Origin of the sequence: Ruania rhizosphaerae, from assembly GCF_009805705.1 — a bacterium.
Lineage (GTDB): Bacteria > Actinomycetota > Actinomycetes > Actinomycetales > Beutenbergiaceae > Ruania > Ruania rhizosphaerae.
Window position 1 is genome coordinate 1 of the sequence record NZ_VSMB01000008.1, and the last position, 57,341, is coordinate 57,341.

At 69.3% G+C, this 57,341-nt stretch carries 57 protein-coding genes (1 of these 57 running past the window's edge); 53 read left to right on the top strand and 4 right to left on the bottom strand.

Annotated features, from left to right (window positions below; all coding sequences use genetic code 11):
• The first annotated feature begins 165 nt into the window (after nt 1-165).
• From FV560_RS11915 to FV560_RS11945, 7 genes are all read left to right on the top strand, one after another.
• Nucleotides 166-759 carry a TetR/AcrR family transcriptional regulator gene (locus FV560_RS11915; RefSeq protein ID WP_235020090.1) on the top strand — a complete coding sequence of 198 codons (594 nt, stop codon included), beginning with the start codon at nt 166-168 and terminating at the stop codon, nt 757-759.
• 106 nt (nt 760-865) lie between these two features.
• On the top strand, nt 866-2,593 hold the full coding sequence (locus FV560_RS11920) for an MDR family MFS transporter (protein WP_159621771.1): 1,728 nt from the start codon (nt 866-868) through the stop codon (nt 2,591-2,593).
• Nucleotides 2,590-3,009 (top strand): DUF4233 domain-containing protein, encoded by a 420-nt coding sequence (locus tag FV560_RS11925; protein WP_159621772.1) that lies wholly within the window; start codon nt 2,590-2,592, stop codon nt 3,007-3,009. Before FV560_RS11920 ends, FV560_RS11925 begins: the two co-directional genes overlap by 4 nt.
• 19 nt (nt 3,010-3,028) lie before the next feature.
• The gene (ndk, locus tag FV560_RS11930; RefSeq protein ID WP_159621773.1) at nt 3,029-3,457 is read left to right on the top strand and encodes a nucleoside-diphosphate kinase; all 429 of its coding nucleotides are present in this window, start codon (nt 3,029-3,031) and stop codon (nt 3,455-3,457) included.
• Nucleotides 3,458-3,651: 194 nt separating this feature from the next.
• On the top strand, nt 3,652-5,163 hold the full coding sequence (locus FV560_RS11935; protein ID WP_200837656.1) for a CoA-acylating methylmalonate-semialdehyde dehydrogenase: 1,512 nt from the start codon (nt 3,652-3,654) through the stop codon (nt 5,161-5,163).
• On the top strand, nt 5,160-6,080 hold the full coding sequence (locus FV560_RS11940) for a TIM barrel protein (protein ID WP_159621774.1): 921 nt from the start codon (nt 5,160-5,162) through the stop codon (nt 6,078-6,080). The genes FV560_RS11935 and FV560_RS11940 overlap by 4 nt, the downstream gene beginning before the upstream one ends.
• Nucleotides 6,077-7,219: a Gfo/Idh/MocA family protein gene (locus FV560_RS11945; RefSeq protein WP_159621775.1), complete on the top strand. Its 1,143-nt coding sequence runs from the start codon at nt 6,077-6,079 to the stop codon at nt 7,217-7,219. Before FV560_RS11940 ends, FV560_RS11945 begins: the two co-directional genes overlap by 4 nt.
• Before the next feature lie 100 nt (nt 7,220-7,319).
• Here the strand turns inward: FV560_RS11945 and FV560_RS11950 are convergent, their stop codons facing one another.
• Nucleotides 7,320-8,171: a formate/nitrite transporter family protein gene (locus FV560_RS11950; RefSeq protein ID WP_159621936.1), complete on the bottom strand. Its 852-nt coding sequence runs from the start codon at nt 8,169-8,171 to the stop codon at nt 7,320-7,322.
• 196 nt (nt 8,172-8,367) lie between these two features.
• On the opposite strand from FV560_RS11950, the gene FV560_RS11955 reads away from it, so the two are divergent.
• The 27 genes from FV560_RS11955 (at nt 8,368) to FV560_RS12085 (ending at nt 34,747) form a co-directional block, all read left to right on the top strand.
• Entirely contained in the window at nt 8,368-9,231 is an 864-nt protein-coding gene (locus FV560_RS11955) for a prephenate dehydratase (protein WP_200837641.1), read from the top strand.
• 113 nt (nt 9,232-9,344) lie between these two features.
• The gene (locus FV560_RS11960) at nt 9,345-9,602 is read left to right on the top strand and encodes a hypothetical protein (protein WP_159621777.1); all 258 of its coding nucleotides are present in this window, start codon (nt 9,345-9,347) and stop codon (nt 9,600-9,602) included.
• 36 nt (nt 9,603-9,638) lie between these two features.
• Nucleotides 9,639-13,241 (top strand): chromosome segregation protein SMC, encoded by a 3,603-nt coding sequence (gene smc, locus FV560_RS11965; RefSeq protein ID WP_159621778.1) that lies wholly within the window; start codon nt 9,639-9,641, stop codon nt 13,239-13,241.
• Nucleotides 13,242-13,327: 86 nt separating this feature from the next.
• Entirely contained in the window at nt 13,328-13,603 is a 276-nt protein-coding gene (locus tag FV560_RS11970; protein WP_159621779.1) for a hypothetical protein, read from the top strand.
• A 55-nt stretch (nt 13,604-13,658) separates the two neighbouring features.
• Nucleotides 13,659-14,882 (top strand): signal recognition particle-docking protein FtsY, encoded by a 1,224-nt coding sequence (ftsY, locus tag FV560_RS11975; RefSeq protein WP_420853369.1) that lies wholly within the window; start codon nt 13,659-13,661, stop codon nt 14,880-14,882.
• Between the two features lie 192 nt (nt 14,883-15,074).
• On the top strand, nt 15,075-16,328 hold the full coding sequence (locus FV560_RS11980; protein ID WP_159621780.1) for an ammonium transporter: 1,254 nt from the start codon (nt 15,075-15,077) through the stop codon (nt 16,326-16,328).
• Nucleotides 16,325-16,663 (top strand): P-II family nitrogen regulator, encoded by a 339-nt coding sequence (locus tag FV560_RS11985; RefSeq protein ID WP_159621781.1) that lies wholly within the window; start codon nt 16,325-16,327, stop codon nt 16,661-16,663. Before FV560_RS11980 ends, FV560_RS11985 begins: the two co-directional genes overlap by 4 nt.
• Nucleotides 16,664-16,667: 4 nt before the next feature.
• Nucleotides 16,668-18,425, top strand: a complete 1,758-nt coding sequence (locus FV560_RS11990; RefSeq protein WP_159621782.1) for a [protein-PII] uridylyltransferase — start codon at nt 16,668-16,670, stop codon at nt 18,423-18,425.
• Between the two features lie 61 nt (nt 18,426-18,486).
• Complete coding sequence (ffh, locus tag FV560_RS11995; protein ID WP_159621783.1) at nt 18,487-20,079, top strand: signal recognition particle protein; 1,593 nt, start codon at nt 18,487-18,489, stop codon at nt 20,077-20,079.
• A gap of 4 nt (nt 20,080-20,083) precedes the next feature.
• Nucleotides 20,084-21,232, top strand: coding sequence for an amidohydrolase family protein (locus FV560_RS12000; protein ID WP_159621784.1), 1,149 nt, complete (start codon nt 20,084-20,086; stop codon nt 21,230-21,232).
• 285 nt (nt 21,233-21,517) lie between these two features.
• Nucleotides 21,518-21,928 (top strand): GntR family transcriptional regulator, encoded by a 411-nt coding sequence (locus FV560_RS12005; RefSeq protein ID WP_159621785.1) that lies wholly within the window; start codon nt 21,518-21,520, stop codon nt 21,926-21,928.
• On the top strand, nt 21,925-22,806 hold the full coding sequence (locus FV560_RS12010) for an ATP-binding cassette domain-containing protein (protein WP_159621786.1): 882 nt from the start codon (nt 21,925-21,927) through the stop codon (nt 22,804-22,806). Before FV560_RS12005 ends, FV560_RS12010 begins: the two co-directional genes overlap by 4 nt.
• Nucleotides 22,803-23,489 (top strand): hypothetical protein, encoded by a 687-nt coding sequence (locus tag FV560_RS12015; RefSeq protein ID WP_159621787.1) that lies wholly within the window; start codon nt 22,803-22,805, stop codon nt 23,487-23,489. The genes FV560_RS12010 and FV560_RS12015 overlap by 4 nt, the downstream gene beginning before the upstream one ends.
• Before the next feature lie 11 nt (nt 23,490-23,500).
• Nucleotides 23,501-24,436 carry an ABC transporter ATP-binding protein gene (locus FV560_RS12020; RefSeq protein ID WP_159621788.1) on the top strand — a complete coding sequence of 312 codons (936 nt, stop codon included), beginning with the start codon at nt 23,501-23,503 and terminating at the stop codon, nt 24,434-24,436.
• Entirely contained in the window at nt 24,433-25,224 is a 792-nt protein-coding gene (locus FV560_RS12025; protein WP_159621789.1) for an ABC transporter permease, read from the top strand. Before FV560_RS12020 ends, FV560_RS12025 begins: the two co-directional genes overlap by 4 nt.
• 236 nt (nt 25,225-25,460) lie before the next feature.
• Entirely contained in the window at nt 25,461-25,940 is a 480-nt protein-coding gene (gene rpsP / locus FV560_RS12030) for a 30S ribosomal protein S16 (protein ID WP_159621938.1), read from the top strand.
• 2 nt (nt 25,941-25,942) lie between these two features.
• Nucleotides 25,943-26,182: an RNA-binding protein gene (locus tag FV560_RS12035; protein ID WP_159621790.1), complete on the top strand. Its 240-nt coding sequence runs from the start codon at nt 25,943-25,945 to the stop codon at nt 26,180-26,182.
• Nucleotides 26,183-26,293: 111 nt separating this feature from the next.
• On the top strand, nt 26,294-26,830 hold the full coding sequence (gene rimM, locus FV560_RS12040) for a ribosome maturation factor RimM (protein ID WP_235020091.1): 537 nt from the start codon (nt 26,294-26,296) through the stop codon (nt 26,828-26,830).
• The gene (gene trmD / locus FV560_RS20720; protein WP_159621791.1) at nt 26,827-28,080 is read left to right on the top strand and encodes a tRNA (guanosine(37)-N1)-methyltransferase TrmD; all 1,254 of its coding nucleotides are present in this window, start codon (nt 26,827-26,829) and stop codon (nt 28,078-28,080) included. Before rimM ends, trmD begins: the two co-directional genes overlap by 4 nt.
• A 193-nt stretch (nt 28,081-28,273) precedes the next feature.
• Nucleotides 28,274-28,630 carry a 50S ribosomal protein L19 gene (gene rplS / locus FV560_RS12050; RefSeq protein WP_159621792.1) on the top strand — a complete coding sequence of 119 codons (357 nt, stop codon included), beginning with the start codon at nt 28,274-28,276 and terminating at the stop codon, nt 28,628-28,630.
• Nucleotides 28,631-28,704: 74 nt separating this feature from the next.
• Nucleotides 28,705-29,478: a signal peptidase I gene (gene lepB / locus FV560_RS12055; protein ID WP_159621793.1), complete on the top strand. Its 774-nt coding sequence runs from the start codon at nt 28,705-28,707 to the stop codon at nt 29,476-29,478.
• Complete coding sequence (locus FV560_RS12060; RefSeq protein ID WP_420853370.1) at nt 29,475-30,239, top strand: ribonuclease HII; 765 nt, start codon at nt 29,475-29,477, stop codon at nt 30,237-30,239. The genes lepB and FV560_RS12060 overlap by 4 nt, the downstream gene beginning before the upstream one ends.
• Before the next feature lie 7 nt (nt 30,240-30,246).
• Complete coding sequence (locus tag FV560_RS12065; RefSeq protein ID WP_159621795.1) at nt 30,247-30,552, top strand: DUF2469 domain-containing protein; 306 nt, start codon at nt 30,247-30,249, stop codon at nt 30,550-30,552.
• A gap of 81 nt (nt 30,553-30,633) precedes the next feature.
• Nucleotides 30,634-30,999, top strand: coding sequence for a YraN family protein (locus FV560_RS12070; RefSeq protein ID WP_200837643.1), 366 nt, complete (start codon nt 30,634-30,636; stop codon nt 30,997-30,999).
• Nucleotides 30,999-32,537: a YifB family Mg chelatase-like AAA ATPase gene (locus FV560_RS12075; protein ID WP_159621797.1), complete on the top strand. Its 1,539-nt coding sequence runs from the start codon at nt 30,999-31,001 to the stop codon at nt 32,535-32,537. Before FV560_RS12070 ends, FV560_RS12075 begins: the two co-directional genes overlap by 1 nt.
• Nucleotides 32,530-33,708, top strand: coding sequence for a DNA-processing protein DprA (gene dprA, locus FV560_RS12080; RefSeq protein ID WP_159621798.1), 1,179 nt, complete (start codon nt 32,530-32,532; stop codon nt 33,706-33,708). The genes FV560_RS12075 and dprA overlap by 8 nt, the downstream gene beginning before the upstream one ends.
• A 70-nt stretch (nt 33,709-33,778) precedes the next feature.
• Complete coding sequence (locus FV560_RS12085) at nt 33,779-34,747, top strand: tyrosine-type recombinase/integrase (protein WP_159621799.1); 969 nt, start codon at nt 33,779-33,781, stop codon at nt 34,745-34,747.
• A 6-nt stretch (nt 34,748-34,753) separates the two neighbouring features.
• On the opposite strand, the gene FV560_RS12090 is transcribed toward FV560_RS12085, so the two are convergent.
• The gene (locus tag FV560_RS12090; RefSeq protein WP_200837644.1) at nt 34,754-35,434 is read right to left on the bottom strand and encodes a M23 family metallopeptidase; all 681 of its coding nucleotides are present in this window, start codon (nt 35,432-35,434) and stop codon (nt 34,754-34,756) included.
• Nucleotides 35,435-35,781: 347 nt separating this feature from the next.
• Between FV560_RS12090 and rpsB the strand changes: the two genes are divergently transcribed.
• The 11 genes from rpsB (at nt 35,782) to FV560_RS12145 (ending at nt 46,786) form a co-directional block, all read left to right on the top strand.
• Entirely contained in the window at nt 35,782-36,843 is a 1,062-nt protein-coding gene (gene rpsB / locus FV560_RS12095; protein WP_159621800.1) for a 30S ribosomal protein S2, read from the top strand.
• 32 nt (nt 36,844-36,875) lie between these two features.
• The gene (gene tsf, locus FV560_RS12100; protein ID WP_159621801.1) at nt 36,876-37,715 is read left to right on the top strand and encodes a translation elongation factor Ts; all 840 of its coding nucleotides are present in this window, start codon (nt 36,876-36,878) and stop codon (nt 37,713-37,715) included.
• 143 nt (nt 37,716-37,858) lie between these two features.
• Nucleotides 37,859-38,626, top strand: a complete 768-nt coding sequence (gene pyrH, locus FV560_RS12105) for a UMP kinase (RefSeq protein WP_159621802.1) — start codon at nt 37,859-37,861, stop codon at nt 38,624-38,626.
• Nucleotides 38,627-38,628: 2 nt separating this feature from the next.
• On the top strand, nt 38,629-39,186 hold the full coding sequence (frr, locus tag FV560_RS12110; RefSeq protein WP_159621803.1) for a ribosome recycling factor: 558 nt from the start codon (nt 38,629-38,631) through the stop codon (nt 39,184-39,186).
• Between the two features lie 3 nt (nt 39,187-39,189).
• Nucleotides 39,190-40,251 (top strand): phosphatidate cytidylyltransferase, encoded by a 1,062-nt coding sequence (locus FV560_RS12115; protein WP_338049704.1) that lies wholly within the window; start codon nt 39,190-39,192, stop codon nt 40,249-40,251.
• Nucleotides 40,252-40,297: 46 nt separating this feature from the next.
• A complete protein-coding gene (gene rlmN / locus FV560_RS12120; protein ID WP_159621804.1) occupies nt 40,298-41,455 on the top strand; it encodes a dual-specificity RNA methyltransferase RlmN in 1,158 nt (385 codons plus the stop codon).
• Between the two features lie 25 nt (nt 41,456-41,480).
• A complete protein-coding gene (locus tag FV560_RS12125; RefSeq protein WP_159621805.1) occupies nt 41,481-42,029 on the top strand; it encodes a DivIVA domain-containing protein in 549 nt (182 codons plus the stop codon).
• A complete protein-coding gene (gene dxr, locus FV560_RS12130; RefSeq protein WP_159621806.1) occupies nt 42,026-43,204 on the top strand; it encodes a 1-deoxy-D-xylulose-5-phosphate reductoisomerase in 1,179 nt (392 codons plus the stop codon). The genes FV560_RS12125 and dxr overlap by 4 nt, the downstream gene beginning before the upstream one ends.
• 40 nt (nt 43,205-43,244) lie before the next feature.
• On the top strand, nt 43,245-44,603 hold the full coding sequence (locus FV560_RS12135; RefSeq protein WP_159621807.1) for a M50 family metallopeptidase: 1,359 nt from the start codon (nt 43,245-43,247) through the stop codon (nt 44,601-44,603).
• A 105-nt stretch (nt 44,604-44,708) separates the two neighbouring features.
• Complete coding sequence (ispG, locus tag FV560_RS12140; protein WP_159621808.1) at nt 44,709-45,872, top strand: flavodoxin-dependent (E)-4-hydroxy-3-methylbut-2-enyl-diphosphate synthase; 1,164 nt, start codon at nt 44,709-44,711, stop codon at nt 45,870-45,872.
• Between the two features lie 5 nt (nt 45,873-45,877).
• Nucleotides 45,878-46,786: a GNAT family N-acetyltransferase gene (locus tag FV560_RS12145; RefSeq protein WP_235020092.1), complete on the top strand. Its 909-nt coding sequence runs from the start codon at nt 45,878-45,880 to the stop codon at nt 46,784-46,786.
• 55 nt (nt 46,787-46,841) lie between these two features.
• Here FV560_RS12145 and FV560_RS12150 read toward each other — a convergent pair whose 3' ends face one another.
• Nucleotides 46,842-47,750 carry a DNA-formamidopyrimidine glycosylase family protein gene (locus tag FV560_RS12150; RefSeq protein WP_159621809.1) on the bottom strand — a complete coding sequence of 303 codons (909 nt, stop codon included), beginning with the start codon at nt 47,748-47,750 and terminating at the stop codon, nt 46,842-46,844.
• An 88-nt stretch (nt 47,751-47,838) separates the two neighbouring features.
• Here FV560_RS12150 and FV560_RS12155 point away from each other — a divergent pair, with 88 nt between their 5' ends.
• A complete protein-coding gene (locus tag FV560_RS12155; RefSeq protein WP_159621810.1) occupies nt 47,839-49,650 on the top strand; it encodes a proline--tRNA ligase in 1,812 nt (603 codons plus the stop codon).
• Nucleotides 49,651-49,660: 10 nt separating this feature from the next.
• Here FV560_RS12155 and FV560_RS12160 read toward each other — a convergent pair whose 3' ends face one another.
• On the bottom strand, nt 49,661-50,602 hold the full coding sequence (locus FV560_RS12160; protein WP_159621811.1) for a hypothetical protein: 942 nt from the start codon (nt 50,600-50,602) through the stop codon (nt 49,661-49,663).
• Nucleotides 50,603-50,683: 81 nt separating this feature from the next.
• On the opposite strand from FV560_RS12160, the gene FV560_RS12165 reads away from it, so the two are divergent.
• From FV560_RS12165 to FV560_RS12195, 7 genes are all read left to right on the top strand, one after another.
• Entirely contained in the window at nt 50,684-51,178 is a 495-nt protein-coding gene (locus tag FV560_RS12165; RefSeq protein ID WP_159621812.1) for a ribosome maturation factor RimP, read from the top strand.
• An 11-nt stretch (nt 51,179-51,189) separates the two neighbouring features.
• Entirely contained in the window at nt 51,190-52,272 is a 1,083-nt protein-coding gene (gene nusA / locus FV560_RS12170) for a transcription termination factor NusA (RefSeq protein WP_159621813.1), read from the top strand.
• 91 nt (nt 52,273-52,363) lie between these two features.
• A complete protein-coding gene (locus FV560_RS12175) occupies nt 52,364-52,711 on the top strand; it encodes a YlxR family protein (protein WP_159621814.1) in 348 nt (115 codons plus the stop codon).
• Nucleotides 52,712-52,770: 59 nt separating this feature from the next.
• Nucleotides 52,771-55,701, top strand: coding sequence for a translation initiation factor IF-2 (infB, locus tag FV560_RS12180; RefSeq protein WP_159621815.1), 2,931 nt, complete (start codon nt 52,771-52,773; stop codon nt 55,699-55,701).
• A gap of 108 nt (nt 55,702-55,809) precedes the next feature.
• Nucleotides 55,810-56,310 carry a 30S ribosome-binding factor RbfA gene (gene rbfA, locus FV560_RS12185; protein ID WP_159621816.1) on the top strand — a complete coding sequence of 167 codons (501 nt, stop codon included), beginning with the start codon at nt 55,810-55,812 and terminating at the stop codon, nt 56,308-56,310.
• Entirely contained in the window at nt 56,307-57,203 is an 897-nt protein-coding gene (gene truB / locus FV560_RS12190) for a tRNA pseudouridine(55) synthase TruB (RefSeq protein WP_159621817.1), read from the top strand. The genes rbfA and truB overlap by 4 nt, the downstream gene beginning before the upstream one ends.
• Nucleotides 57,204-57,244: 41 nt before the next feature.
• Nucleotides 57,245-57,341, top strand: partial view of an aldo/keto reductase gene (locus FV560_RS12195; protein ID WP_159621818.1) — the 5' portion only. The gene runs 857 nt beyond the window's last position; only the first 97 of its 954 coding nucleotides appear in the window; the start codon lies at nt 57,245-57,247; the stop codon falls past the right edge of the window.

Below are 57,341 nucleotides of genomic sequence, written 5' to 3' on the forward strand. Positions count from 1 at the left end.
CCCGCCCAAGCCCTCAACCAACTCCTCACTGTCGCAACGACCACTTGACATTGGGATGCAGATCGCGACACTGAGGCCACCCTCGTGTGTCCGTGACGCAGATCACCGATCACCGGACTGCTTCCCCCTGGATCAAAGATTGCACGTCATGCAAAAATGCATGACATGCAGAACGAGCTCGGCTTGCGCGAACGCAAGAAGATCGCGCGCCGCGACGCGCTGATCGACGCCACCCATGAACTCGTCCGTGAGCAGGGACTCGAGAACGTCACCGTTGAGGCGATCTGCGAGCGGGTGGGAGTCTCTGTGCGCACGTTCTTCAACTACTTCGAGTCCAAGCTCCATGCGGCTGTCGGCGCCACACCGCTCGCCCTGGACGATGACGTCGCCGTGACCTATGCACAGGGCGGCCCCAGTGGCGACTTCGCCGCCGATACTCGCACGCTGCTGGAGCAGATCCTCGAACTTCCCGCGCTCTCGAAGGAGCGGATGGCCGCCGTGATCGAGATCGTGAAGGCCGAGCCGACGCTCCTGACGCGGCACATGTCGATCTTCGAGTCTGCGTTGCATCAGGTGCAGGACCTCATCCGGCAACGGCTGGGCGCCGACGAGTCCGACTCGCGGCCCGAACTGTACGCGATGACACTCTTCCATCTCGCCCGTTGGGCCACGTCGCGGTGGCACGAGGCCGGGGGAGCGGGACACCCGCGCGATTACGTGGACGCCACCTACGGCGAGCTCCGCGAGCTCATCACCTGAGCCCCGCCGACCTGGCCGCGGCCACGGCCGACCATCGACGCCACTCCACCGCCGCGCGGGCCGCAAACCCCGCGTACTCGACCGACTCACGCAAAGGAAACCACTCATGGCAACCACCGCACCGGCGGCGGACCAGCCCAAGGTCGTGCTCAACAAGCGAACCGTCTGGCTGATCTTCGCCGCCCTCATGGCCGGGATGTTCATGGCATCGCTCGACCAGTCCATCCTGGGCACAGCGATGCCGACCATCGTCGGCGAGCTCAATGGCGTCGAGCACCAAGGCTGGCTCATCACCTCCTATATCCTCGCCGTCGCGATCGCGATGCCGTTGTACGGCAAGTTCGGCGATGTGTGGGGTCGCCGATGGCCTTTCCTGATCTCGATCGGACTGTTCACCGTGGCCTCCATCGGCGCCGGTTTCTCCCCGAGCTTCGGTTGGCTCGTGTTCTGGCGCGGCGTCCAGGGCCTCGGCGGCGGCGGGCTGATGATCCTGTCCCAGGCGATCATCGCCGACATTGTCCCGGCCCGCGAGCGCGGCAAGTACATGGGCCCGATGGGTGCGCTGTTCGGGATCTCCGCTGTTCTCGGACCGCTCCTGGGTGGCCTGTTCACCGACCACGCCGACTGGCGCTGGTGCTTCTGGCTCAACATCCCGATCGGGATCGCTGCCTTGATCATCGGCTGGTTCACCATGCGCTTGCCCAGCCACCGCGCCACTAAGCGCATCGACGTGGCCGGGATCGTGCTGCTCAGCCTGGGAACATCCGGCATCGTGCTGGCCACCAGCTGGGACTCCTGGAGCGGCAGCGATGGTTACGACTGGTCCGACCCCGGCCTGCTCGCCCTCGTGCTCGGCACATTGCTCGCGATCGGCCTGTTCATCGTGGCCGAGCAGCGCGCGCAGGACCCGCTGCTGCCGTTGCACCTGTTCAAGAACCGGACCTTCGCGATCGCCAGTGGTGTCGGCCTGGTGATCGGGATGAGCATGTTCGCCGCCCTCGGCTTCCTGCCGACGTTCCTCCAGATGGCCACCGGCTCCGGGGTGACGCAGTCCGGTATGCAGATGCTTCCGATGATGGTGGGTGTGATGCTGACCTCCATCGCGTCCGGTCTGGCGATCGTGCGGCTCGGCAGGTACCGCATCTTCCCGATCGTCGGGATGGCGGTGGTCACACTCGGCGTGATGTGGCTGACACGCCTCACCGGGGACATCTCCATCGCCTTGTTCTCGCTGATGATCTTCGTGCTCGGCGCCGGTCTCGGCCTGGTGATGCAGACGATCGTGCTCGCCGTGCAGAACTCGGTGGACCCGCGCGAGATCGGCACCGCCACCAGTGCGAACAATTTCATCCGGGAGATCGGCGCCGCTGTGGGTACCGCACTGTTCAGCACGATCTTCACCTCCCGGTTGGTGGACAACCTGACCGAAGGTTTCGCCGGCGCTGGAATCGACCCGGCGGCTGCGGGGGCGGGCGTGGATTCGCTGACGCCGCAGGCCGTGGACGCGATGCCTGCCGGGATGAAGCAGATCGTCGTCGACTCCTACGCCGATGCCCTCGCCCCCTCCTTCTGGTATCTGGTGCCGCTGCTGGCGGTGGGATTCCTGCTCACGCTGCTGCTGCGGGAGGTCCGCCTCTCCGACACGGCCGGGATGGTCGCCCGCGGCGAGGCCGTGGTTGAGAGTCCCGACGGCGTCGCCTCGGTCGCGCACGAGGGCGCCGCCGGCCCGAGTGGAGACCAGGCCGACGACGCGGCCCCCGAGTCGGCGTCCCCGGAGGCCGGGACCGCCAGAGAGGTGGAGCCCGTTCAGGCGGGCACTACCCTGGAGCGGTGACTTCGACCTCGGCGACTCCGGGTGCGGCGGCTGCCAAGCCTCCGCGCCCGGCGCGTCCCTTGTTCTGCACCAGCGTCCTCTGGCTGGAGGTGCTGCTGGTCTTCTTCGCGGTACTCGCGGCCTACGGGCTGCGGGTGGCCGAGCCCTGGGCGATCGGTCTCGTCGGTGGGGTGCTCATCGTCTGGTGCGCCGTGGCCGCGCGACTGCAGCGCACGCGATGGCTCGGACTGGTGCTCGGCTCGATCGTGCAGGTACTGATCGTCCTCGGCGGGTTGGTGATACCGGCGCTGTGGTTCATGGGCGGGGTATTCGTGCTGGTGTGGATCACGGCGATCTGGCTCGGTGCGAAGATCGATCGTGAGCGTGCTGAGCGCCGGTCGACCGGGAGCGCGCAGACGTCCTCACCCGCCACCTGAGGCCGATACGCTCGCTGGTATGAGCGAGAACATCGAACGCACCCTGGTCCTCATCAAGCCCGACGGCGTCCGTCGTGGTCTGACCGGCGAAATCCTGCGGCGGATCGAGGCCAAGGGATACGCACTGACGGCGCTGACCCTGCGCTCGGCCGACGACGAACTGCTGGCCGCCCACTACGCCGAGCACGAGGGCAAGCCCTTCTACGCGCCACTGGTCGAGTTCATGAAGTCCGGACCGGTCGTGGCGGCCGTCGTGGAGGGCCACCGGGTGATCGAAGGCTTCCGGTCACTGGCCGGCGCGACCGATCCGACCGGTGCGCTTCCAGGGACCATTCGCGGCGATCTGGGCCGTGACTGGGGCCTGAAGGTCCAGCAGAATCTGGTGCACGGCTCCGACTCCCCGGAGAGCGCGGCACGGGAGATCGGGCTCTGGTTCCCAGGTTCGTGACGCCATAGCCGCGAAGGGCGCCACAGGGCCACCTCGACTCCCTCCTCCGCACGATGTGTCCTGACCAATGATCTCCGGCACAGGCCGTTTGTCCTAACAAAGTTTGACAAGAACCCGTCATGCAGTGGGACGATAGGCGAGGGCCACCGGTCATCCGGCCGGTTGCCGTCGTCGAGGTCGGTACGGGAGGCACCATGGGCATGCGCAGCGTGGAACACGTCATCAACGGGGAGCGTCGTAGCAGCGACGGACCTGTCATCGAGATCACCGATCCCGCGACCGGTGACGTGATCGCGATTGCGAGCACTGCCGGTCAGGCCGAGCTCGACCAGACCGTCACGGCCGCCACTGCCGCCTACGAGACCTGGTCTCAGATGTCGGTCTCGAAGAGGTCTGCCGTGCTGTTCTCGTTCCGTCATCTGGTGGCCACCCGCCGCGACGAGCTCGCACGGATCGTCGCTCTCGAACACGGTAAGACCGTCGAGGACGCTCAGGGCGAGATCACGCGCGGGCTGGAGAACATCGACTTCGCGTGCGGTCTGCCGCAGCTGGCGCAGGGCTCCTACACCGATCAGCTCTCCACCGGGGTCGACGTCTATTCCTACCGGGAGGCCCTCGGCGTGGTGGCCGGCATCACCCCGTTCAACTTCCCCGTGATGGTCCCGCTGTGGATGGCGCCGATCGCGATCGCCGCCGGCAATGCCTTCATCCTCAAGCCCTCCGAGCGGGACCCCTCCGCGGCCCTGCTCATCGCCGACCTGTGGCACGAGGCTGGGCTACCGGCCGGCGTCTTCAACGTGCTGCACGGCGGCCCGGACCTCGTCAACGGCATCCTCGACCATGACGGCATCGAAGCCGTCTCCTTCGTGGGATCGACCCCGATCGCCCAGCACGTCTACCAGCGGGCCAGCGCCGCTGGTAAGCGCGTGCAGGCGCTCGGGGGAGCCAAGAACCATGCGGTTGTCATGCCCGACGCCGATATCGCCGAAACTGCCGACCATCTCGTGGCTGCCGGGTTCGGATCGGCCGGCCAACGCTGCATGGCGATCTCCGTCGTCGTCGCGGTCGGAACCAAGGACGAGACCTCCGCCCTCGTCGACGCCGTCGCCGAACGCGGCCGCTCCGTCGTCGTGGGACCGTCCTCGGACGAGAAGTCCGAGATGGGACCAGTGATCACCCCGCAGTCCCGCGAGCGCATCCGCTCGCTGGTCGGCAAGGCCGAGACAGAGGGGGCCCGGGTGGTGCTCGATGGCCGCGAGCTGACGGTCCCCGGCCACGAAGGCGGGTACTTCGTCGGCCCCACCCTGCTCGACGAGGTGCCGGTCACCTCCAGTGCCTACACCGAGGAGATCTTCGGCCCGGTGCTCGTGGTGGTCCACGCCACCGACCTTGACGAGGCCCTCGCCATCGTCAACGCCAACCCCTACGGCAACGGTGCGGCGATCTTCACGTCCTCGGGTGCGGCCGCCCGGACGTTCCAGCGCGGTGTGCAGGCCGGGATGGTCGGGATCAACGTCCCGATCCCGGTGCCCGCCGGCTCGTTCTCCTTCGGGGGGCGTAAGGACTCCCTCTTCGGCGACACGCACATCTACGGCCGCGAGGGCCTGAACTTCTACACCCGCGCCAAGGCCATCACCAGCCGCTGGCCCCAGCGCGGGGTGCGCCACGCCGCCAGCTTCGCCTTCCCCTCGGAGTCCCACGCATGATCACCCTCGCCAACGCCCCCGTCTCCTACGGAGTCTTCGAACTCGATGCCGAGGAGGGTGTCGAGCTGCCCGGGCCCGAGGAGATCGCCGCCATGATCTCGGCCGCGGGCTACGCCGGGATCGACTCCGGTCCGATCGGAATGCTCGGTCGCGGTGCCGAACTCCGGGACCGGCTCGCCCGCCACAGTCTCGCTCTCGCCGGTGGCTGGGTGGACATGCCGTTCACCGACGACGACGCCTTCGCCGCCGCGTTGCCCGGGTACCGCGACGCGATGGCGTTCTTCGCCGAGGGTGCCGAACTGCACCCGGACACCCCGCCGCGCCCCACGCTCGCCGACAGCGGCTCCGCCGCCCGCCGCGCCAACCCGGGCGGCGGACCGGGTCTGAGCCTGGACCCGCGCGGATGGGACACTCTCGCCCGCAACGTGAGCTCCGCCGCCCGGATCGCGGGCGAGTACGGCCTGCGGCCGACCTTCCACCACCACGCGTGCACGCACGTGGAGACCCCGGAGGAGATCGACGAGCTGCTCGCCCGCACCGACGTCGGCCTGACGTTCGACACCGGACACCTCATCATCGGCGGCGGCGACCCGCTCGAGGGTCTGCGTCGCTGGGAGAAGCGGATCGACCACCTGCACCTCAAGGACGTGCAGACGGCCGTGCTGCGGGACGTCGTCGCCCGGAAGGCGGGCATGCGGCAGGTCTGGACCGAGCGCGCCTTCGTGCCGCTCGGGGACGGCGACCTGGACCTGGACGCCACGATGGAGCAGATCCTCGGCAGCGGCTACTCCGGCTGGCTCGTGATCGAGCAGGATGTGATCCCCCAGGCCGGCGACGATTCCGGCCAGCCGCAGGCGCATCAGCGGCGCAACCGTGACGCCCTCACCCCCTGGTTCCCGAAGGGAGACCTCGCATGACTCGTGTTCGGATCGGCGTGCTCGGCCTCGGGGCCGTCACCCAGAGTGTGCACCTGCCGCTGCTCGCCCGGCGCTGGGACCTGTTCGAGATCGCTGCCGTGGCCGACCTCTCGGCCGAACGCACCACGACCGTCGCCGATCGGTACGGAGTGGCGGGCCGGTTCACCTCCCGTGCCGACCTGGTGGCCGCGCACACTGAGGGCACCTGCCCGCTGGACGCCGTGCTGGTGGCCACGACCGGCACCCATGGCGCTGACGTGATCGCGCTCACCGACGCCGGGCTGGCCGTGCTGGCGGAGAAGCCACTCGCCCTTGCCGAGGCCGAGATCGATGCCATCGATGCCGCCGTGGCAGGCGGCGGGCGCGTGCAGCTCGGCTACATGAAGGAGTACGACCCCGCCACCGCGGGAGCCGCGCGGGCGCTGGCCGGACGTCAGGTACGGGCGGTGACCGTGGAGATCCTGCACCCCACCTCCACCGCGCAGTTGCAGTTCGCCCGGCTCCTGCCCCCTGCCGGGGACGTCGACCCTGATGCCCTGGCTACCGCCGTCGCGCCCACCGCCACGGCTCTGGACCAGGCCCTCGGCGGAGACCTGGAGCAGAGGTGGCGCGGTCTCTACGAGGGCGTGATCATCGGCTCGATCGTGCACGACATCTCGCTGCTGCGGCACCTCGGTCACCCGATCACCGGGGTGGAGTCGGCAGCGACCTGGGGCGCCTCGGACGCTGGTCCGGGATCGGTGGAGGTGCTCGGTGAACTGGCCTCCGGTGCCCGGCTGCACCTGGGCTGGCACTTCCTGCCGGACTACCCCGACTACCGCGAGACCGTCACCTTTCACCACGACGGCGGAAGCGTGAGCCTGGTCTTCTCGGTTCCCTACCTGCTCAACGCGCCGACCGTCCTGACCGTCGTCAGCCGGGGTGAGGACGGTGCGGAGATCCGCAGCGAGCACCGCTCCTCCCAGCAGGAGGCGTTCGAGAACGAACTGACGGCGTTCCATGCCCTGGTCACGAGCGGTGAGCAGCCGTTCTCCGGGCCGGTCGAGGGCCGGGCCGATCTCGTGGTGGCCCAGCAGATCCTCGCGCGTCTCGGTCAGCGGCACGGTTTCACCCCGGGCGGGGAGTCAGCCGCCCACTGAACGCAGGTGCCAGGGCATGCCATCGAGGTGCCAGTCGTGGCCTGTTCTCCGCACTGCGGACGGGCCGCAACTGGCGCCTCGATGGCGTGTGTGTGCCTCGTCAGGCCGGCTGGTCGATCTCGTCGCGTGTCGCGGTGGGCCGGGTGGGCAGCGAGCGGCGCGCCGCCGTCCGGGCGTGGGTGGCGTACAGCGGCAGGGCGGTGAACACCAGCCCTCCCACCAGGTTGCCCAGCACTGTCGGGATCTCGTTCCAGACCAGGTAGTCCATCACCGTGAACTCGCCCCCGAGCATGATGCCCGAGGGGAACAGGAACATGTTCACGATCGAGTGCTCGAAGCCCATGAAGAAGAACAGCATGATCGGCATCCACATCGCGATGGCCTTACCGGGCACATCCTTGGCGATCATCGCACCGGCCACGCCGGTGGAGACCATCCAGTTGCACAGCATCCCGCGCACGAACAGCGTGAGCATCCCGGCGGCGCCGTGCTCGGCATACCCGAGGGTGCGTCCCTCACCGATGTGTCCGATCGCCTCGCCCACCTCGTTCGGTGCGGTGTCGAATCCGAAGGTCACCACCACGGCCATCATCGCCGCCACGGTGAAGGCGCCGATGAAGTTGCCCACGAACACCAGTCCCCAGTTGCGCAGCACGCCGCGCACGGTCACGCCGGGCCGCTTGTCCAGCCACGCCAGGGGAGCGAGGACGAACACCCCGGTGAGCAGGTCGTAGCCCAGCAGGTACAGCATGATGAACCCGACCGGGAACAGCACCGCGCCGAGGAGGGCGATCCCGGTGGTGACGCTGACGGTGACGGCGAACGCGGCGGCCAGGGCGAGCAGGGCACCCCCCATCGAGGCACGTACGAGCGTGTCCCGGGTGGACATGAAGATCTTCGACTCCCCGGCGTCGATCATCGTGGTGACCAGGTCGTTCGGCTTGACGTACATGGCAGTCCCTTCCTCGAGGCTGCCTGACACGCTAGAGATGCGGTGTTTCGCGCCGTGTCCGCTGCGGTGACCGCGACGTGACGGTTTTCGCTCAGTGCGTGCACTGCCACTGTGAGAACCATCCGAACCGCCTGAGACTCGCTCGGTGCGGGCGGACGCCTGGCCCACACCCGGCACATCGCGCGATCGTGGGAGGATGTCGGCCGTGACTCAGCGACGTATCGCCTACCAGGGAGAACCCGGAGCGAACTCCGACATCCTGTGCCGTCAGTACTATCCCGATGCTCAGCCCGTGCCGTGCGCCTCCTTCGAGGACGTCTTCGCCGCGGTCGAGACGCGGGACGCTGATCTGGCACTCATTCCGATCGACAACTCCCTGGCCGGACGGGTGGCCGACATTCACCACTTCCTGCCGACCTCGGGTCTGCACATCATCGCCGAGCACTTCCTGCGGATCCGGTTCATGCTGATGGCGGTGCCAGGTGCGACCCTGGAGACCATCCGGACGGTGCACTCGCACGTGCACGCGCTCGGTCAGTGCCGCGACATCATCCGCTCCCACAGCCTGGAGCCGATTGTCTCCGGGGACACCGCCGGCGCGGCGCGTGAGGTAGCCGAGGCCGCCGACCTGACGCAGGCGGCGATCGCGCCGCCGCTCGCTGCCGAGATCTATGGGTTGGAGATCCTCGCCTCCGACGTCGAGGACGCCGATCACAACACCACCAGGTTCATCGCGCTGGCACCCGATCCCGCGCAGGTCGCGCCAGGGAACGGGCCCACGGTCACCACCTTCGTGTTCCGGGTACGCAACCTGCCCGCCGCCCTGTACAAGGCGCTCGGAGGGTTCGCGACCAACGGCGTGAACATGACCAAGCTGGAGAGCTACATGGTGGGCGGGGAATTCGTCGCCACCCAGTTCCTCGCCGAGATCGATGGCCACCCGGACGACCTGCCCGTACGTCGCGCTCTGGAGGAACTGTCCTTCTTCACCCGCGAGGTCACGATCCTCGGGGTGTACCCGGCCGACCCCTATCGGCAGCAGGTCAGTGTCACGACCTGAGGCCCGGGCCGGCGGGTGCACGGTTCAGGTGGCGCCGGGGCACAGATCGGGTTCACGATAGGCAGGACCGGAAACTCGAGCGAGACGCCTCGGCGTCAGAGCAGGAGGAACCGATGAGCACTGCACCTGGAGCCCACGCCTGGCGTGACGCCGGACTGATCGACCCGAACACGGGCGAGCCGAGCACCGACGAGCCGGTCAACCTCGTCCACGAAGCCGACGAGGATGCGGCCGGGGCCGCAGCGGGTGTCGGTGAGGACTACCACCCGCACACCCCCCGACCCGACCGGGACGGGCTCGCCGACGAGGCTGACGTGGCAGACCAGGCCGTGGTGGTACCGGCGGAGGATCCGGACGAGGGCGAGTACTGACCGCCCTGCCGAGTCCCACCCTCTAGGCTGTCAGGCGTGCACCTCAAGACGCTGACGCTGCGGGGATTCAAGTCCTTCGCGTCTGCGACCACGCTCTCGCTGGAGCCGGGCATCACGTGTGTCGTAGGGCCGAACGGTTCCGGCAAGTCCAACGTGGTGGACGCTCTGTCGTGGGTGATGGGAGAGCAGGGTGCCAAATCGCTGCGCGGTGGAGCGATGGCAGATGTGATTTTCGCCGGCACCTCCTCCCGCCCACCGCTCGGCCGGGCCGAAGTCTCGTTGACCATCGACAATGCTGACGGCGCCCTGCCGATCGAGTACAGCGAGGTGACGATCTCCCGCACGCTCTTCCGCAACGGCGGTTCGGAGTACGCGATCAATGGCAGCTCGTGCCGGCTGCTCGACATCCAGGATCTGCTCTCCGACTCCGGACTCGGCCGGGAGATGCACGTGATCGTCGGCCAAGGCCGGCTCGACGCCGTGCTGCAGGCCACGCCGGAGGAGCGTCGAGGATTCATCGAAGAGGCCGCCGGCGTGCTCAAGCACCGCAAGCGCAAGGACAAAGCGCTGCGCAAGCTGGAGGCGATGGCTGCCAATCTCGCGCGGGTCAGCGACCTCACCGGTGAGATACGCCGTCAACTCGGCCCCCTGGCCAAACAGGCGGACGTGGCACGCCGGGCGCAGGTCGTCCAGATCGACCTGCGCGACGCCAAGGCCCGGATACTTGCCGACGACCTGGTGCAGCTCACCTCCTCCCTCGCCCAGGAGATCGCCGACGAGACCGCGCTACGGCAGGAACGGGACGCCGTCGAGAACGCACAGCAGCAGGCGAGAGCGGAGCTGACGCGCCTGGAGGGAGAGGCAGCGGCCGCCGCACCGGCCCTGAGCGAGGCCACCGAGATGTGGTACCGGCTGTCCTCGCTGCGGGAGCGGCTCCGTGGAACCGAGACTCTCGCAGCCGAGCGGTGCCGCCTGCTCGGCAGCCCGGCAACCACCGAGGAGAATCGCCGCGACCCGGACGATCTGGACGCCCAGGCGGCCCGAGCCCGGGAGGCCGAGGCCGAACTCGGGACCGAGGCGCAGAAGGCGCGCGACGATCTCGAGGCCGCTGTCACCGAACGTGCCCACGCCGAGCAGAAGAGCGCCGAAGCCGAGAAGGCGCTCGCCGCTGTTCACCGGGGCGTGGCCGACCGGCGCGAAGGCCTCGCTCGCCTCACCGGGCAGGTGGCCGCGACACGCGGCAAGGTCGAGGCTGCGGAAGCCGAGCTGGAACGGCTGCGTCGCGACCTCGCCGCAGCAACCGAGCGCGCGCAGCAGGCGAGCCGGGAGTTCACCGCCCTCGAGCAGCAGGCTGTCGGTCAGGCCGAGGGCGAAGAAGATCTCGATGATGCTCACGAACAGGCCCGCGAGTCGCTTGAACGCGCACAGGAGCGGGTGCGTGAACTCGCCGAGGCCGAGCGGGAGGCAGACGGTGCCAGGGCCACCTGGACCGCGCGGCGGGACGCGCTCGAACTCTCCCTCACCCGCAAGGACGCCACCGGGACGGTGCTCGAGGCCGAGGACCTCCCAGGCGTGCTGGGTCCGGTCGCCGACCTGCTGACCGTTGAGCCCGGATACGAGACAGCTGTCACAGCCGCCCTCGGGCCGCTGGCCGATGCGGCCGCGCTGGAATCGGTCGATGTCGCCGTCGACGCGTTGCGCTACGTTCGCGAGAAGGACGCCGGACAAGCCCGGCTGTTGCTCGCCCACGAGCAGGGCGCTCCGCCTCGCGCAGGACCAGCACCCGGTGGCGGACGTTGGGCCCGGGACGTAGTCGAGGCGGCGGAGTCCGTGCGCGGAGCCGTCGACTGGCTGCTCGACGGTGTCGTTGTGGTGGAGGACCTCGCCATCGCCCGGCAGGTGCGTCTCGCACATGCTGCGGGTAGCGGCGACCAGCGCCACGGTGAGGACGGTCCTGCCCTGGTGGCCGTGACCCGTGACGGCGATGTGCTGGGGCCGGCACATGCTCGCGGAGGTAGCACCGCCGGTCCGAGTGTGCTGGAGCTGCACGCAGCACGTGAAGAGGCGGCGAAGCAGATCGGGGACGCAGCCGCACGTGCGGAGCAGGCACGGTTCGCTCTGGGTCCGGCGCGCGAGGCGGTTGAGGCTGCGCAGGCGGAGGTCGACCGCACTCTGGCGGCGCTGCACGACTCCGATGCCCAGCTGGCCGCCGTCGCCGAGCGCCTCGGTCAGCATGGGTCAGCCATGCGGGCCGCGAACGCGGAGGCCGAGCGGATCCAACCGGCGATCGAGAAGGCCGAGCAGGCACGTACCCAGCACGCTGAGGCCCTCGCCGAGATCGCCGAACGGCTCGAGGTGGCCGGGCAGGAACCGGTGGAGAGCGAGACGGATCTGGAGGCGGCGACCGCAGACCGGGATCGGCTCGCCGAGGCGGCGACGCAGGCGCGCGGACGGGAGACGGATGCGCGGTTGGTGCTACGTACTGTCGAGGAACGGGTGCGTGCGCTCAGCGGGCGGGCCGAGTCGCTGGAGCGGGCCGCCAAGGCCGAGCGAGAGGCGCGCGAGGCAGCCGCCCGGCGGGCCCGCCGCCGCGCCGAGCAGGCCGAAGTCGCCAGCGTGGTCCGGGCCGGTGCGGTCCGTGCGCTCGCCGCGATCGAGCACTCGTTGCAGCTGGCCGCGACGCGCCGTGAGATCGCCGAGGACGAGCGCGCCCAGCGGGACGAGGCGCTGACCGCGGTGCGCGGGCGCCTGGACGAGCTCTCCGCCCGCCACTCCCAGTTGACCGACGTCGTCCACCGCGACGAGGTGGCACGCGCGCAGCAGAAGCTGCGGATCGAACAGCTGGAGCAGCGTGCGATCGACGAGCTCGGACTCGACCCCGAGGTACTGGTGGCCGAGTATGGACCAGACCAGCTGGTTCCGGCGGTGCCGGCGCCCGGATCCGAGGACGAACCCGAGCCGCCCCGCCCATACGTGCGAACCGAGCAGGAGAAGCGCCTGCGGGCCGCCGAACGAGCCCTGAATCTGCTCGGCAAGGTGAATCCCCTCGCGCTGGAGGAGCATGCAGCCCTGGAGGAGCGGCACAAGTTCCTCACCGATCAGCTCGCCGACCTCAAGAAGTCCCGGGCCGACCTGCTCGACATCGTCGCCGAGATCGACGAACGGGTCGAACAGGTCTTCACCTCCGCATTCGAGGACACGGCAGCCCAGTTCGAGCAGGTCTTCGCCCGGCTCTTCCCGGGAGGTGAAGGCAGACTCGTCCTGACCGAACCCGACGACATGCTGACCACCGGTCTCGAGGTCGAGGCACGTCCGCCCGGGAAGAAGGTCAAGCGCCTCTCGCTGCTCTCGGGCGGTGAACGGTCCCTGACGGCCGTGGCGCTGCTGGTGGCGATCTTCAAGGCCCGGCCCAGCCCGTTCTACGTGATGGACGAGGTGGAGGCGGCGTTGGACGATGTGAACCTCGGCAGGCTGCTGGAGATCTTCCGTGAGCTGCGCAGCGACTCCCAGCTCATCGTCGTCACGCACCAGAAGCGAACAATGGAGATCGCCGACGCGCTCTACGGGGTGACGATGCGTGGGGACGGCGTCACCACCGTCATCAGTCAGCGGATCGCTGACCGTGACGAGGTTGGCTGAGGCTGTGTGCGGCGTCACCAGACGTTGGGCGGGGCGTCGACGGCGAGTCGCTGACGGACACCCGACCGGCGGCGCATAATCGACATGTGACCGGAGTCCTGCTCGCCTTCTTCGCCGCCGTCGCCGCGGCGTGCGCTGTGCTGTTCGTGCTGCTGCGCCGGCAGATTCCCGAGGAGGGTCTGCTGCCGTGGGTGCGCGAGTCGTTCGCTGCCCGCCACGAGCCGCGAGAACCGGGCGAGGGCGGTCCGGGCACGCAGCAGGACGTCGGGGTCTCGGAGCTGATGGGGCTGGCCGAGGACGGTCCGGCCTACCACCGCCCGGTCGACCTCGGATCCGTGGCGAAGCTGCGCTCGCGCACCTGAGCCAACACGCTCGCAAGATTCGCTCTGCGCGTGCCAGGTGAGCGAGACTGGGCACGTGGAGATCTTGGCTGACATCTGGCTGTATCTGGTCCTCGGTGTTCTCGTCGTCGTCGGCGCAGGCCTCGCGCTGCTGCGCGGCCGGCATGAACGGCATGGCGAGACTGATGAGTCCGTTCAGACCCGTGAGACACCCACGACGGTTGGCACCACCGCTGACGCCGATACTCCAGCGGCGCCGTCCGAGGGTGGCCCCGACGAGCCGGGCACCGCATCGGAGGTGGGTGGTACGGACTCGAGCGGCCCGGCTGCCGCTGCGGCGCCCACGGTCGACGTGGAACGCCCGGAGTCGGTGGCGGGTCGTATGGTCCGGTTGCGGGCGCGCCTGGCCCGCGCCGGTGGACTGGGAAGCACATTGCTCTCACTCCTCTCACGCGGTGATCTGGACGAGTCCGACTGGGAGGAGATCGAGGAGACCCTCCTGCTCGCCGACATCGGATCGGGGCCGACCGATGAGCTCATGACGGCGCTGCGCACCCGGGTGAAGGTGCTCGGCACCACCGATCCGGAGCAGGTGCGTGCACTCCTGCGGGAGGAGCTGCTCACGCTTGTGGATCCCGGGATGGATCGTCGGCTGGCAGTCAGCCCGGTGACCGGGGACGACGGTGAGCCGCACCCGGCGACCGTCCTCGTCGTCGGGGTCAATGGCACCGGGAAGACCACGACCGTCGGCAAGCTCGCCCGGGTACTGGTGGCCGAGGACAAGGACGTGCTGCTCGGCGCGGCCGACACCTTCCGCGCCGCCGCGGCCGACCAGTTGAGCACCTGGGGGGAGCGCGTCGGCGTCAGCGTCGTGCGTGCCGACCGGGACGGGGCTGATCCGGCGTCTGTCGCCTTCGACGCGGTCAAGGCGGGCCGGGAGAACGGGGTGGACACAGTCCTGGTGGATACCGCGGGCCGGTTGCAGAACAAGGCCGGGCTCATGGACGAGCTGGGAAAGATCCGCCGGGTGATCTCCCGCCACGCACCGGTGAGCGAAGTGCTGCTGGTGCTGGATGCCACCACGGGTCAGAACGGGATGCGGCAGGCACAGGTCTTCTCCGAGGCTGTGGACGTCACCGGCATCGTGCTGACCAAGCTGGACGGCACCGCCAAGGGTGGCATCGTCGTCGCGGTCCAGCGCGAGCTGGGCGTGCCGGTGAAGTTCGTGGGCCTGGGGGAGGGGCCGGACGATCTGGCCCCGTTCGACCCCGCCGGATTCGTGGACGCGCTGCTCGAGTGACCAGCGGGCTTCGCGATCTCCTCGCCCCATAGCGTCCGGTCACTGAGACAGTACCTGGGGTGAAACACGGTGTTCACATGAACTCGCGATCAGTCACAGTGCCGTAACACATGCGGGTCATGAGGGAAACACAGACCAAGGAGAGTCATCTCCCGAGACCGGCCGCCCGAGCCGGTGCTGGGAGAGATCTGCATGGAACCCTTTATCGACACGGGTATCACCGCGTGGATGCTGGTATCAGCATCCCTCGTGCTGTTGATGACACCCGGTCTCGCCTTGTTCTACGGCGGGATGACACGAGCGAAGTCCGTTCTGAACATGATGATGATGTGCTTCGGGGCGATCGCCCTGATCGGCGTCATCTACCCCCTGTGGGGCTGGTCGATGTCCTACGGCGCCTCGATCGGTGGCATCTTCGGTAATCCGTTCGACCAGTTCGGCCTCGGCGGGTCCTTCGACCCGATCGCCGTCCTGAACGAGGAGACCGGCGCGTCGATGCCCACGATGGTCGACGTCGGCTTCCAGGCGACCTTCGCCATCATCACCGTGGCCCTGATCGCCGGTGCGATCGCTGACCGGGTGAAGTTCTCCACCTGGATGGTGTTCGCGGGTCTGTGGACCACGCTGGCCTTCTTCCCGATGGCGCACATGGTCTGGAGCGGCGGTCTGCTCTCCGACGACGGGCCGTTCGCCGGCATCGCCTCCCCGATCGACTTCGCCGGTGGCACCGTGGTGCACATCAACGCTGGCGTGGCGGGTCTGGTGCTCGCTCTGATCGTGGGCAAGCGCAAGGGCTTCGGCACCGAACCGATGAAACCCCACAACATGCCGCTGGTCATGCTCGGCGCCGCACTGCTGTGGTTCGGCTGGTTCGGCTTCAACGCCGGTTCGGCTTACGGTGCGGACGAAGTCGCCGGTCTGGCCTGGGTGAACACCACCACAGCAGCCGCGGCAGCTGTCCTCGGCTGGTTGCTGGTCGAGAAGATCAAGTACGGCAAGGCCACCTCCCTCGGTGCGGCCTCCGGTATCGTCGCCGGCCTCGTGGCCATCACCCCGGCAGCGGGTGCTCTGACCCCGGTCACCTCGATCATCCTCGGGGCCGTGGCCGGTGTGCTGTGTGCCCTGGCCGTCAGCCTCAAGCACAAGCTCGGCTATGACGACTCTCTCGATGTGGTCGGCGTCCACCTGGTCGGTGGCCTGGTCGGCACCGTGCTGATCGGCTTCCTTGCCACCGATGGTGGCCTGTTCTTCGGTGACGGCGTCAACCTGTTGATCGTCCAGATCCTGATCGCGTTGGTTGCCGTGGTGTTCTCTGGCATCGTCACCGTGGTGATCGGCCTGATTCTCAAGGCCGCCATGGGATGGCGTATCGCCGAGGAGGACGAGGTACGCGGAATCGACCTGGCCGAGCACGCCGAGGGTGCCTACGAGGAGATCAACTCATGAAGCTCATCACCGCAGTGATCCAGCCACACAAGCTGGACGAGGTCAAGGCGGCGCTGTCCGCCGCCGGAGTTCGTGGCCTCACCGTCAGCGAGGCGTCCGGCTACGGCCGCCAGAAGGGGCACACCGAGGTCTACCGCGGCGCCGAGTACACGGTCGACCTGGTGCCCAAGGTCCGGGTGGAGGTGCTCGTCGACGACGCAGACGCCGCGAACCTGGCCGAGGTGGTCGTCGGTGCGGCCCAGTCGGGCAAGATCGGAGACGGGAAGGTCTGGATCTCACCGGTGGACGACGTCATCCGCGTCCGTACCGGTGCCAACGGACCCGACGCGCTCTGACCCGATGTCCCTCACGTCCCAGTCCGGGCGTCCGGAGGCCCCGCAGCCACTGCTGCGGGGCCTCCGCTCCGCTCGCCTCGTTGTTCCCGGCCACGGCCACGCGTACCGCGAACGCCTCGCTGTCCTCACCGACGCAGCGCTCACCGAGCTCTGGCACGCTGCGACAGCAGCCGCCGGGATCGACCCATCGACAGGGATCGCGCTCACGGCCGTCGGCTCGCACGGACGCCGGGATGCCAGTCCTGCCAGCGACCTGGACCTGATGCTCGTCCATGATGGGCGCACTCACCCGGCCCAGGACGTCGCGACGTTGGCCGAGAGCCTGTGGTACCCGATCTGGGACAGTGGGCTCGACCTCGACCACTCGGTGCGCACCCTCGCCGAGTGCCGTCACGTGGCCTCCGCCGACCTGCCGGCCGCCGTCGGGCTGCTGGATGTGAGGTGCGTGGCGGGGGACATGACCGTCCTGCACCACGCACGCTCCGCCGTCCTGGCGGACTGGCGCGCCTCCGCGCGCAGGCGACTGCCGGAGCTGACCGGCTCCACGACCGAACGGGCCGACCGCCACGGCGAACTCGCCTACCTGATCGAACCGGATCTGAAAGAAGCCCGGGGCGGACTGCGCGACGCCGTCGTGCTCAAGGCGCTGGCGGCCACCTGGCTGACCGACCGCCCACACGGCGGGGTGGATCTCGCCTACGAGCACCTGCTGGACGTGCGCGACGCCCTCGCGCGTGTGACCGGCAGGCCAGTCAACCGGCTGCTGCGGGTCTACGCCGAGGAGGTGGCCGCACAGCTGGGCCACGACCACCCGGACGACTTGCTCGCGGCGCTCGCACAGTCCGGACGGGTGATCTCCTATGCCCTGGACATCACGGTGCGGCATGCGCGCCAGGCGCTGCGCAAACCCTCGCTGAGTCTGCGGCCGACACTGGTGCGGGGCCGGCGCCGTCCACCGCGCTTGCGACCCGTGGCGCACAATCTCGTCGAGCACGACGGTGAGCTCGTGCTGGGCATTGACGCACATCCGGAGCACGACCCGGAGCTGCCGTTGCGTGCGGCGGCGACCGCAGCGCGTAGCAAGCTGCCGCTCTCACCGGTCACGATCACCTCCCTGCAGAAGGCGCCACCGCTCGAGACGCCCTGGACGGAGTCCGCTCGCGATCACCTGCTGGCGCTTCTGGCCACCGGTGAGGCACAGATCCCACTGTGGGAGGCGCTGGACCTCGCCGGGGTGGTGACGCGGTGGTTCCCGGAGTGGGCTGCGGTACGCAACCGGCCCCAGCGCAGTCCGGTGCACGTGTACACCGTGGACCGGCACCTGGTGCAGACCGCAGCGAACGTCCGCGTCGCTGCCACCGCACCCGGTCGTGACGTGCTGCTGTGGGCGGCGATCTTCCACGACATCGGCAAGGTGGCTGGTTCCGTCGATCACAGCGTCACCGGCGCGGAGGTCGTCGAGAGCCTGCTCACCCGGATCGGGGTGGAAGGCTCAGACCGCAAGGACGTGGTCACCCTCGTTCGCCACCACTTGCTGCTGGCCGAGACCGCCACCAGTGAGGACGTCGACGACCCGGATGTCATTGGCCGGGTCGCCGGGACGTTGGAACGACGCGCCGATCTGGTCCGGATCCTGCGGGCTCTCACCGAGGCTGACGCGCGCGCCGCCGGCCCGAAGGCGTGGACGGCGTGGCGGGCGCAACTGGTCGATACCCTGACGGTGAACGTGCTACGAGCCTGCGAGGAGGGCCACGGCGACTGAAGCCCGCCTCATGCGGGATATCCTCGATAGCCAGTACTGCCACCGCTAGAAGGATTCCCACGTGTTCGCAAGCCTCTCCGACCGGCTCTCCGCCACGTTCAAGTCGCTTCGCGGCAAGGGACGGCTCACCGAGGCGGACATCTCGACCACCGTCTCCGAGATCCGCCGCGCGCTGCTGGACGCCGATGTCGCCGTCCCGGCCGTCCGCGCGTTCACGGCCGCCGTGCGTGAGCGCGCAGGCTCTGCTGAGGTCTCCCAGGCGCTGAACCCGTCCCAGCAGATCGTCAAAATCGTCCACGAGCAGCTCGTGGAGATCCTCGGGGGCGACTCACGCGAGCTCACCTTCGCCAAGCGCCCCCCGACGGTCATCATGCTCGCCGGTCTGCAAGGTGCCGGTAAGACGACCCTCGCGGGAAAGCTCGGCGCCTGGTTGAAGGAGCAGGGGCACACCCCGCTGCTGGTGGCCTCGGACCTGCAGCGGCCGAACGCCGTCAACCAGCTTGAGGTGGTCGGTGAGCGGGCCGGCGTGCACGTCTGGGCACCCGAGCGTGGCAATGGCGTCGGTGATCCGATTCAGGTCGCCCGAACCGGTGTGGAGCATGCCCGGGAGAAGTTTTACGACGTGGTCGTGGTGGACACGGCCGGCCGCCTCGGTGTCGACGCCGAGATGATGCAGCAGGCCGCCGACATTCGCGACGCTGTGAGTCCGGACGAGACCTTGTTCGTGCTCGACGCGATGATCGGTCAGGACGCGGTCACCACGGCCCAGGCATTCGCCGACGGGGTCGGATTCACCGGTGTGGTGCTCTCCAAGCTCGACGGTGACGCCCGCGGTGGTGCGGCGTTGTCGGTCCGGACTGTGACCGGCGCACCGGTGCTCTTCGCCTCCACCGGCGAGAAGCTGGGTGACTTCGAGCGCTTCCACCCCGACCGGATGGCTTCGCGCATCCTCGACATGGGTGATGTGCTCACCCTGATCGAGCAGGCGGAGAAGGCCTTCGACGAGGATCAGGCCGCCGAACTCGCGAACAAGATCTCCGGTGACGGCGACTTCACGCTGCAGGACTTCCTGCAGCAGATGCAGCAGTTGAAGAAGCTCGGCCCGATGAAGAAGATGCTCGAGATGCTCCCCGGCATGGGGCAGATGCGCGAGCAGCTGGAGAACTTCGACGAATCCGAGGTCACCCGCATCGAGGCCATGGTGCAGTCGATGACCCCGGCCGAGCGGGCCAACCCCAAGATCATCAACGGCTCCCGCCGCTCCCGGATCGCGAAGGGGTCGGGCACCACGGTGAGCGAGATCAACGGTCTGCTGGAGCGATTCGAGCAGGCGAAGACGATGATGCGCTCCATGGCCGCCAGCGGTGGGAAGGGTATGCCCGGCATGGGCGGGATGCCCGGAATGGGTGGCCTGCCCGGCAGCGGCAAGAAGTCCAAGGGCAAGATGGCGCCCCCGCCCAAGCGGAAGAAGGGCAAGTCCGGCAACCCGGCCAAGCGCGCCCAGCAGGAGCGCGAGATGGCCCAGCGGGCGGCCCAGAAGCCGTCCGCGCCGAGCGGCTCGGCCTTCGGGGCCGGATCCGCTGACTCACCGGACCAGGTGGACCCGTCCGCACTCGACTTGCCGCCCGGGCTCGACAAGTTCCTGCGTCGCTGAGCCGATGACGGCGCAGGATGAGCCCACCTGGTGCCTCACCGGGCCCGTGCTCGCCGGGCCAGAACACTCGGGCACGGGTCCAGGGGGCACATCCGGCGCGGTGCCCGGACCGCTCTGGGCGCACCAGGGCAGGGTGACTTTCGCCGAGCCCGACCACTCCGGTACCGGCACTGCCGAGACGGTCGAGGGGTGGGTCCTGCCCGGACTGGTGGACGTGCACTGCCATATCGGGCTCGGGCCGGACGGGCCGGTGGACTCCGAGACCGCCCGCGCCCAGGCCGTGGCCGATCTGCGCGCCGGGACGTTGCTGGTTCGTGATGCCGGATCACCGGCCGACACTCGCTGGCTGGACGGCGACCCGCTGGCTCCGCGGATCATCCGGGCCGGGCGCCACCTTGCTCGCCCGAAGCGGTACTTGCGTCACTATGCGCGGGAACTGGACGCCGTCGAGAATTTGCCGGCTGCCATGGCGCAGGAGGCTGCCCGCGGGGACGGCTGGGTCAAGCTGGTGGGGGACTGGATCGACCGTTCCGCGGGCCCTGAGGCCGATCTGACCCCGCTGTGGCCACGGGGTGAATTGATCGCCGGGGTGGCGGCTGCACACGCAGCCGGGGCGCGCGTGACGGTGCACACGTTCGCCACCGAGACGGTCGACGATCTACTCGACGCCGGCGTCGACTGCATCGAGCACGGAACGGGGATGAGGGCCGACCAGATCGAGCGAGCGGCCGCCGCCGGCATCCCGGTGGTGCCGACGATGCTGCAGGTCGCGAACTTCGAGGCGATCGCCGCTCAGGGTGAGGCGAAATTCCCGCGTTTCGCGGCGCGCATGCGCGCGATGTACGAGCGGCGGAACCAGCAGGTGCGGGACTTCCACGACGCCGGGGTGCAGCTGCTGCTGGGGACCGACGCCGGCGGCACGATCGGGCACGGCCGGATGGCCGACGAAGCCGCGGCGCTCGTCGAGGCAGGCATTCCGGCCGCCGATGTGGTGGCCGCGGCCGCCTGGTCCGCGCGGGAATTCCTGGGGGCGCCCGGGCTGGTGGAGGGAGCTCCGGCCGACCTGGTCGTCTATCCGGGCGATCCTCGTGACGACATCACGGTGCTCGCTCACCCGCGCGCGGTGTTCCGCGCCGGGCGCCGCATTGTCTGAGGCGCTGCCCGGTAGCAGCGGGCACTAGCGCCGCCGGGCACGAGCGCCGCCGGGCACGAGCGGCACCGGCTCCACCTAGCGTTCGCCGCATGCCTGCGCTACCGAATCCACTTTCCGCCACGGAGCCATCGTGCGGACGGCGTCAGGGTGGTTCGACGGCGGAAAGGGGATTCGACGCGCCCAGGGTTGGACGGAGCTGGGGTCGGCAGATCCGTCGCACGGCTTGACGCATCTCGAGTTCTCTGGTTCATTAGTCGAGTAATGAACCAGAGAACGGAGGTCGGCGTGTTCGACGGACGGGATCCGATCTACGTGCAGATCGCTGACCAGCTCCGCAGAGACATCGTCGCGGGACGGCTTCAGGACGGTGACCAGGTGATGTCCACCACCCAGTACGCCCAGACCTACCGGATCAACCCGGCCACCGCCGCCAAGGCGTTCACCGAGCTGGTGGACGAGGGGGTGCTCTACAAGCAGCGCGGCATCGGGATGTTCGTCGCCGAGGGTGCCCGGGAGCGGTTGCGAGCCGAGCGCCGGCGGGCGTTCTACGCCGAGCGGCTCGACCCTCTCCTCGACGAGGCCCGTTACTTGGGCCTGAGTACTGACGACCTGGTCCGCTACCTGACCGGACCGACGGGCAGCGACTCCACCGGCGACGACCACGCCATCAACGACCCGATCGAAGGACAGTCATGACGACCGGCTTCTCCGTCACCGTCCGTGACCTCAACGTGAGGTACGGGCGCACCAGCGCCGTTCAGGACGCGACGTTCGACCTCGAGCCCGGGGGCATCTACGGCCTTCTCGGGCGCAACGGCTCCGGCAAGACCACGGTGATGTCGACCATCGCCTCGCTCCGACCCGCCTCTGGCGGGGAGGTGCGGGTCGACGGCGAGGATCCGTTCGAGAACGAACGGGTCATGGCCGGCGTCTGCCTCGTCCGCGAGGCGGGGGACATCAGCCCCGACATCAAGGTTCGCGCCAACCTCGACTACTTCGCCCACACGTGGCCGACGTGGGACGCCGACTACGCCGACGAACTGGTCGACGTGTTCGAGCTCGACCGGAAGAAGGCACCACGTCACCTGTCCCGTGGCCAGCGCTCCGCGCTGGGGGCTGTGGTCGGGCTCGCCTCGGGAGCGCCGCTGACGATGTTCGACGAGGTCCACCTCGGGATGGATGCGCCCACCCGGTATGCCTTCTACGACGCACTCCTGGCTGATGTTATCGACCACCCGCGCACGGTCATCCTCTCCAGCCATCTGATCAGCGAGGTGGAGAAGCTGTTCGATGGCGTGGTGATCCTGGACCGGGGCTCGGTCCTGCTTGCCGAGGAGGCCGACCGGCTGCGTGGGCGCGGGGCGACGTTCACGGGAGAGCGGGAGGCCGTTGACGCCCTCACTGCCGATCTGACGGTGCTGGCCACCCGCGAACTCGGCCGCGTCCGCGAAGCCACCGTCTATGGCGAGATCGACGCCGCCACGACCGCCAAGGCCCACGCTGCCGATATCGCGATCGGCGCCGTGGGCCTGCAGGACCTCTTCGTCCACCTCACCCGGAAGGAATCGACGTGATCGACAGTGAGGCCCACCGGGCCCCTCAATGGCTGCGAGTGACGGGGCGCATGTCCCGCGGACTCGTTCCGAACACGCTCTGGTTCTGGTCGGTCTGCCTTCTGCTCGGGGCGGCCGCGATCTGGATCCTCCAGCGCTTCACCGATGGACCGGCCTTCTCCATCATGTCCCTGCTCCGCTACGGGTTGATCTGGTATCCGTTCTCAGCCGCGCTGATCCTGGTCAGCCTGATGCTCGGTATCCACGTGGCAGCGGGCCAGACACGGCGGTCCTTCCTCATCGCGTCGCTTCTCTCATGGGCGGGCTACGCGATCGTCAACGGCCTGTTGCTGGCAGCGGTGATCGCGATCGAAGGCCAGGTCTACGACGACTACGGGTGGGCGCACCGTTCCACCAGCGAGGGTGTCCTGCCCGGACTGGCGCTGAGTCTCGGCGCCTACCCACTGATCGTGCTGGCCGGCGCCGTGTCCGGGCTGCTTGTCGGCCTGAGCTACTACCGCTTCGGGCCGTGGATCACTCTGGCACTGCCGCTCACCTGCGCGCCGGCCGTGCTGGCCACTGCGCTGGTGGCCTCGCCGGTTCCGATCGCGGGCATCGCGGTGGCGACCACGCTCGCAGCCGGAGTGGCCGTGCTGCTCGGACGGCGCATACCCATCCGCACCACCAATCCCGCATGGACCTGAGGAGGGCGGCCATGAGCGAGTCGATCGTGGAGATCGCGAACCTGCACAAGCGGTACGGCGGCACGCAGGCCGTCGCTGATGTCAGCCTCGAGGTGCGGCGGGGCGAGATCTTCGGGATCCTCGGCCCGAACGGCGCCGGGAAGACGACCACCGTCGAGCTACTGGCCGGCCTGCGTCAGGCCGACGGCGGGACGATCCGGGTGCTGGGCGTCGATCCCCAGCGTGATCCGGCGGCGATCCGGGAGAGTCTCGGCATCCAGCTCCAGGCCTCGCGGCTCCCGGCGAAGATCCGGGTCGCGGAAGCGCTCGAGCTCTACGCGTCCTTCTACGCCGACCCGGCCGATCCGGCTGAGCTGATGGCACGGCTCGGCCTGACGTCCAAGGCGGCGACGGCCTTCGCCAACCTCTCGGGCGGTCAGCAGCAGCGTCTGTCCATCGCGCTCGCCCTCGTGGGGAACCCCGAGGTAGCGGTGCTCGACGAGCTCACCACCGGCCTCGACCCACAGGCGCGGCGCGATACCTGGGCGCTGATCGAGCAGGTGCGCGACCGGGGGGTGACGATCGTGCTCGTCACCCACTTCATGGACGAGGCGGAACGTCTGGCCGACCGGCTCGCCATCATCGACGAGGGCCGGGTGGTCGCCCACGGCAGCCCGGCCGAGCTCGTGGCCGCCGGTGATGACGACCGTACCTTCCGGATGCGGTTGCCGGCCGAGGTCGCGGTGTCCCCGGTGCTCGACGCCCTCGCTGCCCTGGCGCCCGTGCACACGGTCACCGAGGTGGCCGACGAGATCGAGGTCAGCGGCAGCCGGCGGGCGCTTCCCGCCGTCGTGCTCCACCTTGCCGAGCGAGACATCGTCCCGGACGAGATCCGGACCCTCACCCGCACCCTCGAGGACGTGTTCGTCGAGGTGACCCAGGCGCACCCGGACGGAGTGAACGCATGAGGACCACGACATCGACCACGGCGCGCCGTGTGGTCCCGCGAGGATTCGGGCGTCTGCTGGGCACCGAGACCCGGCTCTTCGCGCGCGACCGAGGATCGGTCTTCTTCACCCTCGCCTTCCCTGCGCTGGTGATGGTGGGGGTCGGGCTGGTGATCCCCGGGATGAACACGTCGATCACCGAACCCGGTCCGTTGCAGGGCTACTCGACTATCGTCGTCATGCTGCCGGCCATCCTGGCGACGGCGATGGCCACCCCGGCGCTGACGGCCGTTCCCGTCTTCATCGCCAACTACCGGGAGCAGGGGGTGCTCACCCGGCTCTCCACCACGCCGATGCCGTCGGCCGGCGTGCTCGTGGTTCACCTGATCATCGGTGTCGCCGCGTTCATCGTCGCGGCCGTGCTCGCACTGGCGTTGGCGGCGGTGGTGTTCGGCATCCCGATGCCGCGATCGCCCGGGGTGACTGTGCTCGCCGTCGTACTCGGCGCGGTGGCGATCTTCGCCGTCGGGCTCGTGCTCGCGGCGCGAGTGAGCAAGGGCAGTACGGCGCAGGGCCTGGGGATGCTGCTCTACTTCCCGATGCTGTTCTTCGCCGGCCTGTGGACACCTCGTCCGATCATGCCCGACGGCCTCGCGGCCGTGGCCGCGTGGACACCCCTGGGAGCGGCGAGCCAGGCGATCGAGGAGGGCTGGTTCAGCACCCAGATGCCCTGGCAACAGCTCGCGGTGATGGTCGCCTACGCGGTCGTGGGAACTGTGCTGGCAGCTCGACTGTTCCGTTGGCGGTAGGCCGGATCCCGCCCGGTGCCTCGGGCAGATCTGGCCCGCTGCAGGCGCCGTGTCGCAGGGCACACTGCCGCCGAGTAGTGCTCGGGTCCTCGCATCTGGCAGAATGACCCGCTGTACTCGTAGGTGCCCGGCCCTCTCACCGGACAGCCCGCGCGTCCCGAGTTTCGCAGACCGCCTGCCCCCACGGGTTTGGTCGGCGTGCTCATCCTCACCACGAACCAGGAGTGACCACCACAGTGGCAGTCAAGATCCGACTCAAGCGCCTCGGCAAGGTCCGGGCGCCGTACTACCGCGTCGTCGTCGCTGACTCTCGTAAGAAGCGCGACGGGCGAGTCATCGAAGAGATCGGGAAGTACCACCCGACCGAGCACCCTTCCCTCATCGACATTGACGGTGAGCGGGCCCGCTACTGGCTCGGGGTCGGCGCCCAGCCGTCCGAGCAGGTGCTGGCCCTGCTCAAGGTCACCGGCGACTGGCAGACGTTCAAGGGCCTGCCGGGCGCCGAGGGCACCCTGCAGACCAAGGGCGTCTCCGCAGAGGCCGCCGCCGAGGCGGTCAAGGCCGCCGAGGCCGACGCCGAGCTGCGCAAGGCCAAGGCTGCCGAGGCCAAGGAAGCCGAGGCCAAGAGTGCTGAGGCCGAGAAGACGGCACCAGCCGAGGAGGCCCCAGCAGAGGAGCCCGCCGCCGAAAGTGACGCCGAGCAGGCTGACGCCTGATTATGCTCTCTGACGCGCTCGAACACCTGGTCCGCGGCATCGTGGACAACCCGGACGACGTGCGGGTCACCTCCAAGGCGCTGCGCCGGGGTGAGCTGCTCGAGGTCCGCGTCAACCCGAGCGACCTGGGTCGCGTGATCGGCCGGTCCGGGCGCACCGCGGGTGCGCTGCGGACTGTCGTCGGGGCACTGTCGACCGACGGGCCGGTCCGGGTGGACGTCGTGGACGTCGACCGCCGGTGACTGTGACCTCGGGCCCGCCCATGCACCAGTGCGTGGGCGGGCCCGAGGCATGTCCGGGCCACGGTTCCCGCCCGGATCCGAGGCGCACCAGAATGGAAGGTGACTGAATCCGTGAGCTCAGGTATCGACGACGCCCCCCGGCTGGTGCGAGTCGCCACGGTAGGTACCGCCCACGGTCTGCGTGGGGACGTCCGGGTCACCGTGCACACCGACGATCCGGAGGGCCGGTTCAGGGTCGGATCCTGCCTGAGGACCGAACCTGAGGCCCGGGGTCCGTTGACGGTGGCGGCGATGCGTCATCAGCAGCAGCACTGGTTCCTCCGGTTCGACGGAGTGAACGACCGGACCGCGGCCGAAGCGCTGCGGGGTGTCGAGCTGTACGCCGCCGCCGACGTGAGCGAGGACGAGGCCTGGTATCCGTTCCAGCTGGAGGGCCTGCGGGCCGAACTGCCCGATGGCACCGAGCTGGGCCTCGTCGCCGGGGTCCAGCACCTGCCTGCTCACGATCTGCTCGTCCTGGTTGAGACCGGCGGTGCCCGCACGCTCGTCCCGTTCGTCAGCGAGATCGTGCCGGAGGTCGATGTGCCCGCAGGCCGGATCGTCCTCGATCCGCCACCAGGGATGCTCGCCGACGAGGATGAGCGATGAACGGCCGGATCGACATCGTCACGATCTTTCCCGGCTATCTCGCACCGCTCGGCCTCTCCCTCGTCGGCAAAGCCCGGTCCGAGGGTGTGCTCGATGTCGGTGTGCACGACCTGCGGGACTGGACGGCCGACCGTCACCGCACGGTCGATGACACCCCGTTCGGTGGCGGTGCCGGGATGGTGATGCGTCCGGACGTGTGGGGAACGGCGCTGGACGACCTCCTGCTCGCCGAGGCCGACTCCCGCACGCTCGTCCTGCCCACCCCGGCGGGGGAGAGGTTCACGCAGGAGATGGCCGAGGAACTCGCGCTGCTGGTATGCGCTGGCGGGCAGATCGCTGTCGCCTGTGGACGTTACGAGGGTATCGATGCGCGGGTGGCCGAGCACTACGCCAACAGAGACGACGTCACCGTCCGGGAGGTCTCGATCGGCGACTACGTTCTCAACGGCGGGGAAGTGGCCGCACTCGTGATCACCGAGGCTGTGGCCCGGCTGCTGCCCGGGGTGATCGGCAACCCCCAGTCGCTGGTGGAGGAGTCCCACGGGTCGGCTGGCCTCCTGGAGTACCCCGTGTACACGAAGCCGCCCTCGTGGCGCGGGCTCGACGTCCCGGAGGTCCTGCGTTCGGGTGACCACGGCCGGATCGGCACCTGGCGACGGGCGCGAGCCGTCGAACGGACCGCCCGACGGCGTCCCGACCTGCTCGCCCGGCACGCCCCTCCTCAGGTGCGACAGGCGAAGGCGATCGACGCCGAGGCGATCGCCGATGTGGCCGCCCGCACCTTTCCGCTGGCGTGCCCACCGCACCTGAGTGCTGCGGACGCCGGGGACTTCGTGGCCGAGCAGCTCGATGCGGCCGCCTTCCGCCGGTATCTCCGGTCCCGGGATCGAGACGTGCTCGTCGCCGAGGTCGCGGGCGCCGTGGTCGGCTATGCGATGCTCGTACGCGGCCGACCCACTGCACTGGACGTGTTGTCTGCAGTCTCGGCCGAAACCACAGCCGAGCTGAGCAAGTGCTACGTCCTGCCCGAGCATCACCGCACCCAGGTCGCTGCGGAGCTGATGGCAGGCACGCTCGAACAGGCGAGGCAACGGGGCGTGCGCGCCGTCTGGCTGGGCGTGAACCAGGGCAACGAGCGGGCCCAGCGCTTCTACCGTAAGCACGGCTTCACCCGCGTGGGGACTAGGCAGTTCACGGTCGGCAGCAGCGTCCAGTCCGACTATGTGATGGAGCGCACCCTCGAGTCGTGAGGTGGCCCGCGAATTTCTCCTGCACCACTCGCTGTGGCAGACTAGTGCGGTCGCGCGTGGGTTTCGCGGCGCCTCTGCCACAGGGGAGGTGCTGATCCTCGGCCCATCATGCGCGCCCCAGTCGATACTCGGCGGCTCCGTGCCGCCCAGATATGCGCGGGTGACCTGTGGCAGCCGCGGAAAGGCAATGATCATGAACACCCTGGACGCCGTCGACGCCACCTCGTTGCGCAGCGACATCCCCGACTTCCGCGCCGGTGACACCCTCAAGGTGCACGTCAAGGTCGTGGAAGGCAACCGGTCCCGTATCCAGGTCTTCCAGGGCGTCGTGATCGCTCGTTCCGGAGCCGGCGTGCGTGAGACCTTCATCATCCGCAAGGTCTCCTTCGGTGTCGGCGTGGAGCGCACATTCCCGCTGCACTCCCCGACGATCGACCACATCGAGGTCGCCAGCCGCGGTGTGGTGCGTCGCGCCAAGCTGTACTACCTGCGCGACCGCCATGGCAAGGCCGCCAAGATCCGCGAGCGTCGCGAGACTCCGTCCGCCTGACCCTTCGGTGATCGGGTGCCTGTACCGGTGCCCTTGATCGCGGGGTTCGCCCCGCTCGAGGAGAACGGCGGAACATGGGCAGCGAGCACGATGCTGAGGACGCCCGGGAGGTGCGGGCGACCGAGGCTGCCGACGGCGACGACACACCGTCCCCGGAGCTGCGGGGACGGCCGCGGAAACGGCGTCGTCACCCGGTGGTGGCGTTCTTGCGTGAGACCGTGGTCGTGCTCGTCTCGGCACTCGTGCTGTCCGTGGTCATCAAGACCTTTCTCGCGCAGGCGTTCTACATCCCGAGCGAGTCGATGGAGCACACGCTCGAGGTGGGTGACCGACTGGTCGTCAACAAGCTCACGCCTGGCCCGTTCGACCTCGAACACGGCGACATCGTTGTGTTTCTCGATCCGGGTGGGTGGCTGAGCTCCGTTCCTCCGGACGATCCGAACGCGGTCGAGCAGGTCCTGACCTGGATCGGGGTCCTGCCCGAGCACGCCGACGAGCACGTCATCAAGCGGGTCATCGGCCTGCCCGGTGATCAGGTGGTGTGCTGCACCGATCAGGGGCAGATCACGGTCAACGGTGAAGCCATCACCGAGCCGTACGTCGCCGACGGGGCCGCGCCGAGCGACGTCGAGTTCGACGTGGTCGTCCCCGAGGGCCATCTGTACGTGCTCGGCGACAACCGGCCGCACTCGAAGGACTCGCGCTACAACGGAGGGTCGGTGGGCGGTGGGTTCGTACCTGTGCGTAATGTGGTGGGAACCGCATTCGTGATCACCTGGCCCCTGGATCGCATCACATGGCTGACCGACCCCGACGAGACCTTCGCCGACGTTCCCGACCCGTCGTGACCTCACGGCCGCCAGGTCGTGAGCTCGAGCGTGAGCTGCTCGCCAGCACGCCGCTGGTCGCCGGGATGGATGAGGTGGGCCGTGGCGCGTTGGCCGGCCCGGTGTCAGTGGGGGTCGCCGTCGTGGATGCCACGACGGGACGCATTCCGGTCGGACTGCGTGACTCCAAGCTCCTGCGGCCGCACGTGCGCGAGCGGCTGGTCGCCCCGATCCGGCGATGGTCCGTGGCCAGTGCTGTCGGGCATGCCGAGCCGGAGGAGATCGACCGGATCGGCATCATCGCCGCGTTACGCCTGGCCGGGTCGCGGGCACTGACCACGCTGGCCGAGCGCGGCATCGAGCCCGGAGTGGTGATCCTCGACGGTTCGCACGACTGGCTGACCACCCCGGCTCATCTGCCACCACCGGAGCGCCCCGCACCTCCTGTGCGCACCCAGGTCAAGGCCGACCTGCGTTGCGCGGTCGTCGCGGCAGCGAGCGTGCTCGCGAAGGTGGAGCGCGACGGATTGCTCGTCGAAGCGCACGAGCGGTACCCGGCCTACGGGTGGGCGGGCAACAAGGGGTATTCAGCCCCGGAACACCTGGAAGCGCTGGCCACCCACGGTGCATGCCTGTGGCACCGCCGGAGTTGGTCGCTACCCACCGGACCACGGCCGGTGGCCCAGACGCTGCCGTTGGATGCCCTGGCGACGCCGTCTGCCGGCGCGGACAGGCTCGCCGACGTACCGCCGGAAGCCTCCGGGCCGGCGGAGAGTGCATGATGGTCTCGTGAGCAGTGAGGACCTGGAGAACTACGAGACCGACATGGAGCTCGCGCTCTATCGCGAGTACCGGGACGTGGTCGGGCTTTTCTCCTATGTGGTGGAGACCGAGCGGCGCTTCTACCTGGCCAACCACGTCGATCTGCAGGTGCGATCGGCTGGAGGTGAGGTCTTCTTCGAACTGACCCTGGGCGATGCCTGGGTCTGGGACGTGTACCGCTCGGCGCGGTTCGTGAAGTCGGTACGGGTCGTGACCTTCAAGGACGTCAACGTCGAGGAGCTCGCGAAACCGGATCTGGAGCTGCCGGGCTGACGCCCGGCGTCCCGTCGTCCACAACCCCCTCCTGGGGCCCCGGCACCGGGGAGCGCTGACCACCACTCTGGCCAGCAGGAGGTGGTCGCCATGGCGGCGAAAGACGACGTCGGACGAGCCGGTGAAGAACTGGCAGCGGCATGGCTCGCACGTGCGGGCCTGGAGGTGCTGGACCGGAACTGGCGGTGCCGGCTGGGTGAGATCGATCTGGTGGCTAGGGACGGCGACGATCTCGTGATCGTCGAGGTGAAGGCCCGGCGGACGCTCACCTTCGGTCATCCGGCCGAGGCGGTCACGACGGCGAAGCTGCAGCGGTTGCGTCGCCTCGCGGCGCACTGGGTCGCTGATCATGAAGTCCGCGCCAGCGGCCTGCGCATCGATGTCCTCGCGATCTGGTGCCCCGACGGGGCGCGGGCGCGGGTGCAGCATCTGCGGGGGGTGAGCTGATGGCGGTCGGGACGACGTTCTCCGTTGCCCTCGTCGGGCTCACCGGCCACCCGGTGGAGGTGGAGTCGATGCTCACACCCGGCCTGCCGCACGTCCAGGTGATCGGACTGCCGGATACGTCGGTGGGGGAGTCGCGCGAGCGGGTGCGAGCCGCCGTCGTGGCCTGCGGGCTGACCTGGCCCATGAGCCGGCTGGTGATCAGCCTGCGCCCGGCGTCGCTGCCGAAGACCGGGTCGGTGCATGATCTCGCGATCGCCGTCGCCGCACTCGTCTCGGCCGGTCAGGTGCCCGCCGGCCTTGTCCGGGACCGCGTGCACCTGGGCGAGCTCGGCCTGGACGGACGGGTGCACCCGGTCGCCGGAATATTGCCGGCGGTCGCGGCTGCCGTCGAGCACGGTCATCGGGAGGTGGTGGTGCCTGAGGCCAACGCTGACGAAGCGCAGTTGGTTCCCGGGGCACGCGTGACGTCGGTGGCACATCTGGGTCAGCTGGCCGAGCAGTACGGAGTCGGCGCGGTCGCCGCCCCCGCTCATCGACCGCGCGTACCGCGTCCTGCGACCCCGGCGCCGGCTCAGGAGCCGGATCTCGCCGACGTCATCGGTCAGCCGGAGGCGCGCCAAGCGCTGGAGGTCGCCGCCGCCGGCGGGCATCACCTGCTGATGGTCGGCCCACCGGGAGCCGGCAAGACGATGCTCGCCTCCCGGCTACCGGGCCTACTGCCCGACCTGACCGAACCGGAGGCCGTCGAGGTGACCTCAGTGCATTCGGTGGCGGGAACCTACGACCCGGCGACCGGGCTGATGCGTCGTCCGCCCTTCGAAGATCCCCACCACACTGCCACCCAGGTCGCATTGGTCGGCGGCGGCAGCGGGCTACCCCGGCCCGGTGCGATCTCCCGTGCCCACCGCGGTGTGCTCTTCCTGGACGAGGCTCCCGAGTTTCGCAGCCAGGCCCTGGAGAGCCTGCGGCAGCCGCTGGAGAGCGGCCACCTGGTGGTCGCCCGAGCGCGTGGCACCGCACGGTTCCCGGCCAGGTTCCAGCTGGTCCTGGCGGCGAACCCCTGCCCGTGCGGCCGGGCCACCGGACGGGGGCAGGAGTGCACGTGCAGCCCCATGGCACAGCGCCGCTACTCCGCGCGGCTGTCCGGACCGCTCCTGGACCGGATCGACATCCAGCTCCAGGTCGGTGCTGTCACGCGTGCCGACCTGCTGGCTCCCGAGCCCGGGGAACCCAGTCGGGTGGTGGCCGAGCGGGTGCGCCTCGCCAGGCGTCGGCAGGCGGAGCGGTGGCGGCGCCAGGGCTGGCGCACCAACGCCGAGGTACCCGGAAAGGAGCTGCGGGACCGCACGCGGGCAGTCGACCCGCGTGCGCTCACTCCGTTGGAGCAGGCGCTCGAACGGGGCGCCCTGACACTGCGGGGGATGGACCGGATCGTCAGGGTCGCGTGGACGCTCGCCGACCTGGCCGGGTGTGAGCACCCGGGACAGGACGAGGTTGGAGCAGCCCTGGCGTTGCGGATGCGGGGTAGCCATGGGTGAGCAGTGGAGACCGACGTCCGGCGAGGATGTCCTCGCGCGGATCGCGTGGAGCCGTCTCACCGAGCCCCGGGACAGGGCGGCGGGTCTTCTCCTGGCGGCCCTCGGCGCCGTCGAAGCGTTGCACTGGCTCGACCGTGCCCGCCGTCCCGCCGGCCGGGCCAGGGCGTTGGCCGAGGTGTCCGGGATCGACCCGGAGGTCGATGCGATCGCTTGGGGTCGGGCGGTCGCCCGCTGGGAACCCCGCCTGCGCGACCTCGACCCGCGGCGAGAGTTGCAGGTCATCACCCGCCTCGGCGGCTCGGTGCTGGTTCCCGGGGATCCTGCGTGGCCTCCGGGACTGGACGATCTCGGTCCAGAGGCACCTCACTGCCTCTGGGCCCGGGGAGATCCGGCGCTACTGGCCAGGCCCGCGGTCGCCGTCGTCGGCTCACGCGCGAGCACACCTTACGGCAACCATGTGTCCGCCGAACTGGTCGCCGGCCTCATCGACGCGGGCCGGGCGATCGTCTCCGGCGGTGCCTTCGGCATCGACGCTGCGGCGCACCGCGCCACCCTCGCCCTCTACGGCACACCCGTCGCGGTGATGGCCGGTGGACTCGACAGGTTCTACCCGGCCGCCAACGCCGCGATGCTCGCTCAGGTGGCACAGGACGGCGTCGTGGTCAGCGAGGCTCCGCCCGGGACCGCTCCGATGCGCCAGCGATTCCTCTCGCGTAACCGCCTCATCGCGGCTCTCGCCGGCGCGACAGTCGTCGTCGAGGCCTCGTGGAGATCCGGTGCCCTGAGCACTGCGCACCACGCCCTGACCATCGGCCGGCCGCTGGCGGCCGTCCCGGGGCCGATCACCTCGGCCGCGTCGGCGGGGTGCCACCGGCTGCTTCGGGAAGGGGCGGAGTGCGTCACTGCGGCCTCGGAGGTGGTCCAGCTCCTCGCTCCGCTGGGTAGCGTGGCGGACCAGATGCGGGATGTACCCGCCGGGCTGCTGGACGACCTCGACCAGGGTCAGGCTCAGGTGCTCGACGCCCTGCCCGCCAGGGCCGCAGCCGATGTGAGTGCGCTGGTGCGCGCCAGCGGCCTGGCGCAAGCGCAGGTTCGATCGGCACTGGGTTACCTGGAACTGGCCGGCCGCGTGCGGCGCGACGGCCCACGATGGCGGCGGGCCGGCACATGAGCGTTGCCTCGCCCGGGGAAGTCGCGTGCCGCTACGGCGGTCGCGGCGCCCTCAGTGCGAAAGTGGGCCCATGGCAGCCCACGAGCGCGACCGGATCTCGCAGCGCCCGGGCGATGCGCGGCTGCTCGATGCGTTCGAGACGGCGTTGGTGGCTCAGCGCGGGCATTCCGAGCACACGGTGCGTGCGTACGTGGCGGACGCGCGGTCCCTGCTGGCGGTCCTACCTCCGCGGGCGGATGTCGAGCCGGAGACCACAGACCTGTCCGATCTGGACCTGAGTGCCTTGCGCGGCTGGCTCGCCGGGCAGTCCTCCCGGGGCCTGGCACGGGCGACGTTGGCCCGTCGCGCGGCCGCGGCCCGGGCCTTCACCGCATGGGCCCACCGTGCCGGCCATCTGGATGTCGACCCTGGTCTTCGCCTACAGGCGCCGAGACCTGACTCGATGATCCCCGAGGTGCTGGAGATCGACGAAGCTGCCGCCGTGCTCGACCTCGCCCGCTCCCGAACCTGCACCGAGGACGGGCGGACCGACCCGGTAGCGGTGCGCGACTGGTGCGTCCTTGAGGTGCTGTATGCCACCGGAGTGCGAGTCGCGGAGCTGGTCGGTCTCGATATCGGCGATGTCGACCACCATGACCGCCTCGTCCGGGTGCTGGGCAAGGGCGGCAAGGAACGGATGGTCCCGTTCGGCGTTCCTGCGGCCCGGGCGCTCGACGCCTGGTCCCGGGTGCGCACGCAATGGCCCGTCCAGGGGCCCGATGCCGGTGCCGCCCTGTTCCTCGGCCTGCGCGGGGCACGCCTGGGGTCGCGTCAGGTCCGAGACCTCGTGCACCGGATCACTGCTGCTGCGGGCGTACGGGACCTCGCCCCCCACGGCCTCCGGCACTCCGCCGCGACCCACCTGCTGGCCGGGGGGTCCGACCTTCGCTCGGTGCAGGAGGTGCTCGGCCATGCGTCGTTGTCCACCACACAGCGGTACACACATATCTCGGCCGAGCGTCTCCGGTCGGCCTTCAGCCAGGCGCACCCGCGTGCCTGAGTCCGGTCACCGGACCGGGTACAGCCGGATCTGCACGGGCGTGAGCAACTGCATCGGATCGAGATAGACACCGGCGGCGTTGCGCAACCCCCAGTGCAGGCAGCCGGAGCAGTGCCCGCCGGCGGCGAGAGTCCCGATCAGTTCGCCCACCCCGACGACGTCTCCAGCCTGGACATCCGGCCGGACAGGCTCGTAGGTGGTCCGCAGGCCGCCCGGATGCTCGACCACCACCAGCGGCCGGTCGACCACGACACCGGCGAACGTGACCTCCCCGGAACCGGCGGCATGCACTCCGGCGCCGGCTGCGGTGGCGATGTCGACACCCCGGTGCCCGGCCGCCCACGGGGCCGGGGGAGGGTCGAATCCGCGGACGACGGCGTCTGCAGGGTCCAGGGGTGGCGGCTGTATCGGCCATGTCCAGGTTCCAGGTGGTGACAGCTCGCCGGTGGCCCGGCCGGCGGCGGGGACGGCGTAGCCAGATCCGGCGGTCAGCGTCACCAGAGAGGTCAGTACCAGCAGGAACGCCAGCATGAGCCGCACGCCCAGCAGGTGCCGCAGGTGCCGCAGGGTGCGCTCCAGCAGCACCGTGGGCGCACCACTCGATGCGGCCAGGTCGGTGGGTGCGATACGGGCCGGGAGGTGGCGAGTGGTCGAGGCGTGCTCAGGGGGTGCGGGATGAGTGGACATGATGCCCAGCACATCCGCTCGGGCGGGGTGGCGCTCAGGTGCCGGGGGAGGGCTGTGGATCATCGATCACCCGGGCCGTGGCGATGACTCGTGATCGCGGGCGATCGGGTATCATCAGACCCGCAGGCGGTGCGCCCACGGGCAAACCGCCTGACATCGCGCGCTCACCTACCGGCCAAGCCGGGGTCGCGGTGCGAGGTCCGGAGAGATCCGGTGCCCGCGGCCGTGAGCACCAGGAATACCAGCAACCTCCACACGTGGCGGCTGCTGGAGAAGACAACCGAGATCGTGCCCGGTCCTCCGGGCACCCGACGCGCAGGCATGCCCTGCGTCAGGAAGGACGAGCCATGGCCGTCGTCACCATGCGCCAGCTCCTCGAGAGCGGCGTCCACTTCGGGCACCAGACCCGCCGGTGGAACCCCAAGATGAAGCGCTTCATCTTCACTGAGCGCAACGGCATCTACATCATCGACCTGCAGCAGTCGTTGCAGGACATCGACCGGGCGTACGAGTTCGTGAAGGAGACGGTCGCACACGGCGGCACGATCCTGTTCGTCGGGACGAAGAAGCAGGCCCAGGAGGCGGTTGCCGAGCAGGCGACCCGCGTGGGGATGCCCTATGTCAACCAGCGCTGGCTCGGCGGCATGCTCACCAACTTCGGAACTGTGAGCAAGCGGCTGTCCCGTCTGAAGGAGCTGGAGGAGGTCGACTTCGACGACGTCGCCTCGAGCGCCTTCACCAAGAAGGAGCTGCTGATGCAGCGCCGCGAGCGCGACAAGCTCGCCCGCACCCTCGGTGGTATCCGCGACATGGCCAAGTTGCCCTCGGCCGTGTGGATCGTGGACACCAAGAAGGAGCACCTCGCCGTCGCCGAGGCGCGCAAGCTCAACATCCCGATCGTCGCCATCCTGGACACCAACTGTGATCCGGACGAGGTCGACTACCCGATCCCGGGCAACGACGACGCGATCCGCGCCGTCACCCTCCTCACCCGGGTGATCGCCGACGGTGCCGCTGAAGGGCTCGTGGCCCGCCACGGCGGGGGCAGCTCGAATGCTCCGGCCGATGCAGAACCACTCGCCGAGTGGGAGCGTGAGTTGCTCGCTGCCGACGAGTCCGCCGGCACGGGTAGTGAGTCCGGGACCGCCCCGGCCGATTCTCCGGCTGCTCCCGCGCCCGAGGCTGCTAGCACGGAAGCGCCGGCCACCGAGGCACCGGCCACCGAGGCACCAGCCACCGAGGCGAGCACGACCGATGCTGAGGCTGCATCCCCGGTAGCGGAGGCTGCTGAGGTTCCGGCTGCTGACGCTGCTGAGGTTCCGGCCGCTGAGGCGGCGGAGGTTCCCGCCGCCGACACCGCCGACGTGCCTGACACCGACGAGCCTGCCGGCGACAACGCCCAGGGCTGAGACGACCGAGAAGATCTCAGAGAGGATCATTCATGGCGAACTACACCGCCGCTGACATCAAGACCCTCCGTGAGCGCACCGGCGCCGGAATGCTCGACGTCAAGAAGGCCCTGGACGAGGCGGACGGCGACCTCGACAAGGCGCAGGAAGTCATTCGCGTCAAGGGCCTCAAGGGCGTCAGCAAGCGTGAGGGCCGATCGGCCTCGGACGGCCTCGTTGCCGTCAAGATCGTCGACGACGCTCAGGGGCAGGTCGGCGTCCTGGTCGAGGTGAACTCGGAGACCGACTTCGTCGCCAAGAACGACGTCTTCGTGAACCTGGCCGAGCGGGTGGTCGCCACCGCGCTTGAGTCCGGAGCGACCGATGCGGAGCAGGCGCTCGCCGCCGAGATCGATGGTCGTCCGCTGTCTGCTGCCGTGGACGACACTGCGGCGACCCTCGGCGAGAAGGTTGTCGTGCGCCGGGTTGCGCGCCTCAGCGGAGCCAAGGTGACCGAGTACCTGCACCGCACCAACAAGGACCTGCCCCCGCAGGTCGGTGTGCTGGTCGCCTCTGACGAGGCCGGTGCCGAGGTGGCGCGCGACGTCGCGATGCACATCGCCGCGTTCTCGCCCACATTCCTCAGTCGCGACGACGTCCCGGCCGACAAGGTCGCGGACGAGCGGCGTATCGCCGAGGAGACTGCTCGCAACGAAGGAAAGCCGGAGCAGGCGCTGCCGAAGATCATCGAGGGCCGTCTGAACGGCTTCTTCAAGGAGGTCGCGCTGCTCGACCAGCCGTTCGCGAAGGACCCGAAGAAGACGGTGGGTCAGATCGTCTCGGAGGCCGGCGGCACGATCACCGGATTCGCACGCTTCCGCGTCGGTTCCTGATCGCAGCCGACCATGAGGTGTGGCCCCGCCCCGGCACGGGTCGGGGCCACACCCATGTCTGCCCGCGGGCAGGCTCGACGTACCATCACCCCTGAGGCCGGTCTCACCCGGCTCCCGAACCGGACCTTCCTGGAGGAAGCTCGATGAGTACCACCACCCCCCACCCCCGGCGCGTCCTGCTCAAGCTCTCCGGCGAGGTGTTCGGCGGGGGGGCGGTCGGACTCGACCCAGCGGTCGTGAGTACGGTCGCGACCGAGATCGCCGATGCCGCCCGTGCCGGAGTGCAGGTGGCGATCGTGGTGGGTGGAGGCAATTTCTTCCGGGGAGCTGAACTCTCCCAGAGTGGCATGGACCGCGCTCGCGCTGACTACATGGGCATGCTCGGGACTGTCATGAACTGCCTCGCCCTGCAGGACTTCCTGGAGAAGGCCGGTGTCACCACCCGTGTGCAGACCGCGATCACGATGGGTCAGGTCGCCGAACCCTATATTCCGCTGCGGGCCATCCGGCACCTGGAGAAGGGGCGGGTCGTGATCTTCGGCGCCGGGGCTGGGATGCCGTATTTCTCCACCGACACCGTCGCGATTCAGCGCGCCCTGGAGACCCACTGCGAGGAGGTCCTCGTCGGCAAGAACGGGGTCGACGGGGTCTACACCGCGGATCCGCGGCTCGACTCCGGTGCCGTCCGGATCGAGGAGTTGACATTCGACCAGGCCATCCAGCAGGACCTGCGGGTGGTCGACTCCACGGCTCTGGCTCTGTGCCGTGACAACCAGCTCACCATGCGCGTGTTCGGGATGAACGACCCCGGCAACGTCGCAGGTGCGCTCAAGGGTGAGAAGATCGGAACGATCGTGACGTCGCACCCGCGGCACACTGAGCCAGGCCAGTCCCAGCACACCAAGGAGTAAGAGTGATCGACGAGACCCTCCTCGAGGCCGAGGAGAAGATGGACAAGGCCGTGGATGTCGCGCGCGAAGATCTCGCAGGCATCCGCACGGGGCGGGCGAACGCCGGGATGTTCGCCAAGATCGAGGTCGACTACTACGGCGCTCCCACGCCGCTGCAGCAGCTCGCCTCCGTCACCATCCCCGAGGCGCGCACCGTCCTGATCGGCCCCTACGACAAGAGCGCGATGAGCGCCGTCGAGAAGGCGCTGCGAGAGTCGGACCTGGGCGTCAACCCCAGCAACGACGGCAACGTCATCCGCGTGGTGCTGCCACAGCTGACCGAGGAGCGGCGCCGCGACTACGTCAAGCTGGCGAAGACGAAGGGTGAGGAGGCGCGAGTCTCGGTGCGCAACATCCGGCGCCGCGCCAAGGAAGAGCTCGACCGCATCGCCAAGGACGGTGAGGCCGGCGAGGACGAGGTGAATCGTGCCCAGGGTGAGCTCGATGCCCTCACGAAGAAGCACACCGAGCTGGTCGATTCGCTTCTTGCCGGCAAGGAGAAGGAACTGCTCGAGGTCTGACGCGTGCCCGACTCTTCCACGCCCCAGGTGCCGGCGGGCGACCCGCCGGTGCAGACGCGGCGTGCCCTGCGGCGTGCCGAACGAGCCGCCCAGCTCGAGGTCGAACTCGCGGCGGCGACGTCGGTGCGACGAGCGCGCCGGACGGCACAGACGGGACAGGTGCCGCTGGGCACCGTCGAGCTGCCCGCTACGAGGGTTGCCGATCCCGAACCGCGGGCCCTGCTCTCCGAGCCGGAGCCGCAGGGGCAGCGGACCTCCCGGGCCGGGCGCAACCTGCCCGTGGCGATCGGGGTGGGGCTCGGCCTGGGAGCAGCGCTCGTGCTCTCGCTGTTCCTGCGCAAGGAAGTCTTCCTCGGCCTGGCTGTACTCGCCTGCGGGATGGCCCTGCGGGAGCTCGACCAGGCGTTGCGGACCCGGGATGTGCGGCTGCCGCTGCTGCCGTTGTTCGTCGGTACCATCGGCATGCTCGTCACCGCCTATACCGCCGGCATCGAAGCATTGCTGGTGGCTTTCCTGCTGACTGCTGGCGGGGTCTTCGTCTGGCGCGTGCTCGACGGTGGCGGAGTGGTGGCGCTGCGGGAGGCGACCACCGGCATCTTCGCCGCCGCCTACATCCCGTTCCTGGCCGGCTTCCTCACGATCATGCTCTCGGCCGACGACGGGCCGTGGCGGGTGCTGCTGGTCATCGCCCTGGTCGTGTCCAACGACGTCGGCGGCTACACGGCGGGCGTACTGTTCGGGCGCCACCCGATGGCGCCCACTGTGAGCCCGAAGAAGTCCTGGGAAGGTGCCGCGGGCTCGCTCGTGCTGGCGGTCGCCGTCGGCGTGACGATGAGTATGCTCGCACTGGATCTTGCCTGGTGGGCCGGGGTGATCCTCGCGATCGGTGCCGTGGCGGGCGCCACCATGGGCGATCTGGCGGAATCGCTGCTCAAACGTGATCTCGGCGTCAAGGACATGGGTACCCTCCTGCCCGGTCACGGAGGAGTCCTGGACCGTGTGGACTCGATCTTGCTCGCCAGTCCGGTTGTCTTCGCGGTGCTGCTCGTGCTCGCGCCCACCTGAGCGGTGCGTGACCACCGCGGTTCGCCCTCTGGGAGAATGGAACACCATGACGTCGCAACCCCAGGTCCTTCCGCACCATGATCGTGGTGCCGGTGATCGCCCGCAACTCTCCTTCGCCATTCCTCGCCGTGGTAAGCCGCCCCGCCACCTCGCCGACCTGAGCCTCGCCGAGCGCTCGGAGGTGCTGCGTGAGGCCGGGCTGCCCGCTTACCGTGCCAAGCAGCTCTCGACCCACTATTTCGCCCGCCTCACCCGCGATCCCGAGGCGATGACCGATATCCCCGCCGACCAGCGTCATGAGCTGGCCGAGCTGCTGCTCCCGGAGCTGCTCACCGAGCACCGCCGGTTGGAGGCTGACGGCGGAACCACTGTCAAGATGCTGTGGAACCTCTTCGACGGGGTCAAGGTCGAGTCGGTGCTCATGGGGTACACCGGCCGTACTCCCCGTGCCACCCTGTGCGTGTCCAGCCAGGCCGGGTGCGGGATGGCCTGCCCGTTCTGCGCCACCGGGCAGCAGGGCCTGACGCGCAACCTGTCCACTGCCGAGATCATCGAGCAGGTGCGCGCGGCCGCTGTCAGCTGTCGTGACGGCGAGGTGCCCGGGGTCGAACGTCTTTCCAACATCGTCTTCATGGGGATGGGCGAGCCGCTGGCCAACTACAAGGCGGTGATCGCCGCCGTGCAGCGGATGGTCGAGCCTGCACCTGAGGGGCTCGGGCTCTCCGCCCGCCACATCACCGTCTCCACCGTCGGTCTGGTTCCGGCGATCCGCAAGCTCACGGATCTCGCCATTCCCGTCACGCTCGCACTCTCGCTGCACGCCCCCGATGATGAGCTGCGCTCCCAGCTCGTCCCGATCAACACCCGCTGGTCCGTCGGTGAGGCGCTCGACGCCGCGAAGGAGTACTTCGACGCCACCGGCCGGCGGGTGAGTATCGAGTACGCCCTGATCAAGGACATGAACGACCACGCCTGGCGTGCGGACCTGCTCGCCTCCGAGCTGTTGCGCCGTGGCCGCGGGTGGGTGCACGTCAACCCGATCCCGCTCAATCCCACCCCGGGTTCGATCTGGACGGCGAGCGAGAAGCACGTCGAGGACGAGTTCGTGGCACGCTTGCGCTCGGCGGGGATCCCGGCGACAGTCCGGGACACCCGCGGCAGCGACATCGACGGCGCATGCGGTCAGCTCGCCGCCCAGGACTGACCGCGTTCGGCAGAGAGGACACGCGATGGAGGGGCTGTTCCCGACCGTCAAAGGCTGGGCCAACGGCTACGACCAGGACGAGGTCGAGGAGTTCTTTGCCGATGCCCGGGCCGCCTACGAGGGGGCCGAGAGTGCAGCGATGTCGGCTGAGGACGTGCGCCGGGTGGCGTTCGATCTTGTGCGTGGCGGCTACGAACCGGCCGCAGTCGATGCAGCCCTCGACCGGCTCGAGGGGGCGTTCGTGCAGCGAGCCCGGGCCGACTTCATCGCCGTGCACGGTCAGGAAGCCTGGATGGAACAGGTGGCCGAACGTGCGACCACGCTCTACCCACGCCTCGTCCGGCCCGCGGGCGAACGATTCGCGCCGCCGGAGCGGGGCCGAGGGTACGCAGCGGCCGCTGTCGATGAATTGATGGACCGGCTCGTCGGGTACTTCGACACCGGGCACACGCTCAGCGCGGCCGAGCTGCGTCATGCGAGTTTTCCTCGTGCCGGTCGCTCACGCGCCTATGCCGAAGGTCCGGTGGATGCCTTCCTCGACCGTGCCGTCGACGTCCTCCTGGCTGTTGAATGAGCACCCGGACCGTCACCATCCTCGGCTCGACCGGTTCCATCGGAACCCAGGCGATCGAGGTGATCCGGGCCCGTCCTGAGCAGTTCCGCGTGCGCGGCCTCGCGGCTGGCGGCCGGGATCTGCCGCTGCTCGCACGTCAGGCCGTCGAGTTGGACGTGGAGCACGTCGTCGTCGCCGACGAGAGCCGGTCGCGGCAGCTCCGGGACGAACTCGTCGCGGCAGCCGGGGCGGCAGGACGAACCGGACGTCTCCCGCAGATCGCCGCCGGTGCGGAGGCCGTCACAGAGCTGGCAGGCGTTCGTGTGGACGTCGTGCTCAACGGGATCACCGGCAGTATCGGCCTGCGCCCCACCCTGGCGGCTCTGCGTGCCGGATCGACGCTCGCGTTGGCCAACAAGGAGTCGCTGATCGTCGGCGGCCCGCTGGTGCAGGCCGAGGCGCGACCTGGCCAGATCGTCCCTGTCGACTCCGAGCACAGCGCCATCGCCCAATGCCTGCGCGGTGGGCGCGCCGCGGAGGTGCGACGGCTGGTCCTGACCGCCAGCGGCGGACCGTTCCGCGGCCGCAGCCGCCGCGAGCTGGAGCACGTGACACCGCAGGAGGCACTGCGCCACCCCAACTTCGCGATGGGGACGGTGATCACCACCAACTCGGCCACGCTCGTGAACAAGGGCCTGGAGGTCATCGAGGCGCACCTGCTGTTCGGGGTGCCCTTCGATGCGATCGACGTCGTGGTCCACCCGCAGCAGCAGATCCATTCGATGGTCGAGTTCCATGATGGGTCGACCATCGCCCAGCTGGGGCCGCCGCGCATGCTGGTGCCGATCGCCCTGGGCCTGTCCTGGCCGGATCGACTCGTCGATGTGGACACCCCCTGTGACTGGACGACGGCGAGCACCTGGGAGTTCGGTCCGTTGGACGAGGAGGCCTTCCCGGCGGTGCGGCTGGCGCAGCAGGTGGGACGTGCTGGGGGAACGTATCCGGCGGTGTACAACGCGGCGAACGAGGAGGCGGTCGCCGCCTTCCACGGTGGCGCCCTCAGCTTTCCCGGCATCGTCGAGCTGGTGGCGCGAGTCGTGGAGGAACACCGCGGTGGTCCCGCCCGGGACGTCGAGGACGTCCTTGCCGCCGACTCCTGGGCGCGTGAGCGGGCACGGGCCGTCCTGAGCGCCTGATCCGTGCGGGGACACCAGGTCCGCGACGTACCCTGAGGGCATGGACTTCTGGTGGGGCGTGCTCATCATCGCGATCGGGTTGATCCTCTCGATCGCCCTGCACGAGATCGGGCACCTGGTCCCGGCGAAGCTGTTCAAGGTCCGCGTGACCCAGTACTTCGTCGGTTTCGGCCGGACGTTGTGGTCGACGCGTCGCGGCGGAACCGAGTACGGAGTCAAGATGCTCCCGCTCGGCGGCTACGTGCGCATGGTGGGTATGTTCCCGCCGGCCGGGGTGCAGGAGGGTGAGCAGCTCAGCGAGGACGCCCGCTACGAGGCGCGACAGCGCCGGACCGGGCTGCGTGGGGTGATCACCGGCATCGTGGAGGAGACCCGAGCCGCGAGCACCGACGAGATCGCTTCTGAGATCCGCCCCGGGGACGGCCGGCTCGCGTTCTACCAGCTCACGATGCCGCGCAAGCTGGTCGTCATGGCTGGTGGACCGCTCATGAACCTGCTCATCGCCGTGGTCCTGTTCGCCGTGGTCCTCAGCGGCTTCGGCGTCCCGACTGCGAGCAACCAACTCGCGTCGGTCTCGTCGTGCGTGTTGCCCGCAGGTGAGGATCGCGAGTGCACCGATGCCGACCCGGTGGCGCCCGCTGCGCAGGCGGGTCTGCAGCCGGGGGACCGGGTGGTCTCCTGGGCTGGCACGCCGATCGCCGACTGGGAGGATCTGACGGACGCGATCGACGCCACCGGCACCCGCACGGTGGAGGTCGTCGTCGAACGCGATGAGAACCGGTTGCCGCTGACCCTGACTCCCACTCTCACCGAACGCCCAGTGGTCGAGGACGGCGCGTACGTCACCGATGCCGAGGGTGAGCAGCTGTACACCGAGCAGCCGTTCGTCGGGGTCGGAGCCGGGCGGGAACTGGTGCCGCAGCCCGTCACGGCCGTGCCGGGGCACGTGTGGCAGGTCTTCACCGGCACTGTCGAGATCGTGCTCACGCTACCCCAGCGGCTCGTCTCGATCGCCCAGTCCACCCTCGGTGGGGCCGAGCGCGACCCCGGTGTGGTCGGCATCGTGGGAGTGGGGCGCCTCGGAGGCGAGGTCACCTCCACCGATCTCCTGACCACTCCGGAACGCGGTGCCGTGCTGCTGGAGATCCTCGCCTCGCTGAACATGGCACTGTTCGTGTTCAACCTGGTGCCCTTGCTCCCGCTGGACGGCGGGCACATCGCGGGTGCGCTGTTCGAGTCGGCGCGACGCCGTCTCGCCCAGCTCACCGGCCGAGCCGACCCTGGCCCGGCAGATACAGCGAAGCTCATGCCGATCACCTATGTCGTCGTCGTCCTGCTGGCGGGTATGAGCGTCATGCTCGCGATCGCCGACATCGTGAACCCGATCCAGTTCTTCTGAGAGGTTCGGCGAGGAGGGGTGCCGTTCGCGTGCGGCATGAACTCGCGGACCCACCTGGCAGCTCCGGGGGAGCGAACCACATCCCGTCAGTGTGATACTGGGGGAGTGAGTGTTCCGATCAGCCTGGGCATGCCCGCCGTCAAGGAAACCCCTCCGGTGCTGGCGCCGCGACGCAAGACCCGCAAGATCAAGGTCGGTGCGGTCGAGGTCGGCGGTGACGCACCGATCTCGGTGCAGTCGATGACCACGACCCCGACCACCGACATCAACGCCACGCTGCAGCAGATCGCTGAGCTGACCGCCTCCGGGTGCGACATCGTCCGGGTGGCCGTCCCCACTGCCGATGATGCCGCTGCGTTGCCGATCATCGCCAAGAAGTCGCAGATCCCGGTGATCGCCGACATCCACTTCCAGCCGAAGTACGTCTTTGCCGCGATCGACGCCGGCTGCGCCGCGGTCCGGGTCAACCCGGGCAACATCCGCAAGTTCGACGACCAGGTCGCCGAGATCGCGAAGGCTGCCTCCGACGCCGGGGTCTCGCTGCGGATCGGCGTCAACGCCGGCTCGCTCGACAAGCGTCTGCTCGCCAAGTACGGCAAGCCGACGCCCGAGGCGCTGGTCGAGTCCGCCGTCTGGGAAGCGTCGCTGTTCGAGGAGCACGACTTCCACGACTTCAAGATCTCCGTCAAGCACAACGATCCCGTCGTGATGGTGCGTGCCTACGAGTTGCTCTCCGAGCGTGGCGACTGGCCACTGCACCTCGGGGTCACCGAGGCGGGTCCGGCTTTTCAGGGCACCATCAAGTCGGCGACCGCGTTCGGCGCACTGCTCAGCCAGGGCATCGGGGACACGATCCGGGTCTCCCTGTCCGCCCCGCCCGCCGAGGAGGTCAAGGTCGGCCTGCAGATCCTGCAGTCGCTCAACCTGCGCGAGCGTAAACTCGAGATCGTCTCCTGCCCCTCCTGCGGGCGGGCCCAGGTGGACGTATACACCCTCGCCGACGAGGTGACCGCAGGCCTGGAGGGTATGACCGTCCCGCTGCGGGTCGCCGTCATGGGATGCGTGGTGAACGGGCCTGGAGAGGCACGCGAAGCCGACCTCGGCGTGGCCTCCGGAAACGGTAAGGGCCAGATCTTCGTCAAGGGTGAGGTCATCAAGACCGTGCCCGAGGACCAGATCGTGGAGACCCTCATCGCCGAGGCCACCCGGATCGCCGAGTCGATGGACAGTACCGACTCCGACGGTAGCCCGGTCGTCTCCGTCTCCTGATCGTCGTGCCCACCTGGCCCCGGCCCCGTGCAGCCCGGGGCGCCCGCGCGCGTGCCCTGCGGCCCGAGCCCGTCCCCGAACCGCTGGTCACCACCGCGCGCAGTGCCGATGCTGGTGAGCTGCTCCGGTTCTGCCAGGCGGCCCCGGTCGACGCCGCACTGCTGGGTGAGCATGTGGAGGCGTTGCCGCGGTACATGTTCACTCGCGACCAGCTGTTGTGCGTGCGCACGAGCGATGGTCTGGACGGCCTGTGCTGGACGGGCGGGAATGTGGTCCCGTTCCGGGTTGCGCCTCGTGCTGCGCCCCCTCTGGCCGAAGCCATCCGGTCAGGACGGCGCCGGTATTCCTCCATCGTCGGCCCGGCTGAGGACGTGCTCGCCTTGTGGGACCAGCTGCGCCAGGATGGGGCGGTCCCACGGGAGGTCCGCGAGAACCAGCCGTCGATGATGATCGATCACGACCCATTGGTGCCGCCCGAACCGAAGGTGCGGGTCTGCACGAGTGCCGACCTGGATGTGCTCATGCCTGCATGTGTGGCGATGTTCACCGAGGAGGTGGGGTACTCGCCGTTGCAGTCCGGGGGCAGCTATGAGCGCAGGATCAGGTCCCTGGTCGACGGTGGCCGGGCATTGGCATGGATCGAGACCACCGAGTCCGGGCCTCAGGTGATCTTCAAGGCCGAGATCGGCACCGTCGCACTCGGTGTGGCTCAGGTCCAGGGGGTGTGGGTGCACCCCGGGTACCGGGGGCGCGGATTCGCAGCCACGGGTATGGCCGCCGTGGTTGCGCACACGCGCGAGCGGGTGGCGCCGGTGGTCTCCCTGTACGTCAACTCCTACAACATCAGGGCGCTGGCGGCGTACGACGCCGTCGGATTCCGGCGAGTGGGCACCTACGCGACCGTGCTCTTCTGATCCGGTCGCGTCATGACGGCGGTCGCTGGCAAGGTCGCCCGATGCGGCCGCCACGTCAGCGCAACAGTCGCGACATGCGCCGGTCGGCGAGCACCTTTCCCCCGGTCTGGCAGGTGGCGCAGTACTGCAGCGAGGAGTCGGCGAACGAGACTTCGCGCACCACATCACCGCAGACCGGGCACTCGTGTCCGGCCCTGCCGTGCACCCGCATCCCGGCCCGCTTGGCATCCTTGAGCTCAGCGGCGGGTTTGCCTGCCGCGGCAGCGAGGGCTTCGGCGAGCACGGCCTGCATCGTCGCATGCAGGTCGCTGACTTCCTCCGGTGTCAACGACGTCGTCGGCGCGAACGGGCTCATCCCGGCGGCATGCAGGATCTCGTCGGAGTAGGCGTTTCCGATCCCGGCGATGATGCTCTGGTCGCGCAGCACCCCCTTGAGCTGCGCCCGTCGCCGGCCGAGCAGCTCGCCGAGGACCGCCGGCGTGAACTCGTCGCTGAGCGGATCAGGGCCCAGGCTGGCCACCAGCGGCACCTCGCCGGCCCGACGGACCACATGGACGGCGAGGCGCTTGCGGGTCCCGGCCTCGGTCAGGTCGAAGGCGGACCCGTCATCGAGAACGACTCGTACCGCGATCGGCGACTTGGGTGAGCGGGGTACCGTAGCGGGCGCCTTCTCCTGCCAGCGCAACCAGCCTGCGCGGGCGAGATGGACGACGAGCGACAGGGTGCTCTCCTCGCTGTCGCTATCGTCGTCGTCATCGCGATCCTGCCCGGCACGGGTGAGGATGTCGAGCCACTTCCCGTACCGGTCCACCCGGTCCACGATGCGCCCGACCAGCGCCTGCGGTGGCGGATCGAAGGTCTTGAGGGCTTGGATCCCCGGCACATGGACGGCCGCGACGGTGCGGCCGGTCAACCGTTCGGTGAGGTAGGCAGCCAGGCCGGCCACCTCGGGCATCTCGGGCATGACTCCAGTGTGGCCTGCCGGGCCCGGACGGGCCAGGCAGGCCGGCCTCCGGTACCGAACCCCCGGCGCGGGACACTAGACTCGCGGCGTGCTGATGCGGATGTCGACCCTGTTCCTGCGGACCCTGCGAGAGGACCCGGCCGATGCCGAGGTCGCGAGCCACAAACTGCTCGTGCGCGCCGGATACATCCGGCGCGCGGCGCCGGGGATCTACTCCTGGCTCCCGCTGGGCCTGAAGGTGCTCGCCAAGATCGAGGCCGTGGTCCGCGAGGAAATGGACGCCATCGGTGCCCAGGAGGTGCACTTCCCGGCCCTCCTGCCGAAGGAACCGTATGAGGCGACCGGCCGCTGGACCGAGTACGGACCCAATCTGTTCCGCGTGAAGGACCGCAAGGAGGCCGACTACCTGCTGGCGCCCACACACGAGGAGATGTTCACCCTGCTGGTGCGGGACCTGTACTCCTCGTACAAGGATCTGCCGGCGATCCTGTACCAGGTGCAGACGAAGTACCGCGACGAGGCCCGTCCGAGGGCCGGACTGATCCGCGGCCGGGAGTTCATCATGAAGGACTCCTACTCCTTCGATATCGACGAGGCCGGCCTGGACGCCTCGTATGCCAAGCACCGCGGGGCCTACCAGCGCATCTTCGACCGGCTCGGCCTCGACTACGTGATCGTGGCTGCCGAGGCCGGGGCGATGGGCGGATCGCGCTCAGAGGAGTTCCTGCACCCGTGTGAGATCGGGGAGGACACCTTCGTGCGCTCCGCCGGCGGGTACGCCGCCAATGTGGAGGCCGTCGCCACACCCGTCCCTGGCGAGCAGGATGCATCCGGCATCGGGCCGGCGCACGTGGAGGACACGCCCGACACGCCCACCATCGACACGCTGGTGGCCGCCGCCAATCAGATCGCGCCGCGGCAGGACCGACCCTGGACGGCGGCCGACACGCTGAAGAACGTGGTGGTCGCCCTGGTCTCTCCGACCGGGGAGCGCGAGCTTCTGGTGGTGGGCCTGCCCGGCGACCGGCAGGTGGATGCCAAGCGTCTCGAGGCGGCCGTCTTCCCGGCCGAGGTGGATCAGACCACCGAGGCGGACTTCGCTGCGCACCCGGAGCTGGTGCCCGGCTACATCGGTCCGCAGGTGCTCGGCCCGAACGGTGCGCCCCGCGAGGAGGATCGGACAGATGGAGCCGGCGGTGCCGTGCGTTATCTGCTCGACCCACGCGTGGTCCCCGGTACGGCTTGGGTCACTGGCGCGAACGAACGCGGCAAGCACGTCTTCGACTTGGTGGCCGGCCGCGACTTCACCGCGGACGGGGTGATCGACGTCGCCGAGGTTCGTGCCGGTGACGAGGCGCCGGACGGTTCAGGCCCGCTGGAGCTGGCTCGCGGGATCGAGATCGGTCACATCTTCGCCCTCGGGCAGAAGTATGCGAAGGCGCTCGAGCTGTCGGTGCTCGATCAGAACGGCAAGGCGGTCACGGTGACGATGGGCTCCTACGGTCTCGGAGTGACCCGGGTGCTCGCAGCGATTGCGGAATCGACGAGCGACGAGAAGGGGCTGGCCTGGCCGGTACCGGTCGCCCCAGCGCACGTGCACGTGCTCGCCACCGGGAAGGACCCAGCCGTCTTCGAAACCGCCGAGAGACTCGCGGACGAGCTCGACTCCATGGGGGTGGAGGTTCTCTACGACGACCGCCCGAAGGTATCCGCCGGGGTGAAGTTCGCCGACTCCGAGCTGCTCGGCCTGCCCTATGCGCTCGTGGTGGGTCGCGGACTGGCCGACGGTGTGGTCGAGGTGCGCCATCGGGCCAGCGGGGATCGCGAGGAACTCCCGCCCGAGCAGGCTGTGGCACGGCTGCGTGAGCTGCTGACCGGGGCTGGTCTCTCGCTGCGCTGATCGGCCGGCCCTATCCCTGCCCTGGGAAGGGCTGGGAGAGATCCGGGGGAGCCACGCGCGCCGCGGCTCGGGCATGGTCCAGCAGTCCCAACCGGTCCTCCGGATCGGCGGAGGGGATCTGCGCCAGCCATCCGGGCATCAGGTCCGCCCGCCAGGCGGCCATGTCCGCCTGCAGATCCCCGACGGCGTAGCTCACCTCCCGTGGATCGTCCGAGGTGCCGTCGAGGCCGGCAGCGACCGCCACCTGCTCGGCCAGGTCCCGGTCGGAGATCGCCTGAGCAGCGGCTCGTGCCCGCGCGTCCCCGGTGCTGCGTGCTGCGATCGTCTCACCGGCGTACGCCAGGGCGTCCAGCGTGCGGCACAGCCCGGCCGCAGCCTCGGTGACGGTGGCAGGCATCTGCGGGGCAGGGTCGGCCAGCCCGGGATCGAGATCGAGCATCTCGGCGAGCGTCGCCGCCGCAGCTTCCCGCTGGACGACGATCCCGCTCAGCAGTGCGGCGAGATCCCCGTCCACGGCAGGTTCGGCGACGGCCTCGCGGGCCGTCGCTGCCGAGTCGACGAGGGCGGTGAGCACGTCGGCCGGCCGGGCATCGTCGGGGACGTCGAGACCAGGGACGGACGGGCTGGGGTTCTCGGGGCGCGCAGGGGCACGCCAGACCCCACCGAGGGCCTCGAGCTGAGCCTGAGCCGAGGTGCCGATTCCGGCCACGAGAGCGGATGTCTCCTCGTCGGGTGCTGACGCGAGACCGGCCAACTCCGCGAGCTGCGCACTGGCGATCGCGGCGTCCTGGCGCACCTGCTCCGCCGCGTCGGGGCTGGGCACCGGATCCGGAGGAACGTCGAGCCGGATCGCGCAGCCACCCAGGAGGACCAGGACCGCCGTCAGCCAGAGCGTCAGCCGTCCCGTCCGTCGTCGTCGCCCGCGCGGCGGGCCAGGGATGTGTCGGTCCACGCGTTGATCGTGCCATGCCGGGCGCCTACCCTGGTCGAACCACACTGGACCAGCAGAACAACTGCACAAGGAGAACAACTGATGAGCCCCTCACCTGGACCGCACGTACTCGGCGAACAGTTGCACGAGGTGCTCGCCCCGGTCGTCTCCGGCGCGGGCCTCTACCTTGAGGGCGTGAGCGTCTCCGGTGCTGCCCGGCGCCGTGTGGTGCGCGTCACCGTAGACCTGCCGGACGGACCTGGCGGTGTGACGTCGGACTCGCTTGCGGACGTCTCGCGGGCCGTCTCGCAACGCCTGGACGAGGTGGAGGATCTGCTTGCCGGTTCGTATCTGCTGGAGGTCACGACCCCTGGTGTGACGCGGCCGCTGACCGAACCGAGGCACTTCCGCCGGGCCGAGGGCCGGCTCGTGACGGTCGCCACCGGCGATCGGGAGGTGAGCGGGCGAGTGCTCGGGACGGATGGGCACGAGCTCACGCTGGCGACTGCATCGGGTACCGTCAGCCTGCCGCTGTCGGATGTGGTCCGTGGACGTATCGACGTCGAGCTGAACCGCGCCGGCGACGGCCAGGACTGAGAGGACCGGGCATGGACATCGACATGGCGACTCTGCGGATGATCGAGCGTGAGCGCGACATCCCGCTGGATACGCTGGTGGCAGCGATCGAGCAAGCATTGCTCTCCGCCTACCACCGCACCGATGGCGCATGGACGAACGCTCGCGTGGAGCTGGACCGTAGGTCCGGTCACGTGACCGTCTACGCGCGTGAGGTTCTCGAGGACGAGGCGCCCGCGGAGGAGGTGCAGGTCGAGGGTGAGGCGGGCGAGCACGTGACGGTGACTCCGGGACCGCGGTTGGGCCCCGAGTTCGACGACACGCCGGAGAACTTCGGTCGGATCGCGACCTCGACCGCCCGCCAGGTGATCATGCAGCGGCTTCGTGATGCCGAGGATGACCAGGTTCTGGGCCAGTTCCGCGGCAAGGAGGGTGACGTCGTCGCGGGGACCATCCAGCAGGGCCGGGACCCGCGTACGGTGCTGATCGATCTCGGCGGAGTGGAGGCCGTGCTCCCGGCCCATGAGCAAGTCCCGACCGAGACGTACCGTCACGGAGAGCGGATCCGGGCGTACGTGCTGGAGGTCGCGCGCGGCTTCAAGGGGCCGTCGATCACGGTCTCGCGCACCCACCCCAACCTGGTCCGCCGGCTCTTCGCTCTCGAAGTCCCCGAGGTGGCCGACGGCAGTGTCGAGATCACGGCTCTCGCGCGTGAGAGCGGGCACCGCACGAAGATGGCCGTCCGCTCCACCGTGACGGGCCTCGGCGCGAAGGGCGCATGCATCGGACCGATGGGTCAGCGGGTGCGGGCTGTGATGGCCGAGTTGCGCGGAGAGAAGATCGACATCGTCGACCACAGTGAGGACCCGGCGACGTTCGTAGCTCACGCGCTTTCCCCGGCGCGGGTGAGCAGTGTGGAGGTCGTCGACGCAGCGGCACGCTCGGCGCGTGTGGTCGTACCCGACTATCAACTCTCGCTGGCGATCGGCAAGGAGGGCCAGAACGCGCGCCTGGCCGCCAGGTTGACCGGTTGGAAGATCGACATCCGGCCCGACACCCTCCCTGACGGTGCCGACGCCGGGCCCGGCGCGACCGCCGTACCTGAAACGCAGTAGTATAGTTGGCTGGTGGGTCACGGCCCCGTCCATTCGTCCGCTTGCCAGCGGCGAGGTGCGGTCCAGGCACCGGTCAAGGGATTGCGAACGTATGAATCACTCCCGAGGTCCTGTCCGCACGTGTGTCGGATGCCGAGGACGTGACTCCCGGTCCACCTTGGTTCGCCTGGTCGCGGACTCCTCCACCTCGGATCCGTCCGTTGTGGTGGATCCGAAGGCCAGCTCTCCAGGGCGGGGAGCCTGGGTGCATCCGCACCTGGACTGCCTGGACCGCGCCATCAGCCGACGAGCGATCGTCCGTGCCCTCCGGATCCCGGTCCGGGCTGAGCATGGGAAAGTGGTGGAGTGGTTCGACCGGTTTGTCCGCCGTGAACCGTTGATCATCGAACAAGAGAGCGGGTCAGAAGCCGATGGGCACCCGATGAGCACCCAGCGATGAGCACGCACCGCTAACGACGGTCCGACCCCTGCCTCGGGACGGACCGAGACAGGAGAGTTGTGGCAAAAGTCCGCGTTCACGAGCTCGCGAAAGAGCTCGGCGTCGACAGTAAGACCGTCCTGGCGAAGCTGAACGAGCTCGGTGAGTTCGTCAAGTCAGCCTCGTCCACTATCGAACCGCCGGTCCAGCGTCGTCTGCGCGAGGCGTTCCCGGAGACCGACTCCGCGGCGCCGGCACCGGCTAAGAAGGATGCTCCGGCTCGGCCCAAGTCGGCCACACCGAAGCCTCCGGCCAAGCCTGCACCGAAGGCTGAGCCAGCATCGCAGGCTGAGTCCGCACCCCAGGCTGAGCAGGCACCAGAGGAACCGGCACCGAAGCCTGAGACCGCGCCCGCTCCGGAGCCTGGCTCCGAATCGCGCCCGGCGTCCGAGGCTCCGCCGACCCCGAAGACCGCGGCGCCGACCCCGGCGGAAGCGGCAGCCAAGAAGCCGGCCGCACCGAAGCCCGGTGCACGTCCGGCTCCCAAGCCCGGCGGCACACGCCCCGGGAACAACCCGTTCGCGCCGTCGCAGGGCATGCCTCGCCCGGGCGGCCAGCGTGGCGAACGCAGCGATCGTGGTGAACGTAGCGATCGTCCGGGCCCACGTCCCGGTGGTCAGCGTTCCGGTGGTCCCGGTGCGCCGCGCCCCGGGAACAACCCGTTCGCGCCGTCGCAGGGCATGCCGCGTCCCGGTGGGAGCGGTGGCGCCCGCGGTAGCGGTGACCGTGCTGGTGGTAGCGCCAGCCCTCGCGGCGAGCGCCCAGCCCCCCGTCCGGGTGGTTCCGGTGGTCGCTCCGCCGCTCCAGCAGGACCAGGTGGGTCACGTCCGACGCCCGGGATGATGCCCGGTCGTAGCTCGGTCGGCCGGCCCGGCGCCCCCGCACGCGGTGGCGGCGGTGGCGGTGGCCGCGGCGGACGAGGCGGTCCCGGTGGCCCGGGCGGCCCCGGTGGTGGCGGCGGTTTCGGTGGCCGTCCCGGTGGCCGTCCCGGTGGCGGTGGCCGTGGTGGTCGCGGTGGCACTCAGGGCGCGTTCGGTCGCGCGGGTGGCCGTCCGGTCCGGGGGCGCAAGTCGAAGCGGGCGAAGCGTCAAGAGTTCGAGCAGCAGTCGGCACCGTCCATCGGCGGTGTGCAGGTCCCGCGCGGTGATGGCCGGACGGTCATCCGCATCCGCGCCGGTGCCTCGTTGTCCGACTTTGCCGACCGTATCGACGCCAACCCGGCGAGCCTGGTGACGGTGCTCTTCCACCTCGGTGAGATGGCGACCGCCACCCAGTCTCTCGACGAGGACACGTTCAAGTCACTGGGAGCCGAGCTCGGGTACGTCATCGAGATCGTCTCTCCCGAGGACGAGGACCGCGAGCTGCTCGAGTCCTTCGACATCGACCTCGCGGCCGAGGAGGCAGCGGAGTCCGACGAGGACTTGCAGGCGCGACCCCCGGTCGTCACCGTCATGGGCCACGTCGACCACGGTAAGACCCGCCTGCTGGACGCGATCCGTCGTACGGACGTCGTGGGCGGTGAGGCAGGTGGCATCACCCAGCACATCGGTGCCTACCAGGTCCACGCCGAGCATGAGGGCGACGATCGTGCCGTCACGTTCATCGACACACCGGGTCACGAGGCGTTCACCGCCATGCGTGCCCGTGGTGCCGACGTCACCGACATCGCCATCTTGGTGGTGGCGGCTGACGACGGCGTGATGCCCCAGACGATCGAGGCGCTCAACCACGCTCAGGCGGCGAACGTGCCGATCGTGGTGGCGGTCAACAAGGTGGACAAGCCGGACGCCAACCCCGCGAAGATCCGCCAGCAGCTGACCGAGTACGAGTTGATCGCCGAGGAGTATGGCGGCGAGACCATGTTCGTGGATGTCTCTGCCACCCAGGGCGAGGGGATCGACAACCTGCTCGAGGCGGTCCTGCTGACGGCGGACGCTGCGCTGGAGCTCACCGCGAATCCCGACAAGGACGCGCGTGGTGTGGCGATCGAGGCCAACCTCGACAAGGGTCGAGGCGCTGTCGCCACGGTGCTGGTCCAGTCCGGCACGCTGCGTGTCGGGGACGCGATCGTCGCCGGTACTGCCCATGGACGCGTGCGAGCGATGTTCGACGAGCACGGCAAGACGGTGAAGGAGGCAGGTCCGGCCAACCCGGTGCAGGTCCTGGGGCTGACATCCGTGCCACGCGCCGGTGACACCTTCCTCGTTGCGCCCGACGACCGCACTGCTCGGCAGATCGCGGACAAGCGGGAGGCCGCTGAACGCGCCGCGACCCTGGCCAAGCGCCGCAAGCGGATCTCGCTCGAAGAGTTCACCCAGGCGCTCGAGCAGGGCAAGGTCGATCACCTCAACCTCGTCATCAAGGGTGACGTCTCGGGTGCCGTGGAGGCGCTCGAGGACGCGCTGCTCAAGGTCGACGTGGGCGAGGAGGTCGCGCTGCGGATCATCCACCGCGGGGTGGGTGCGATCACGCAGAACGACGTCAACCTTGCCACGGTGGACAACGCCGTCATCATCGGCTTCAATGTGCGACCCGCCGAGCGAGTCACGCAGATGGCCGATCGTGAAGGTGTGGAGATCAAGTACTACTCGGTCATCTACCAGGCGATCGACGATGTCGAGGCCGCACTCAAGGGCATGCTCAAGCCCGAGTACGAGGAGGTCCAGCTGGGCACCGCGGAGGTCCGCCAGGTGTTCCGATCCTCGAAGGCGGGCAACATCGCCGGTTCGATCGTGCGTTCTGGGCTCATCCGGCGCAACGCGAAGGCCCGGTTGCTGCGTGATGGCGTGGTCATCTCCGACGACCTGGCGATCCAGTCGCTGCGTCGCGAGAAGGACGACGTCACGGAGGTCCGCGACGGTTTCGAGTGCGGTATCGGGCTCGGAGCCAAGGACGTCCGTGAGGGTGACATCATCGAGACCTTCGAGATGCAGGAGAAGCCCCGCTCCTGACGGGTACCGGCGAGGGCCGGGGGCGGCTGGACGACGGCTGCGCCCGGCCCTCGCAGTCTGCCGCGACGTGGCATGCTGGGGGAACGGACAAGAAGACGAGGACACATCATGGCGGACAGAGCACGGGCCCGGAAGCTGGCGGATGCGATCCAGCAGATCGTCGCGACCATGCTCGACACCCGTATCAAGGATCCTCGGCTGGGGTTCGTGACCGTCACCGATGTGCGCGTGACCGGTGATCTGCAGCACGCGACGATCTTCTACACGGTGCTCGGCAGCGACGAGGAACGGGCAGGGAGTGCTGCGGCGCTCGCGTCCGCCAAGGGTGTCATCCGTTCCGAGGTCGGGCGCCGTACCGGAGTGCGCCTGACCCCCACACTGGAGTTCGTCCCGGACGCCGTCCCGGAGACGGCCGCACACCTGGAGGAGGCGTTGCGCAGCGCCGCCGCCCGGGATGCCGAGCTGGCGCAGCTGCGCGAGAACGCGCAGTATGCCGGGGATGCGGATCCGTACCGCACCCATGAGGACGCTGATGGGGCGGATGAGATCGGCGCAGCCACGGCAGACCCCGCCGGTACGACCGGCGAGGAGCCCGGACGTAGCCGATGAGCGACGGTCTCGTCCTGGTCGACAAGCCGGCCGGCTGGACCAGCCACGATGTCGTGGCACGTGCGAGGCGGCTACTGGCCACTCGCAAGATCGGTCACGCGGGAACGCTGGACCCGATGGCCACTGGTCTGCTCGTGCTCGGCGTCAACCGGGCCACCCGGCTGCTCACGTACCTGGTGGGCGCCGAGAAGGAGTACGTCACCACGATCCGTCTCGGCCAGGAGACGGTCACCGATGACGCTGAGGGCGAGGTCATCCGTACTCCGGGTATCGGCGCTGACGCAGGCTCCGCCGTCAGAGGTGGCCTGGAGGAGGCGGTGGCGGCACTCACCGGTGCCATCGAGCAGATCCCGAGCTCTGTCAGCGCCATCAAAGTGGACGGTCAGCGCTCCTACGCCCGGGTACGCAGCGGGGAGGACGTGAAGCTGGCGCCGCGAGCGGTGACCGTACACACCTTCGACGTGACCGGCGTTCGCCCGGCCCACGCCGACGACGGCACCGAGGTGCTCGACGTCGACGCACGTGTGTCCTGCTCATCGGGGACCTACGTTCGCGCCCTCGCGCGCGATCTCGGGCATGCACTCGGCACAGGAGGGCATCTGACCGCACTGCGACGTACCAGGGTCGGCCCCTTCGATGTGGCCACGGCCGAACGCCTCGAGGCGTCGACCACGACCTTGAGCGTCCTCGACGTCAGCGCGGTGCTCCGGGTGGCCTTCCCGGTCCGGCACCTGTCGGTGGAGGAGGCGCGTGAGATCCGGTTCGGCCGCCGCATCCCTCCGACAGGGACGGATGGGGTGACTGCGGCGCTCGCTCCGGACGGCCGAGGGATCGCTCTGCTGCAGGACGAGGCAGGCCGGGCGCGCCCGGTGCTCGTTCTCGACCCGGCTTGACCGGCACGGTTCGGGACGGCGAAGCCCAGTAGGCTGGTTCCATGCCCACACCTTCCGACCTCGTCAGCGACCTGCGCCCCCTCGGGCGGACCGGGATCTCCGTCAGCCCGCTCACACTCGGTACCTCGGGTATGGGTT

Bases quoted from the DNA above. Each gene is read 5' to 3' on its own strand.
- FV560_RS11915 (WP_235020090.1), top strand. From the start codon at position 166: ATGCAGAACGAGCTCGGCTTGCGCGAACGCAAGAAGATCGCGCGCCGC.
- FV560_RS11920 (WP_159621771.1), top strand. From the start codon at position 866: ATGGCAACCACCGCACCGGCGGCGGACCAGCCCAAGGTCGTGCTCAAC.
- ndk (WP_159621773.1), top strand. From the start codon at position 3,029: ATGAGCGAGAACATCGAACGCACCCTGGTCCTCATCAAGCCCGACGGC.
- FV560_RS11935 (WP_200837656.1), top strand. From the start codon at position 3,652: ATGGGCATGCGCAGCGTGGAACACGTCATCAACGGGGAGCGTCGTAGC.
- FV560_RS11940 (WP_159621774.1), top strand. From the start codon at position 5,160: ATGATCACCCTCGCCAACGCCCCCGTCTCCTACGGAGTCTTCGAACTC.
- FV560_RS11945 (WP_159621775.1), top strand. From the start codon at position 6,077: ATGACTCGTGTTCGGATCGGCGTGCTCGGCCTCGGGGCCGTCACCCAG.
- FV560_RS11950 (WP_159621936.1), bottom strand. From the start codon at position 8,171: ATGTACGTCAAGCCGAACGACCTGGTCACCACGATGATCGACGCCGGG.
- FV560_RS11955 (WP_200837641.1), top strand. From the start codon at position 8,368: ATGTCGGCCGTGACTCAGCGACGTATCGCCTACCAGGGAGAACCCGGA.
- FV560_RS11960 (WP_159621777.1), top strand. From the start codon at position 9,345: ATGAGCACTGCACCTGGAGCCCACGCCTGGCGTGACGCCGGACTGATC.
- FV560_RS11980 (WP_159621780.1), top strand. From the start codon at position 15,075: ATGGAACCCTTTATCGACACGGGTATCACCGCGTGGATGCTGGTATCA.
- FV560_RS11985 (WP_159621781.1), top strand. From the start codon at position 16,325: ATGAAGCTCATCACCGCAGTGATCCAGCCACACAAGCTGGACGAGGTC.
- FV560_RS11990 (WP_159621782.1), top strand. From the start codon at position 16,668: ATGTCCCTCACGTCCCAGTCCGGGCGTCCGGAGGCCCCGCAGCCACTG.
- FV560_RS12000 (WP_159621784.1), top strand. From the start codon at position 20,084: ATGACGGCGCAGGATGAGCCCACCTGGTGCCTCACCGGGCCCGTGCTC.
- FV560_RS12010 (WP_159621786.1), top strand. From the start codon at position 21,925: ATGACGACCGGCTTCTCCGTCACCGTCCGTGACCTCAACGTGAGGTAC.
- FV560_RS12020 (WP_159621788.1), top strand. From the start codon at position 23,501: ATGAGCGAGTCGATCGTGGAGATCGCGAACCTGCACAAGCGGTACGGC.
- FV560_RS12025 (WP_159621789.1), top strand. From the start codon at position 24,433: ATGAGGACCACGACATCGACCACGGCGCGCCGTGTGGTCCCGCGAGGA.
- FV560_RS12035 (WP_159621790.1), top strand. From the start codon at position 25,943: ATGCTCTCTGACGCGCTCGAACACCTGGTCCGCGGCATCGTGGACAAC.
- trmD (WP_159621791.1), top strand. From the start codon at position 26,827: ATGAACGGCCGGATCGACATCGTCACGATCTTTCCCGGCTATCTCGCA.
- rplS (WP_159621792.1), top strand. From the start codon at position 28,274: ATGAACACCCTGGACGCCGTCGACGCCACCTCGTTGCGCAGCGACATC.
- lepB (WP_159621793.1), top strand. From the start codon at position 28,705: ATGGGCAGCGAGCACGATGCTGAGGACGCCCGGGAGGTGCGGGCGACC.
- FV560_RS12075 (WP_159621797.1), top strand. From the start codon at position 30,999: ATGGCGGTCGGGACGACGTTCTCCGTTGCCCTCGTCGGGCTCACCGGC.
- dprA (WP_159621798.1), top strand. From the start codon at position 32,530: ATGGGTGAGCAGTGGAGACCGACGTCCGGCGAGGATGTCCTCGCGCGG.
- FV560_RS12085 (WP_159621799.1), top strand. From the start codon at position 33,779: ATGGCAGCCCACGAGCGCGACCGGATCTCGCAGCGCCCGGGCGATGCG.
- FV560_RS12090 (WP_200837644.1), bottom strand. From the start codon at position 35,434: ATGTCCACTCATCCCGCACCCCCTGAGCACGCCTCGACCACTCGCCAC.
- rpsB (WP_159621800.1), top strand. From the start codon at position 35,782: ATGGCCGTCGTCACCATGCGCCAGCTCCTCGAGAGCGGCGTCCACTTC.
- tsf (WP_159621801.1), top strand. From the start codon at position 36,876: ATGGCGAACTACACCGCCGCTGACATCAAGACCCTCCGTGAGCGCACC.
- pyrH (WP_159621802.1), top strand. From the start codon at position 37,859: ATGAGTACCACCACCCCCCACCCCCGGCGCGTCCTGCTCAAGCTCTCC.
- rlmN (WP_159621804.1), top strand. From the start codon at position 40,298: ATGACGTCGCAACCCCAGGTCCTTCCGCACCATGATCGTGGTGCCGGT.
- FV560_RS12125 (WP_159621805.1), top strand. From the start codon at position 41,481: ATGGAGGGGCTGTTCCCGACCGTCAAAGGCTGGGCCAACGGCTACGAC.
- dxr (WP_159621806.1), top strand. From the start codon at position 42,026: ATGAGCACCCGGACCGTCACCATCCTCGGCTCGACCGGTTCCATCGGA.
- FV560_RS12135 (WP_159621807.1), top strand. From the start codon at position 43,245: ATGGACTTCTGGTGGGGCGTGCTCATCATCGCGATCGGGTTGATCCTC.
- FV560_RS12150 (WP_159621809.1), bottom strand. From the start codon at position 47,750: ATGCCCGAGATGCCCGAGGTGGCCGGCCTGGCTGCCTACCTCACCGAA.
- FV560_RS12165 (WP_159621812.1), top strand. From the start codon at position 50,684: ATGAGCCCCTCACCTGGACCGCACGTACTCGGCGAACAGTTGCACGAG.
- nusA (WP_159621813.1), top strand. From the start codon at position 51,190: ATGGACATCGACATGGCGACTCTGCGGATGATCGAGCGTGAGCGCGAC.
- FV560_RS12175 (WP_159621814.1), top strand. From the start codon at position 52,364: ATGAATCACTCCCGAGGTCCTGTCCGCACGTGTGTCGGATGCCGAGGA.
- rbfA (WP_159621816.1), top strand. From the start codon at position 55,810: ATGGCGGACAGAGCACGGGCCCGGAAGCTGGCGGATGCGATCCAGCAG.
- truB (WP_159621817.1), top strand. From the start codon at position 56,307: ATGAGCGACGGTCTCGTCCTGGTCGACAAGCCGGCCGGCTGGACCAGC.